Here is a 57,671-nt window from a genome sequence, read left to right as displayed (position 1 = left end):
ACAAAACAAAACTAATATTGCAATTCGTGTAGTGGTGGATCACGTTCGTGCCGTAGCTTTTGCTATTGCTGACGGTCAATTGCCATCAAACACAGGAGCTGGCTATGTAATTCGTAGGATTTTGCGTCGTGCTATTCGTTATGGTTTTACTTTTTTAGGAACGAAAGAACCATTTATCAACAAATTAGTTGAAGTTTTAGCGAATCAAATGGGCGAATTTTTTCCAGAGATTAAAGCACAACAACAATTGGTTACCAATGTTATTCGTGAAGAAGAAGCTTCTTTCTTAAGAACTTTAGAACAAGGATTGCAATTAGTTGATAAAGTAATTGCTGAAACAAAAGGAAAACAAGTTGATGGTGCAAAAGCATTTGAATTGTATGATACTTTTGGATTCCCTATTGACTTAACGGCTTTAATTCTTCGTGAAAAAGGATATGAATTAGATGAAGCTGGATTTGAAAAAGCAATGCAAGAACAAAAAGCTCGTTCTCGTGCGGCATCAGTTGTTTCAACGGAAGATTGGTCGGTATTAATTCCAGGAAATGTAGAAACATTTGTTGGTTATGACCAAACCGAAAATGATGTAAAAATTACAAGAATTCGTAAAGTAGATTCTAAAAAAGACGGCGTTTTATACCAAATCGTTTTAAACAACACTCCTTTTTATCCAGAAGGCGGTGGACAAGTTGGCGATAAAGGAACGTTAGTTTCTGCAAATGAAACGATTGAAATTATCGACACAAAAAAAGAAAACAACCTTATTTTACATTTCGCGAAACAACTTCCAGAAAATGTAGAAGCTAATTTTGTGGCTAAAGTAAATACGGATTTAAGAACTTCGACTTCTAAAAATCATTCGGCTACGCATTTGATGCACGAAGGTTTGAGAACAATTTTAGGAACTCACGTAGAACAAAAAGGATCTTTGGTTAACCCAAATTATTTACGTTTCGACTTTTCTCATTTTTCTAAAGTCACGGATGAAGAAATTAAACAAGTAGAATCTTTTGTAAATGCTAGAATTGAAGCACAATTACAATTAGTGGAACATAGAAATATTCCGATTCAGGAAGCATTAGATAAAGGTGCAATGGCTTTGTTTGGTGAAAAATATGGCGACAATGTTCGTATGATTGAATTTGGATCGAGTAAAGAATTATGTGGTGGAATTCACGTAAAAAACACTGCTGACATTTGGCATTTCAAGATTATTTCTGAAGGAGCTGTTGCTGCCGGAATTCGTCGTGTTGAAGCAATTACGGGTAAAGCGGTGAAAGATTTTTATACGAATAATGAAAATATGTTGGCTGAAATCAAGGAAACTTTAAAAAATCCGCAAGATGTTTTAAAATCAGTTGTTAGCTTACAAGACGATAATGCGAAGTTGAAAAAACAACTAGAACAACTATTAAAAGAGAAAATCGAAGGTTTAAAAAACACTTTGGTTGCTGATTTTCAAGAAATAAATGGGATTCACTTTTTAGCGAAGCAAGTCGATTTATCAATGAGTTCCACTAAAGATTTAGCACAAGCTATTGGAACAGCACAACCAAATGCATTTGTATTTTTAGCTTCAATTGAAGACAACACACCAAATATTCATTGTTATATTTCCAAAGAATTGGTGGCTTCAAAAGGATTAAATGCTGGAAATGTGATTCGTGAATTAGGAAAACTTATTGATGGAAATGGTGGTGGCCAACCTTTCTTCGCATCAGGAAAAGGGAAGAATGTTGGTGGAATTAAGGAGGCTTTGGAGAAGGTGGTAGATTTTATTAAATTTTAAATTTTTATTATGAAAAAAATAGCAATATTTCTGATCGTATTGACCTCTACATTATTCAGTTGTAGTTCTTCTGATGATTCAGTTACCATTAATCCTCAAAGTTTATTAGGAAAGTGGTATATTAAAGGTGGAACTGAAAATGGCGGTCCCTTCGTGAATTACAACAATAAATGTGCAACACAAAGAGATTTTCAAGAATTCTTCAATAATGGTACGATTACGTTTAATGGCTATGCAATTGATTGCGAACCTACTAATATTAGTTCTTCAATATGGAGTGTAAGCGGTAATATTTTGACAGTTTCAAGTACAAATTTTGATCCAATGATTTATGAATATGTTTACACTGTTGAAAGTCTAACTTCGGAAGAACTTATTGTAGTACAAACTGTAAATGATCCTGAAGGAACATTTGTAAACAGAAATACCTACACTAGAAATTAAGAAAAATCCCGATAAGTTTAAATTTATCGGGGTTTTTGCTTTAAAAATTGTTTAATATGTTATGTTTTACTTTATTTGTAGTTAATCCAATAATATCATGAAAAAACTACTTTATCTTTTTAGTGCAGTTGCAATTACATTAACATCTTGTTCAAGTGATGATTCTTCAGATTCATCCGATGCTGATGTAATATTATTAACAAAAACGATCCAAACATATCAAGATGGTTCAACTTCAACATTTAATCTTGAATATTCTGGGAAGAAACTAGTAAAATCGGAAAACTCCAATGGACGTTACTCAATGTATACCTATACAGGAGATTTAATTACGAAAATAGAATTTTTCTCTGCAAATAACATTTTAGATGAGAGTAAAACGTACACTTACGACTCTAATAATAGAGTAACTTCATTAGTGATTGTTGAACCAACATTTACTGATTATGGCGAAAGAGAAACTTTTACCTACAACGCAGACGGAACCATAACAGCTAAATATTATGAAGGAAATTTCGACGAGCAAACTGAACTAGTTAACACAGCAACAATAACTTTAAATAATGGAGCCGTAAAAAAAATTATTGATGAAAATGGTAGAGAAATAACATTTACATATGACGATAAAAGAAATCCAACGACCAATATTTTAGGTTTTGAAAAATTAATTTATACTGAAAGTGACGGCGATAGTCCTACCAATAACATTTTGACAATTGTTGATTCTGATCTTGACCAAAACACTACAAATACACTAGAATACAACGCTCAAAACTTTCCTACATCTCTAATTTCTGTTGATAGATATGAAATTACGAAAATTGAATATTTTTATAACTAATTATAAAATCCCGATAAGTTTAAATTTATCGGGATTTTGTTTAAGAATAGTTTTATTTTCATTTAATTTGTAAATAACTAAATGAAACAAAATGAAAAAACTACTTTATCTTTTTAGTGCCGTGGCACTTACATTAACTTCTTGTTCAAGTGATGATTCTTCAGATCCTACTACGACTGAGGGAACAACATTGAAAAAGATTATCGAAACTTACAGTGATGGATCAATCGAAACAACCAACTTTTTTTATAATGGTAATAAAATTATAAAACAAACTACTGATTATGGAGACGAAGTTCAATATACATATACTGGAGACTTAATCACCAAAGAGCGTTACCTTTTTGAAGATGGAGATTCTGGTGATATATTAGAAGAAATCATAACTTATGAGTATGATACAAATAATCGATTAATTAAATCAACAAGAACTGATGAGGACAATTATGTCGAAGTTGATGTTTTCACGTACAACGCAAATGGTACAACTTCATTCGTAACCACAGCGGACGGAAATACTATTGCAACGGGGACGATCCACTATGTAGGTAACCAGCCTTATAAAAAGGAAATCATTCAAAATGAAGGAGACGAATTTGAATCTACTACAACTGAAGTAAGTACATTTGATACTAAAAGAAGTCCTTATTCTAATATTACTGGCTTTTCTAAAACTATAATTGCATCTCCATATACCTCACGAGGTTATCCTGGTATTGTTAACAATCCTTTATTATTAACTGTTAATGGTATTTCTCAAGAAAGCTCATCTTATACCTACAACGCTAGTAATATGCCAGCAACCGAAACTGTAATATATTTTGGTAGTACTGATGAAAATTCTACATCTGAATATTTTTATAACTAATTATAAAATCCCGATAAGTTCACATTTATCGGGATTTTTTTATTCTACCACAGCAACTGCTTCGATTTCTATCAACCATTCTTTATTTCCTAAAGCTTGTATTCCGACTAATGTGCTTGCGGGATAATTTTCAGTTCCAAGAAATGCTTTTCTTACTTTTCTGAAAATCGGTAAATCTATTTCTGCTTGGAAGTTTACGATATACGTATTCATTTTTACGACGTCTTTGAAAGTTGCGTTAGCTTGATGCAATTGCTTTTATAGATTTTTAAAAGTGGCAATAGTCTGACTTTCTAAATCGGTTCCGGTTCCGATTTGTCCGGAAATGTAGAGCGTTTTGTAATTTCCAGTTTTTACAATTACGGTTTGTGAAAATCCTTCGTTGGGATCAATATATTCTTTTTGTATCATATTTTTTGAGCTAAATGGAATGTAAAATTAGTAGTTTAATTCTAAAAACTAATCTAAATTTGAAGTCTAAACTTATCGATTTGCAATTCACTACAAAAATACCCCTTGGAAAATTTGAAAACCCAATTACTTATGAAAGTAAAATTCTTGCTTTGGGTTCGTGTTTTTCAGAAAATATAGCTGAGAAATTTGAGTATTTTAAATTTCAAACGGCAACAAATCCTTTTGGAATAATTTTTAATCCGGTTTCGATTGAAAATTTGGTAAAAAGAGCTGTGAATAAGATTGATTTTACGGAAAGCGATATTTTCTTTCACAACGAACTTTGGCATTGTTATGAAGTGCATTCGGAATTATCGCATTCGGATAAAGATGTTTTATTAAATACTTTGAACGATCTTGTAAATACAACTCACAATCAAATCCTATCGTTGACACATTGTTTTATCACTCTTGGAACGTCGTGGATTTACCGAAATGTTGTCTCTGAGCAAATTGTTGCGAATTGTCATAAAGTCCCGCAAAAGGAATTTATTAAAGAATTGTTGTCGATTGCGACAATTGAGGAAAGCTTAGCGAATATTATCAATATACTTTATGCTATAAATCCGAATTGTTCTGTGATTTTTACGGTTTCTCCTGTTCGTCATATCAAAGATGGTTTTGTCGAAAACACCTTGAGTAAAGCTCATTTGATTACGGCTTTGCAAAGCATTTTGAAAACTGAACACTACAAACTGAACACGGAATACTTTCCTTCGTTCGAAATTATGATGGATGAATTGCGTGATTATCGTTTTTATGCCGATGATTTATTGCATCCAAGTAAAATGGCAGTCGATTATATTTGGGAACGTTTTGCTGAAGCGATGATTTCCAAAGAAAGTTTAGTAACGATGGAAGAAATTGCAACGATTCAAAAAGGATTGGCACACAGACCTTTTAATCTAAATACGGAAAGTCATATGCGATTTGTTGCGAATGTGAATGAGAAAATCGCAAAAATTCGATCGCAATTTCCTTTTATATCGTTCTGAACGTAATTCATACTAAAAAGTGTTACTTTTCGTTTTTAACTAAGCGTCAAAAAACTAAACTATGAAAAAGATATTTTTAAACATTCTGATTGTTGCAACTGTTATTACCACAATTGGTTTTATAATGGATGGCGACGCTAAAGAACCAAGTATGCTAATGCGTTTTGTGGAATTCTTTATGATGATTGGAATCGTTTTTACGTTGATTTCTATTGTTTATTTTGGAATTAGTTTTGCTAGAAGAAGTTTTTTGAAAGCGTAATTTTTATTACCAAACATTCCGAAGTAACCAAATTATATAAAAATTCCTGAAACATTCCGGTGGTTTGCCCCAGATCGAAGTGGAAATCCTTTTGTGAAATAAAATTTATTTTTGTTGTTATACAAAATCGACCTAAGAAGCTCTTTTTATAACTTACAAAAATTATTTTATTTGCAAAAGATTGTAACGAAGAGCTGGAAATAGGCCCAAAAAAAACACAAACTAATACTTATTAAAAGTAAAAATTTGTGTTATTCTTGTCGGAAATTGCGATTTGCAATTAACTATTTAAAACTTCGATTTCTAATTGGACTTTTTCCCAATCCGCTAAAAGTTGTTCTAATTCTTTCTTTTTCTTTTCGTATGCCATAAAAAACTTAGCGTCTTCAACGTGTTTGTCGTAGTTTGAAGCCAAAGCTTTATCGTCTTGCTGAATGTCTTTTTCCAATTGTTTGATTTGACTTTCAACTTTACTCAATCTGTTTTGTAGTGATTTCGCTTTCTTTTGGTCTTCGTATGAAACACTTTTTTGAGCTTTATCAGCTTTGGATGAAACGACGTCCTTTTGTTCAATTTCACGCATATTCATTGCGTTTTTCTGCTCTAGGAAGAAATTGATATCGCCTAAATATTCTCTAATTTTCTGATCTTTGAATTCGTACACTAAATTGGACATTCCTTGCAAGAAGTCACGGTCGTGAGAAACTAATAGCAAAGTTCCTTCAAACTGCTTTAAAGCGGCTTTTAAAACGTTTTTTGACTTAATATCCAAGTGATTCGTGGGCTCATCCATAACCAAAACGTTGATCGGTTGCAAAAGTAATTTACAAAGTGCCAAACGATTTCGCTCGCCTCCAGAAAGTACTTTTACTTTTTTCTCCACATCATCGCCACGGAATAAAAACGAACCTAACATATCACGAACTTTCGAACGATTGGTGTCGGTTGCAGCATCTTCCATGGTTTGCAACAAGGTGATTTCACCGTTTAAATATTCGGCTTGGTTTTGTGCGAAGTAACCCAATTGCACATTATGACCCATTTTTATAGAACCTTCGTATTCAAATTCGTTGACAATCGCTTTCATAAAAGTCGACTTTCCTTGACCGTTTTGACCCACGAAAGCAATTTTACTACCGCGTTCCACCAAAAGTGAAATGTCTTTCAGAATTACTTTATCGCCATAAGCTTTTGTAACGTGTTCGGCTTCTACAACAACTCTTCCGGGTGTTTGCGAAACTGGAAACGAAATATTCATTACCGAATTATCGTCTTCATCGACTTCGATGCGTTCAACTTTATCTAATTTCTTGATTAACGATTGTGCCATCGATGCTTTAGACGCTTTTGCTCTAAATTTCTCAATTAACTTCTCTGTTTCTTCAATTTTCTTAGCCTGATTTTTTTGAGTGGCCAATTGCTTTTCGCGAATTTCATCTCTTAAAAGTAAATATTGCGAATAGGGTTTGTTGAAATCATACGCTTTTCCTAAAGAAATTTCAATAGTACGATTTGTAACGTTATCCAAAAACATTTTATCGTGCGAAACAATTACGACTACGCCCGAAAAATTACGTAAAAATCCTTCTAACCAAATGATACTTTCAATATCCAAGTGATTCGTAGGCTCATCTAAAAGTAAAATATCGTTTGATTGCAATAATAATTTTGCCAATTCAATACGCATACGCCATCCTCCAGAAAACGTATTGGTTAAATTATCAAAATCTTCACGTTTGAAACCTAAACCTAAAAGGATTTTTTCAGTATCTCCAACGTAATTATAACCTCCTAATACTTCGTATAAATGCGTAACATCGCTTAATTCTTCGATTAGGTCTGAATAGTACTGACTTTCGTAATCGGTTCTTGTAACTAATTGGTGATTGATTTCGTCGATTCGGAATTCGGCCGTTTTAATTTCGGCGAAAGCCTGATAAGCTTCTTCCAAAACGGTTCTTCCTTCTTCGAAATCGATATCTTGGCGAAGAAATCCCATTCTAACTTCTTTTTCTGTTGCGATAACGCCGCTATCAGGTTTGAAATCTCCAGCAAGCATTTTCAACATGGTTGATTTTCCTGCACCGTTTTTTCCAACAAGTCCTACTCTATCGCCAGAGCCTAATCTAAAAGTTACGTCTTCAAAAAGAAATGTTCCACCAAATGAAACCGATAAATTGTGTATGTTCAGCATATTTTTGTAACAATTATTACACGAAAGGTTGTTATAAGTTTTACCTTTGTGCAAAATAATCTGCAAATGTTAAAAAAAGGATCCATATTAAATAGTATTTTAACAGGAAGTTGTCCAAAATGTCAAGAAGAATCAATGTATTTGGATCAAAATCCGTATAATATCAGAAATGTGTACAAAATGCACGACAGATGTTCTCATTGCAACACAAAATATGACATGGAACCGTCGTTCTTTTTTGGTGCTATGTATGTGAGTTATGGTTTAGGAATTGCGTTTGGAGTTGCAGCTTTTATAATCTGTTATTATTTTGTAGGAGAGAAAAGTTTAGTTAGCAATTTTATTGCAATTTGTATCACATTAGTTGTTTTTATGCCGATCATTATGCGATGGTCTCGAAATATTTGGATTAATTTCTTTATCAGCTACGACGAAGATTGGGAGAAAAACAAAAAAGTGAAATAGTTAAATACTATAAAAAAAGCCGAAATTAAGAATTTCGGCTTTTTTTATAACATCTTTCAATATTTATTTCGTTTTCTAAGGGAATAGCGTTCTCAATATGTTGAAATAATTGATTTGCTAAATAAGGACCGAGCATTACGCCGCGAGTTCCTAATCCGTTTAATAGGTGTAATTGCGAATGTAAAGGATGCGTTCCAACTAACGGTCTTCTGTCTTTAACTGTGGGACGAACTCCTGCAAAATGTTCTATTACTTCGAAATCACAAGAGATTAGTTCTTTTAATTTATCAACAAGTTCTTTTTTACCTTCTTCGGTTGGATTGTTAGTTTTGTCTTTCCAATCATAAGTTGCTCCGACTTTGTACAGATCATTTCCGATTGGTAAAATAAAAACACTTGATTTGATGACAACATCCAATTGTAAATCCGCTGCTTTTATGATAAGTAATTCGCCTTTGGTTCCGTCTAACGGCAAATCGTTAAAAAACGGATTAGCATGCAATCCAAAACCTTCAGCAAAAATGATGTTTTTAGCATGAATATCTTTGTACTGAATGCCACTTTCAAGAAATTGAATCTGAATGTAATCGAAAGAATCTGTAGAATAGCAATTTAAATCTTTTAAATACTTAGAATAGGATTCGATTAATGTTGAGATTTCTAAATAACCAGTATGATTGACTTTACCATAATGAAAAGGAGAATCAATAGCACTGTATTTTTGATTTGATAATTTAGGATCTAAAAAAGGTGCTAAATTAAGTTTATCTGCGGCTTGAAACCAATTGTTTTGTTCTTCGATCGAAAATAGCTTTCTAAGAATAGGTAATTCATAATCGAAAACCACGTTTAAACGGGCCTGAATTGTATGGTACAACGGAAAAGCAAAATCAATTTGTTCTTTGGCTTTCCACACTTCACTAAAACGTTTTAAAACAACAGGATTGTATAAACCTCCAGCGACTTTAGAAGAAGGTTGTGAATTATTATCAAAGACAAAAATGGATTTATTGTGTTGCAAAGCGATTTCTGCAAAAGAAATACCTGCTAGCCCATTACCTACAATTATAAAATCTATCATGGTGTAAAATTAAAAAAAAACTCTTATCAATTGATAAGAGTTTTTTAAATGAAATTGGAGAAATACTACTAATAATTCCACATATCTTGTTCGAAGTCCCGAATTTTTTCTTTAACTCGTTCCGATTCTAATAATTGCATCTGTGCATTTTCTTTCATATAATCTTTGATTAAACGATCGCCAAACACATTTTCTTCTAAATAGATCACACCACTAAAACGACGCGCGTTTAATATATGGTCAAATGTAAATGACATTGCAGAGTTTCTACTGTTGAAAGCTTTGGCTTCATGCAAAACATCTCTTGAAGCTGGTAGATAAACCCAGAACAATTCTACAAAATCTTTAACTTCCTCATTCATGGTATAAAGATCCGGAACAACTGGACAAATTCCAAGCATACGATATTTTAATTCACCTTGACGTTTGTCAAAATACCAATATCCAACGATTTTATAAGCGTCGACATGATAAGCTTCGATTTCAGTCTTTCTAATATACTCCTCAGAAATTTGTTTCGCACCTGATCTATAAGCACTAATGTCCTCGTTCATTTGTTCTCTACCTACGTCTGTAGTATCTACAGTGAACAAAGACCCTTCAATATCTTGCATTGTTTTCTTAGTAGTAAAATAACTTGAGTCATAAACTTCAGTTATCTTACCTTCTTTTATCGCAGAAACTAAAACATTATACAAAGGACGTCTGTCTGGTGAGCTCATTACATCACCTTCCACAGGAAAATAAAGTGGAAAGTTAACTCTCTCATCTAAGTCGATCATTTCCCAAATACGTTTACCCATTAAGATATCTCTATCATGAACATAACCGTATGGTAATGGCTTATCATTGTCTGCACTTAATTCTGCCTCAGTTTTCTTCCCGATTTGATCCGGAGTTTTAGCATTCAAAAGGTTAGACTGAGCAAAAGTAAAAGCCGAACTTAAACCTAATGCTAAAATTACAATATTATTTCTCCAATTCATTTTATTCATTTTTATCTGGTTTAATTGTTTAAACACAAATTATTGTTACTTATTGTATTTCGTAAGTACAAGTTGAAACTCTCTTTGCAACCTGGTCTATACCAGAAAAACTTGCTTTAATTTCAGAAATAACAACAACATCACCTCTGCTAGCTTTAGCAATAACAGCTTTTGCTTTTGCATCCATTTTGCTGCCAGAAACCACTACAGTAGGCTGTCCTGGAACCTTAACATTAAACTGAGTAACATTCACATTTACTGGGAAATCGAAATCTTCCATATCTGCCGTTACCGTACAAACTTCTAAGTTAGATTTTGGACCTTTGTTAGAAATCGAACCTCCTACTTTTCCAGTTGGAGCAGGTAAACCTTTAATTCTAAATACTTGCGCACTAGACATTGGCTTCCCGTCAGGCATCGTAGCAGTAACACTAATTTTAACCTCACTACCTGAGCCAGCGTTTAACATGAATTTACCATCCCCTACTTTTGACATTCCAGGTGCTGAAGCGCTAACTTTGTCAGACGAAATACCAGGAACTGAGATAGATATAGGGTTAGGAACTCCACGATAAACAACATTCATTTTGTCTGCTGAAATAATAGCTTGGTTAGGTCTTGGAACCACAACATAAGTTCCTTTAAATTCTAATGGAATTTCTTTCCCATCTTCTAAGAAACCGAATTTTCCAGTGAAATTTTGTTCACCGATACCACCAGCAGTCATAGAGATTACAGCTTGTCCATTTTCAATTTTCCCAGGACCATTGAAAGATGTAGGAACTGTATTAGCATCGTAACGACCTAAAACAACTTTACCTGTAACTTGTTCACCAGCAAAGTATGCATTTTTGTCTAACACTACTATAGCTTGAAAGTTTTTCATAGAAGCTGCAGATTGTAATGCATTCCCTAAGAATAAGTTGTAAGCACCAGCTTCAGTATTTTTAACGTCATTTTGCATTGCTGTTAAGTAAGTAAGCGTAGAAACTGCAGGGAAACCTTTAGCTTTATAGTCTAAATATTTAACTTTAATTCCATCCTTATTAACTATATCTGCAGTCGAAAATTTCTTTTCAACTTCTTTAATATAATTTACGTATTTAACATCTACACCTATTACTTTTTTAATATCTGCAACGTATTTGTCAATTTTTGAAACAATTTCTGTTCCTCTTGCGCTGTAACCATCTCCTTGAAACCACTTGTCATCAATAACAGATTTGTCCATTGCTTCAAAAGGTAATTTACCAGTTTCTTTATCTATTTCAAAACCTTTAGTAGCTTCTACTTTAGCAGTTTCAAGAAATGCTGTAAATTCCTTAGAAATCTTAGCAACTTCCACCGCTTTTCTTGCAGACTCACCATACTGAGCAGGCTCATCACTTGCTTTTGTATTAAGAGCTCCTAAAAGCGATTGATTTGATTGTTCTGTTAATTTATTTGACTCGTCAAATTTATCATTAAAATTACCAAAAGCTGTTAAAACTTCTTTTGACATATTCAATGCCAACATTGCGATGAAAACCAAGTACATTAGGTTAATCATCTTCTGTCTAGGGGTTAATTTTCCTCCTGCCATTTTATTTTTAAATTAGTTTTTATTAATAAATTATTTTACCGATAAAACTAATTATCCTCTGTTACTCATAGCAGTAAGCATTCCTCCATAAACTACATTTAAAGATGCAATATTTGAAGTCATTGACTGCATTTGCTCTTTTAATTTAGCCGCGTTATCTGCGATATCTTTATTAGCTTGTGCATTTCTATCAGCACTTTCTAATTGTATTTTATATAATCCGTTTAAAGCTTCCATTTGAGATGCAGCAGCAGTCATTTGTTCAGCATATTTTTGTTGTCCTGCCATAGCATCAACCGTTGGAGAAATTGACTTAGCAGCTCCTTCAAAGTTTTTGATACTATTTCCTAAGCTAGCCATTAATTCACCATCAATTCTAGCTTCTTTCAACATTGCGTCTAATTTCTGAGACAATAAACCTTGAGCTTCAGTTGGATTTTCAACTTTTGCTTTTTTAACTGAAGATTCACCCCCAGCTAATTCAGGATAAACTAAAGCCCAATCGATTTCTTTCGGTGGATCTTCAAATGCAGAAAGTGCAAAAATCAAAGCCTCTGTTACTAAACCTATAGTCAACATGACTGTTCCTGTCAAAAAGCCAAATTCAAAGTGAGCGATTTTAAATAATGCTCCTACGATAACAATCGCTGCACCCATACCATAGGCGAAATTCATAATTTTTGGTGATAATAATGCCATAATAATTTTTTTGTTAAGTTAAGTTTATTGTGTAAAAATTTTGGTTTAATTTATTTTAGACTGTTCCCAGTTGAAGCAGTTCCCATGTAATCTTGAACTGTTCTAAATCCGATGTAACTTCTTGCTGAATCAGCATATTCAAAGTCACGAGTAGATACTTGTAGCATGTAAGCAACATCTTTCCAAGAACCACCACGAACAACTTTTCTTTGATTAGTTCTATCTGCAACGTGTGGATTCATAGTAGAAACGAACTCATAAGATTCTGCAAAATAAGAAGATTCTGTCCATTCTGAAACGTTACCCGCCATGTTGTAAAGGTTGTAATCATTTGCTTCATAAGATTTTGCTTCAACAGTATATAAAGCACCGTCAGCTGCATAATCTCCACGATTAGGTTTAAAGTTAGCCATAAAACAACCTCTGTCATTTTTAGCATATGGTCCACCCCAAGGATAAGTAGCTCCTTCAAGTCCACCTCTAGCTGCATATTCCCATTCCGCTTCAGTAGGTAAACGGAAAGAATTTATTTGATCTCTACCTCTTTTCTTTTTGATATATGCATTTTTATACATTGTTCTCCAAGAACAAAAAGCTTTTGCTTGATTCCAAGAAACACCTACTACAGGATATTCTCCGTAAGCTTGATGCCAGAAATAATCATTATGCATAGGCTCATTATAAGAATAAGCGAAGTCTTTAATCCAAACTGTTGTGTCAGGATAAATTTCAATTGCTGGCGCATCTTCAAAGAAATCTTTACGACCTTTCTTCTGAACCGCTTTATTGATATCAACTTGGTTGTACTTGAATTTCAATTTACTCGCGTCAATTGTTTTCAAACCATTGTAAGACTCAGATTCTGGTAAATACATAGAATCCATAACCTCAACATAAAACTCATCTGGATACTTTTTAGGATCCTTGATTAATTTAATCTTGTTATTAAGTTTTCTACCTGCATAAATATCATCATCAGTACCAACACTATAATAATTATCATACATATATTTGTCGTATGGAGTCATTTTTTCAGGATCAACATCAGCAAATGCAAATTCACCAATACTACCACCTTTTCCACTTCCAGAACCAGGTTTCTGACCTTGTAAATCAGCCATAATAGCTAATCTTGTTTTCATAATCGAATCCTTAACCCACCCCACAAATTGACGATACTCACTATTTGTGATTTCAGTTTCATCCATGTAAAATGAACGAACAGTCACCGTTTTGGTTGGCGCGTCTTGAACATTAGCTAAATCATCATCCGACTTACCCATAATAAAGGCTCCTCCAGGCACTAATGTCATACCGTAAGGTTTCTCGGCATGCCATTTTTTTCCTTTTACTCCTACTAATTCTCCTTTATCTCCTTTACCACAACTGATAAACAATGACAAAATTGCTGTTAATGCAACAAACTTCTTCATATAAATTTGGGTTAAATGTAACTTCTACTTTAAGGGTGTAAACCTATTCATAAAATTTTAAAAAAACAATATTTTTAATTAAAAACACATAAAAAAATCTTAAATTTTGAAACAGCCTAGATAATTGGTCTACTAAACCCCAATAAACAAACGATTCACAACGTATTTCTTCTCTGTGCCTTCCACCATCTTTCAGGTATTTCTTGCTCGCAAGCTCCTAAATAATCTTCATTTGTACAAGGTAATAACGTATTTCTTTTTAATTTATTATTAACATTTGACAAAAAAGGGATTTCAATCCACCATCTTGCTGTTTTATTGCTCTTATAAAACACTAATTCATCTTCATCAATCGGAACGATATACTTAGTATAATTCTCTTTACTTCCAAATGGATATTCTCCTGAGCGAAAGCTATATCCTTCGATAAAATACCAAATTATTTGCGCTATTAAAATACTTTCTTGCTGATTAGAATTAAAATTAAAGATTCCGAGCGAAGAAACTTTATCACTAATTCCGGCATAACGAGTTAATGTACAAATTTCTTTTCCGTCAAATCCATTAGGATTATTTTGTAGGAAATTTCCTGAAAAAGAAGACTGAACAGCAGTCATATCTATACTCACTAAGTCAGCATCTCTAAAAACAGGTTCCGCAACAGAAATAGTACTCGAAACTTCACCTAATCTATACGCTTCAAAATACAATTTTTCAATTAAATCAATCTCTTCTTGCGAGTTGTAATACGTTTGATACCCTAAGTTACAATAATTAAATAGGTTATTAGGTTCTTCGACTATAATTTTTGTTAAAAAAGAATTAGAAGGTAATGAATTTTCATCTGAAAAATCAAATGTATTATCTACTGATACTAAATTAACCATTTGGTCTAAATTATCGTAAGCTCTGTAAATTGCGTAAGTTAAATCTTGACTTCCTCCAATTACAATTGGCACAATACCTTTCTTAACCAGCTCTTCAACAAGTTTCTTGACAACAAAATACGTATCTTCAATACTTGCTCCTGCTTCAACCGTTCCTAAATCAGCAATTGAAACATTCCAATTCCCTGGATATAAGCTATAAAACTGCTTTCTAAAATTATCAAAAGCCGACTCTTCATTATCCTTATCATTACCTCTATTTTCATTCACAGCAATTATAGCCAATGAAACAGCGTCTAAAACTGGAAAATCTGTTTGGGTGTGAATTACGACTTTCCTGCCTAATGTTTTATTAGACAAGCCAGAAACAAACGTTTCCATCGAGGACGAAATAGGTTGTAAAAAATCAAAAACCATTTTTTATTACTTTTTGGTGGTCGTTTTCTTAGCTGGTGCTTTTTTCGCAGCTGCTTTTTTCGCAGGAGCTTTTTTAGCAGGAGCTTTTTTAGCAGGCGTTTTCTTTTCAATCATATCTTGAACTTGTGCCAATGTTAATTTACTAGCATCAACATCTTTACTTAATTCAATTTTGATTTTTCCTTTAGTAATTGTTGAACGACCCCATCGTGCTTTTTCAACGCGAATTCCTTCGTCTTCCCAATTGTGAATTACTTTATCTATCTCCTTTTGAATTTTATCTTGAATCAATTCTACAATATCCGACTCTGATAAATTATCATAATTGTACTTCTTATTTACATTGATAAACATTCCGTTCCATTTGATGAAAGGACCAAAACGACCTGTTCCTTTTTGAACCGGTAAATTTTCATACATAGCAATTGGCGCATCAGCTTCTTCCTTTTCAGCAATAAGCTCTTTTGCTCTTTCCAACGTAACATCTAATGGATCTTCGCCTTTAGGTAAAGAAATAAATTGCGTACCAAAACGAACATAAGGTCCAAAACGACCATTATTTACTTCGATTTCTTCGTCTTTGTAAGTCCCCAATTGCTTTGGTAATAGAAATAAATCTAAAACTTCTTCCAACGTGATGCTTCCAATATTTTGATCTTGGCGCAAACTTGCAAATTGTTTGTTCTCTTCTTCGAAATCGCCAATTTGAGCCATTGCACCATATTTCCCTAAACGAACTGAAATTTGCTTGCCTGAAACGGGATGCATTCCTAAAATACGTTCACCGCTTTCTCTCTCTGCATTTTGTTCCACATCCACTACAATAGGATGAAAATGACTATAAAAATCATTCATCATTTTTGCCCAATCGACTTTTCCTTCTGCAATTTCGTCAAAATCCTGTTCTACTTTTGCAGTGAAATTATAATCTAAAATGGTCGAGAAGTTTTTAACTAAAAAGTCATTTACGATAATTCCGATATCTGTTGGAACTAATTTCCCTTTATCAGAACCCGTATTCTCCGTTAAAACTTGTGCTTTTACTTCGCTATTCTTTAAGACAATTTGATTGTATTTTCTTTCTTGTCCTTCAAAACTTCCCTTTTCTACGTAAGTTCTAGCGATAATCGTAGAAATAGTTGGTGCATAAGTTGATGGACGGCCAATTCCTAATTCTTCTAATTTCTTTACTAAAGAAGCTTCAGTATAGCGACCTGGTGCACGTGAAAAACGCTCTGTTGCAGTAATATAATTATTAATTAATTTCTCATTTACTTTTAAAGCTGGTAAAATTCCTTCTTGCTCTTCATCATCGTCGTCATTTCCTTCTAAATATACTTTTAGAAATCCTTCAAACTTGATAACTTCACCAGTAGCCGTAAATGTTTCAGAAAAATTATTTGCTTCGATCTTTACATTAGTTCTTTCTAATTCGGCATCGCTCATTTGAGAAGCTAATGTTCTTTTCCAAATTAAATCGTATAAACGCGCTTGATCTCTATCGATATTCACTGTATGACGCGACATATCTGTAGGGCGAATTGCTTCGTGAGCTTCTTGCGCTCCTTTAGATTTTGAATTGAAAGTTCTCGGTTTCGAAAATTCTTTTCCGTAGTAACTTGTAATTTCAGCTTGAGCTGCTGCCATTGCATCTTGTGACAGGTTCACACTGTCTGTTCTCATATAAGTGATTAATCCAGCCTCATATAAACGTTGTGCAATTTGCATCGTAATTCCAACAGGCAAATACAATTTTCTAGCTGCTTCTTGTTGTAGAGTTGAAGTTGTAAAAGGTGCTGCTGGCGTTTTCTTCGTAGGTTTTGTTTCTAAATCACCTACTTTATAAGTTGACCCAATATTTTTATTTAAAAAGTCTTCTGCTTCTTTTTTAGTGGCGAAGTTCTTTGGTAATTTTGCTTTAAATGTTTTCCCAGCTTCGTTTGTGAATTCTGCTGAAATACTATAAGAAGCTTCGGCATTGAAATTTTGAATCTCACGTTCACGTTCCACAATTAATCGAACAGAAACAGATTGCACGCGACCTGCTGATAAACCGCCTTTTACTTTTTTCCAAAGTACTGGTGATAATTCGTACCCAACTAATCGGTCTAAAACTCGTCTTGCTTGTTGTGCGTTTACTAAATTATAATCAATTCCACGAGGATTATCGATTGCTTTAAGAATTGCCGTTTTTGTAATTTCGTGGAAAACAATACGTTTTGTTTTTTCTGGTTTTAATTTTAATTCTTCTGATAAATGCCAAGAAATAGCTTCACCCTCACGGTCCTCATCCGAAGCTAACCAAACCATATCTGCGTTTTTTGCTAAAGTTTTTAGTTTGGCAACCAATGCTTTTTTATCGGCAGAAACTTCATATTTCGGTTTAAATCCATTTTCAACATCTACTCCAATTTCCTTTGAAGGTAAATCCGCAATGTGTCCATAACTTGACTCTACTTGATATTCGCTCCCTAAAAATTTCTCAATGGTTTTTGCCTTTGCTGGTGACTCAACGATAACTAAATTCTTTGCCATGTGTCTTATATTTTTTTTAATCTGTATAGTTTGAGATTTAACTCCCAAGGCGCAAAAGTATAGGTTTTTTTTAAACTTCAAGTTTTTGAATTCAATTTTACTAACAATTTATTAATTTTTAAGCAATTCCACACCTATATATATAGGTATAAAAACCAATTACAGCGGGAAATCAAGCGCTTTTTGAAAGATAATTAAAATTCTTTGTTAAACCTTTACTGCCATCTTGTCAGATTTTAAATTAATAGTATATTTGCATTCCCTAAGTTTCGGGATGATTTAAAGGAAATCTTTATATGGAAAAGGTAATAGACGAAGAGAAACAAGGCGAAAGCTTAGTTTTAGACCAAAAAGCAGGAAATACAAAAAAACTATTTATAGAGAGTTATGGTTGCCAAATGAATTTTTCGGATAGCGAAATTGTGGCGTCAATTCTTTATGAAAATGGATATAATACGACACAAAATTTAGAAGATGCTGATTTGGTGTTGGTAAACACGTGTTCTATTCGCGATAAAGCGGAACAAACGATTCGCAAACGTTTGCAAAAATATAATGCGGTGAAAAGAGACATTAATCCAAACATGAAAGTTGGCGTGTTAGGTTGTATGGCCGAGCGTTTAAAAAGCCAATTTTTAGAAGAAGAAAAAATTGTTGACCTAGTTGTAGGTCCTGATGCTTATAAAGATCTTCCAAATTTACTTTCAGAAGTGGAAGAAGGAAGAGATGCTATCAACGTGATTCTTTCAAAAGATGAAACTTATGGCGATATTTCTCCGGTTCGATTGAATAGTAACGGAGTGAACGCTTTTGTATCGATTACAAGAGGTTGTGATAATATGTGTACATTTTGCGTAGTTCCTTTTACTCGAGGTCGTGAACGTAGTCGTGAGCCACAAAGTATTATTGCTGAAATTCAGGATTTACATGATAAAGGCTTCAAAGAAGTAATGTTGTTAGGTCAAAATGTGGATAGTTACCTTTGGTATGGTGGTGGTTTGAAGAAAGATTTTGTGAAAGCAACCGCTATGGAAAAAGCAACCTCGGTAGATTTCACTCAATTATTGGATCAATGTGCTACACTTTTCCCTAAAATGAGATTTAGATTCTCAACTTCAAATCCGCAAGACATGCATATTGAAGTTATTGAAACTATGGCAAAACATCATAACATTTGCAATTACATTCATTTACCGGTTCAAAGTGGAAGCACTAGAATTTTAAAAGAAATGAATCGCCAACATACACGTGAAGAATATATTGCTTTAGTAGATAAAATTTACGAAATTATTCCAGACATTAGTTTATCACAAGATATTATTACGGGATTTCCAACAGAAACTGAAGAAGATCATCAAGATACTTTAAGTTTATTGGAACATGTTAAATATGATTTTGGATTTATGTTTTCTTATTCTGAACGACCAGGAACAATGGCCGCTAGAAAATTAGAAGATGACGTTCCGGAAGAAGTAAAAAAACGCAGGTTATCTGAAATTGTAGCTTTACAGCAAACAATAGCTTTAGAAAGAACACAAAGATTCCTCGGACAAGAAATGGAAGTTTTAATTGAGCGCGAATCAAAACGTTCAGATCAACAATGGAGTGGTAGAAATTCGCAAAATACGGTAGTAGTTTTTCCAAAAGAAAATTACAAAATTGGTGAATTCGTAATGGTTAAAATGACCGATTGCACCAGCGGAACCTTGATTGGGAAAGCAGTGGGATATTCTGAATTAATGAATTAAGTTTTAAGTTAACCTTTTAAACTTCAAACCTTAAACTTTTAAACTTTTTAAATGGAATCAGTACAAGCAATAAAACAGCGATTTGAAATTATTGGGAATGACCCAAAGCTAAATCGTGCCGTGGAAAAAGCTATTCAAGTAGCGCCTACGGATATTTCGGTATTGGTAACGGGTGAAAGTGGTGTTGGTAAGGAAAGTATTCCGAAAATTATTCACGCACTTTCGCATAGAAAACATGGAAAATACATTGCGGTAAACTGTGGTGCTATTCCAGAAGGAACAATTGACAGTGAACTTTTTGGACATGAAAAGGGTTCTTTTACAGGAGCAACTGGAGCTAGAGATGGTTATTTCGAAGTGGCTGATGGTGGAACAATTTTTCTAGATGAAGTTGGTGAATTACCTTTAACTACTCAAGTAAGATTATTACGAGTTTTAGAAAACGGAGAATTCATAAAAGTGGGTTCGTCTCAAGTTCAAAAAACGAATGTTAGAATTGTAGCAGCAACAAATGTGAATATGTTTGATGCAATTGAAAAAGGTAAATTTCGTGAAGATTTATACTACAGATTAAGTACGGTTGAAATTATGCTTCCGCCTTTACGAGATCGGAAAGAAGACATTCATTTATTGTTTCGAAAATTCGCTTCAGACTTTGCACATAAATACAAAATGCCCGCTATTAAGTTAGAAGACAATGCAGTTGAAATTTTATTAAAACACCGTTGGAACGGAAACATTCGTCAATTGCGAAATGTTGCGGAACAAATATCGGTGTTAGAAACAAAACGTGATATTACAGCACAATCGTTACTATCGTATTTACCTTCAGAAAATCCAAATTTACCATCGGTAATTGGAACAAAGAAGTCGGAAAGTGATTTTAGCAACGAAAGAGAAATTTTGTACAAAGTACTTTTTGACATGAAAAGTGATTTGACCGATTTGAAAAAACTAACGTTAGAATTGATGCAAAGTGGCAGTTCTAAAGTACAGGAAACCAATAAGGGATTGATTCAGAAAATTTACGGTAAACCCGAAGAAAGTACAATTTTTGAAGAACAATCAAGAGTTGAAATGCTATCAAATCAAAACAACAGCAACCAAGACGAATTTGAAGACGACGATGATGATGAAAATTACTTATTTGCGGAAACTGTTGACGAAGAAGAAACATTGAGTTTAGAAGCCAAAGAAATTGAACTAATCAAAAAGTCTTTGGAAAGAAATAAAGGAAAAAGAAAAGCTGCAGCTGATGAGTTAGGAATTTCCGAACGTACTTTATACAGAAAAATTAAACAATACGATTTATAATGAGATATCTCCTAATTGCTTTGGGCTTGACCCTATCTTTACTTGCTTTAAGTTGCGGCGCTTATAATTTCACAGGAACAGGAAAAATTGACGCGAAGACTTTTCAGGTGAACTATTTTCAAAATAATGCGGAATTAGTTGAACCGGGTATTGAACGAATTTTCACCCAGTCACTTCAGGAAATTATTCAAAATCAAACGAATTTAAATTTAACAAACCAAGGCGGTGATTTGCTATATGAAGGTGAAATCACAGATTATAGAATTACACCTATGACAGCTACTGCAGACCAAAGAGCAGCACAAAACAGATTAACTATTACTATAAATGTTCGCTTCGTAAACAGAAACAAAGAAGACGACAATTTTGAAAAACGTTTTTCATTTTATGATGATTTCCCTGCCGATCAGCAATTAGTAGGTTCACAACTTACTAAATCATTAGATGTGATTTTTGAACGAATTAAGCAAGATGTTTTCAACGAGTCATTAGCCAAATGGTAAATACTAAAGCTTAATATTTTAAAATTGAGGTTGACCTTACACTTGAAATGAACACTACTGAATTAACATATCTTTTAAACAAACCTGAAGCTTCGAGCGAAAAACGAACGATAGCTTTAGAAAGTGCTGTTTTGCAGTTCCCTTATTTTCAGGCAGCGCGGGCTTTGCTATTAAAAGGTTTATACAATCAACAAAGTTTTAGATACAATTACGAATTAAAGAAAACCGCAGCACATACTACAGATAGAACTGTTTTATTTGAATTCATTACTTCCGATGATTTCACCTCTATTCAGCAAGAAAAAATCAACAGAATCCAAAAGACAGTTATGGATATTGTAGTTTATGATGCTGAAGAAGTTATAGCGGAGCAAATACAAACTGAGAATGAAGTCACTATTGAAGAAGTAAACCCTGTTGAAGAAGAAGAAGAAGAAGCAACAATTAAGACTTCGGAAGAAAAATTGGAAATTGGAAAACCTTTACCATTTACAAACAGCGAGAAACATTCGTTTCAAGAATGGCTCCAACTTACTAAATTTTCACCTATTGAACGTAAAGATGAGGACGTTGAGACAGAAATTGATATAGAGAAACAAAAAAAAATAGATCTAATTGATAAGTTTATTGAAGCAAATCCAAAAATTGCTCCAGTAAAAGAAATGACCAGACCACCAGCAAACATTAGCAAAAGTGCAGATGAACCTACACATCTAATGACAGAAACTTTAGCAAAAGTATATTTAGAACAAAAAAAATATACAAAAGCGATGCAAGCTTATGATATTTTAATTTTGAAATATCCAGAAAAAAGTAGTTTCTTTGCAGACCGAATAAAAGAAATCAAGAATTTACAACAAAATAATAATTAATTATGGGATTTACAGGCTTTTTAATTGCAATAACAATTGTTTGTTTTTTATTAATCTTAGCTGTTATGGTTCAAAACCCTAAAGGTGGAGGTTTATCTTCTTCTTTTGGAGGATCACAACAATTAGGAGGAGTTCAAAAAACAACTGACTTTTTAGATAAAAGTACTTGGACATTAGGAGGAATTTTAATTGCTTTAATTTTACTTTCAAGTTTAAGCTTTAACGGTACACAATCTACTGGTTCTAAAATATTAGGTGGAGATGAAATGACTGCTCCAACAACTACAATTCCTACTACTCCTACTGCACCAACTGCACCAGTCGCAAATGATCCTGCAGAATAAAGAATTCAATATATTATAAAAAATGCCAGCATGTCAGTGCTGGCATTTTTTATTACAACAAATATGACAGAGAAGGCAATTGGCACAGTTTCTGAACATTGAAGGATAGCAAATAATAATCAATAAATATATAAACCATGTCATTAAACATTAAACCTATTTCAGATCGCGTAGTGATTGCTCCATTGGCTGCAGAAACAACTACAGCTTCAGGAATTATAATTCCCGACACTGCTAAAGAGAAACCACAAAAAGGAACTGTAGTGGCCGTTGGTAATGGTAAAAAAGACTATACTATGACTGTAAAAGTTGACGATATAGTACTTTATGGTAAATATTCAGGAACAGAATTCAAATATGAAGGTAAGGATTACCTGATTATGAAAGAAGATGAGATTTACGCAATTCTTTAAAAAGTAACTGGTAAACTGTATGATGTAAATTGTACAAAACTTTAAACTTCAAACAACTAAAAAAATTAAAAAAAATGGCAAAAGATATAAAATTCGATATTGAAGCTCGCGATGGTTTAAAACGCGGAGTGGATGCATTAGCAAACGCAGTAAAAGTAACTTTAGGACCTAAAGGAAGAAATGTAATTATTTCTAAATCATTTGGTGGACCTGTAGTAACTAAAGATGGTGTTTCTGTAGCTAAAGAAATCGAATTACAAGATCCTTTAGAAAACATGGGTGCTCAAATGGTTAAAGAAGTAGCTTCAAAAACTAACGATTTAGCTGGAGACGGAACTACAACTGCAACTGTTTTAGCTCAAGCTATCGTAAAAGAAGGTTTGAAAAACGTTGCTGCTGGAGCGAATCCTATGGACTTAAAAAGAGGAATTGACAAAGCGGTAGAAGTTATTGTTGCTGAATTAGCAAAACAAGCGCAAGCTGTAGGTGATTCATCTGAAAAAATTAAACAAGTAGCTTCTATATCAGCTAACAATGACGAAACAATAGGTGATTTAATCGCTGTTGCTTTTGGAAAAGTTGGAAAAGAAGGTGTTATTACTGTTGAAGAGGCTAAAGGAACGGATACTTATGTAGATGTTGTTGAAGGAATGCAATTTGACAGAGGTTTTCTATCGCCGTATTTCGTAACAGATGCAGACAAAATGGTAGCTGAATTAAGCAATCCTTATGTTTTATTGTACGATAAAAAAATATCAAACTTACAAGAATTATTACCGGTATTAGAACCAGTAGCACAATCAGGAAGACCTTTATTAATTATTGCTGAAGATGTTGATGGACAAGCATTAGCAACTTTAGTAGTAAATAAATTACGTGGAGGTTTAAAAATCGCAGCTGTAAAAGCGCCAGGTTTTGGTGATCGAAGAAAAGCAATGCTTGAAGATATCGCGATTTTAACTGGCGGAATTGTAATAGCTGAGGAAAGTGGTTACTCATTAGAAAATACTACTTTAGAGATGCTTGGAACAGCTGAAAACATCACTATCGACAAAGACAATACAACAATTGTTAATGGCGCTGGAGAAGCTGACATGATTAAAGCAAGAGTAAACCAAATTAAATCTCAAATTGAGACTAGTACATCTGATTACGATAAAGAAAAATTACAAGAACGTTTGGCTAAATTAGCTGGCGGTGTTGCTGTTTTATATGTTGGCGCTGCTTCTGAAGTAGAAATGAAAGAGAAAAAAGACCGTGTTGACGATGCTTTACACGCAACTCGCGCTGCAGTTGAAGAAGGAATTGTTGCTGGTGGTGGTGTTGCTTTAGTAAGAGCAAAAGCTGCTTTAGCAAACCTAAAAGCTGAAAACGCAGATGAAGCAACTGGAATTCAAATCATTAATAAAGCAGTAGAATCTCCATTGAGAACTATTGTTGAAAATGCTGGTGAAGAAGGTTCTGTGGTAATTGCAAAAGTAACTGAAGGATCAGGTGATTTTGGATATAATGCTAAAACAGGAGAATACGTTCAGATGTTAGCTGCTGGAATTATTGACCCTAAGAAAGTAACTCGCGTAGCTTTAGAAAATGCAGCTTCAGTAGCTGGAATGATCTTGACTACAGAATGTGCTTTAATTGACATCAAGGAAGATGCAGGCGCTATGCCAATGGGCGGTGGTATGCCAGGAATGATGTAATTTCAAAGTACAAAATACGAAGTTAAAAGTACGAAGTATAAAAACCCCGATTAGAAATTTTCTAATCGGGGTTTTCTTTTCTGTCAATATTTAGAAAAGAAATAGTAGTAAAAAATAGAGACGAAATGCGCTAAAAAAAATCCCATTTCAAATAAATGAAACGGGATCTTTATATAAATTAATAAAAGTCTTATGCTTGTGGCGTATCCTTTTTCTCAATTGGTCTATCTTCTCTTGGAGGTCTTGGTAAAAGCGCTTTTCTTGATACTTTTTCTTTACGTGTTTTCGGATCTACACCTAAATATTTCACCATGAATACATCACCCATATTAACAACATCGGTTACGTTTTCTGTTCTTTCCCAAGCTAATTCTGAAACGTGTAATAAAACTTCATTTCCTGGCGCATCTAGATATTCTACAACTGCACCAAAATCTAACATTTTAATTACTTTCACTTCATAAGCTTCTCCCATTGCTGGTTTGAAAATAATAGAATCAATTTTAGCTAAAACAGCAGCAATTCCTGCAGGATCAGTTCCTAAAATTTCAACTACACCTTGCTCATCCACTTCATTGATAACAATAGTACAACCCGTAGCTTTTTGTAATTCTTGAATTACTTTTCCACCAGGACCGATTAATGCACCAATAAATGCACCAGGAATTGTTCTCATGATAATTTTTGGAGCATGAACTTTCACATCTTCGTTTGGTTTTGCTAAAGTTTCAATCAATTTACCTAAGATATGTAAACGTCCATCACGAGCTTGAGCTAATGCTTGCTCCATGATTTCATATTTCAATCCGTCGATTTTAATATCCATTTGACAAGCAGTAATTCCTTCTGAAGTTCCAGTTACTTTAAAATCCATATCTCCTAAATGATCTTCATCACCTAAAATATCAGATAAAACAGCAAAACGATCTCCGTCTGAAATTAATCCCATCGCAATTCCAGAAACTGGACGAATCAATTGAATACCAGCATCCATTAATGATAATGTTCCAGCACAAACTGTTGCCATTGAAGAAGAACCATTAGATTCTAATACTTCAGAAACAACACGAATCGTATAAGGACAATCAGCAGGAATCATGTTTTTCAATGCTCTTTGCGCTAAATTTCCGTGACCTACTTCTCTTCTTGAAGTTCCTCTTAATGGACGAGCTTCTCCTGTTGAAAATGGTGGGAAATTATAGTGTAAATAGAATTTTTCTTCTCCTTGTTGAGATGGTGAATCAATTTGGTTTGCTTCTCTAGAAGTTCCTAAAGTTGCTGTTGCCAAAGCTTGAGTTTCTCCACGTGTAAACAAAGCAGAACCGTGAACAGATGGTAAATAATTTACTTCACACCAGATATCTCTGATTTCTGTAGTTTTTCTTCCGTCTAAACGAGTTCCTAAATCTAAAGTTACATTACGAACTGCTTCTTTATTGGTTTTGTTGAAGTATTTAGAAACTAAATCCCCATTTTCTGCCAATTCTTCTTCAGTAAATAATGCTTTTACTTCTTCTTTTACAGCGTCAAATGCAGCCGAACGTTCGTGTTTAGCCGAACCTTTGCTAGCAATAGCGTAAATTTTATCGTAAGATGCTGCTTTTACTTTAGCGTAAATAGCTTCATCTTCTCTTTCTCCTTCATAAGTACGAACTTCTTTTTTACCAAAAGCAGCTTGTAAACGTAATTGAGCAGAAATTTGATTTTTAATGTGTTCGTGTGCAAATTTAATTGCCTCTAACATTTCAGCTTCTGAAATTTCTTTCATTTCTCCTTCTACCATTGCGATAGAATCCATAGAAGCACCAATCATCATGTCGATATCAGATAATTCTAATTGAGCGCGAGATGGATTAATGATGAATTTTCCATCAATTCTTCCTACTCTAGCTTCAGAAATCAACGTTTCAAAAGGAATATCAGATAAAGCAAGTGCTGCCGAAGCTGCTAAACCTGCTAATGCATCTGGCATTACATCTTCGTCATGAGACATCAATTGAATCATAACTTGAACTTCTGCATGGTAATCACTAGGGAAAAGCGGACGTAAAACACGGTCAACTAATCTCATTGTTAATACCTCGCTATCACTTGGACGTGCTTCTCTTTTGAAGAAACCACCAGGGAAACGACCTGCTGCAGCAAATTTTTCACGATAATCTACCGTCAATGGTAAAAAGTCGATACCTGGACTTGCTTTTCTTGATGATACAACTGTTCCTAAGATTACAGTGTTACCAATTCTTACTACTACAGAACCGTCAGCTTGTTTTGCTAAACGTCCTGTCTCGATTGTGATGCTTCTGCCATCACCTAAATCGATGCTTTCTACAAATAATTGTGGAATCATAAATTATTTCTCTAAGGTTATACAAAGGGTTAGTTGTGTTGTTGTTGTCGCAAAAATAAGTTATTACTTATTCATACTAGTTGTTGTAGTTGTGTCTAACCCAATGAAAAACCAAACTTTTTCTGTCGATATAAAAAAAACAAAAAGGGGCCGAAAAGCCCCTTTAGTTTATTATTTTCTAATTCCTAATTCTTTAATAATCTCACGGTATCTGTTAATCTCTTTCTTTTTCAAGTAATCTAAAAGACTTCTTCTTTTACCTACTAAAAGTACTAACGAACGCTCTGTGTTATAATCATGACGATTTTTTTTCAAATGCTCAGTTAGGTGAGTAATTCTGTGAGTGAATAATGCGATTTGCCCTTCAGCAGATCCAGTGTTTTCAGCTTTTCCTCCGTGTTTAGCGAAAATTTCAGCTTTAGTTTCTTTAGTCAAATACATGCTAATATTATTTTAAATGATTTTTATGTATGAATTGTATGGTAGCAATTCGAGTGCAAAAGTAGTATTTATTAATTGAATATCGATTATCAATTATCAACTATTTTTATAAAACTTTAAAACAAGGTCGCTACTTGCTCATTTACGTATTCTAAAAAGCGTTCATCCGCTTCTGTAAAAGGATCAATAACGTGCGAATCAATATCAATTTGACCAATATTTACACCTCCAACGAAAAGAGGCACAACTACTTCCGACTTTACAGTGAAGCTGCAAGCAATATAATTATCTTGAGCGCTTACATCTGGAACTACGAAGTTATTATTTGAAACAGCCACTTGTCCGCAGATACCTTTTCCAAAAGGAATTACGGTATGATCCGTTTCCGCACCCACATAAGGACCTAAATGCAACGTTTGCGCTTCGTGATTGGCAAAATAAAATCCTACCCAATTATAATATTCGACAGACTCATTAAGTAATTGGCAAATTGCTAAAAGCTTTTCATCTCTAGTTGTGTTCTCAGAAGAAACGATAGCAACAACTAATGGTTTTAAATTTTCGAAAGTCATTATTTATATTTTTTTACAAAAGTATTTAATCTATCCTATTAAAAAATCTATATTTTTGTTAAAAATTCACAATTTGAAAAACAATTTACTTCAATATAAACCTTTCTTTACTTTCCTGACAAAGTTTCTGCTTTTTTATGTCGTGTTTACATTCATCTACAAAATGTATTTGGACCAATATGATGTAACAAAAAATGAGGTCGATTTCTTTACAGAAATTGTGGCGAAGCAAACTGAGAATTTATTAGGCATTTTTACCGAAAGCAAAGCATCGCTTCCACACGACAAAGAACCATCAGTGAAATTGTTTTACAAAGATCGCTTTATTGCACGAATTATTGAAGGTTGCAATGCAATCAGTGTAATCATTTTATATGCTGCTTTTATTTTTGCTTTTTCAAGCCAATGGAAGAAAACGACATTGTACATCATTTTAGGCGTCTTGTTAATTCATATTTTGAACATTATCCGAATTGCATTATTAGTTGTTTTACTATATTACTATCCACAGCACGGAGAAATTTTACATGGAACATTTTTCCCGCTGTTTATTTATGGCGTAGTGTTTCTATTATGGATTTTATGGGTAACCAAATTTTCAGGCTATGTTAAACGAACTTCTTAAAGATAAAAAACGAATTGCACTACTTTTCCTATCATTTGTAGGATTAGTTCTTGTTCGTGCTTTTGAAAGTCAGCTTTTCTACGATCCATTTCTATCCTTTTTTAAATCAGAGTATCAAAATAAACCATTGCCTTCGTTTGACAGTTTGCAATTGTTTTTTGGCATTTTAATTCGATATATCTTAAATACTTTGTTATCATTAAGCATCATTTACTTAGTATTCAAACAAGTTGCATTAGTGAAGTTTACGGCTTTATTATTCGTAGTGTTATTTGTGATTTTAGCACTATTATTCTTCAGCGTACTGCTACTTTCAGAACAGTCTGATTATTTGGTTTTATTTTATTTAAGACGCTTTTTAATCCAACCGCTGTTTTTAATTCTTTTTATTCCTGCTTTTTATTACCAACAAATGGTTCGATAATTAAATGTAACTTTATAAGATAATCCATTGTTTATGAAAGTTACAAAGTATTCTGGTGAACTAGTTCATTACGAAGAGCAAAAATTAATCAACTCACTTAAGAAGTCGGGCGCGGACAATGCTGTAGCGAAGGCTATCGTAAAAAAAATTGAAGGTGAGCTCTACGAAGGAATTCCATCCAAAAAGATTTACAAGATGGCATTTCAAGAACTCAAAAGTATTTCTAATGCTCACGCCGCGCGGTACAATCTTCGTTCCGCTTTAATTGGCCTTGGTCCTGCCGGTTTTTTCTTCGAGAAGTTTATCGCTAAAATGTTTAAAGAACAACAGTTTCAGACGAAAACGAATATTATTCTAGAAGGAAAATGCATTTCACACGAAATTGACGTTTTATTAAAATCGAACCACATCGTTTCTATGGTGGAGTGTAAATTTCATTCCAGCCAAGGAGCAAAAACAGATGTAAAAGTTCCAATGTATATTTTATCGCGCTTTAATGATTTAAGAAATCTCGAATATCATCTGTTTCAACCTAATGAGAAAATTTCGAATTGTATCATTGTTACTAATAACCGATTCAGCACTGATGCGATACAATTTGGAGAATGTTCTGGCTTAAAAATGCTAAGTTGGAATTATCCCGAAGGAAATGCAATCAAAGAAATCATCGATTTGCACGCGGTTTATCCGGTGACTTGTTTGACCACATTATCACAATCGGAAAAAGAAAAAATAATGGTTTTAGATTGCATTACTGTGAAGGATTTGGTTCAAAACCCAAAAATTTTGACTCAAATTGAATTAAGTCACAACAGAATTAAAAACGTCATGAAAGAAGCGAACCAACTCACTACAAACCACAATTTATGAAAATTCATTTTTTAGGCGCAGCAGGAACTGTAACCGGTTCAAAAACAGTCATCGAACACAATAATATCCGAATCTTAATTGATTGCGGTATGTTTCAAGGCATAAAAACTTTGCGAGAATTAAATCGTGAACCGTTAGCAATTGAAGCACAAACCATCGATTTTGTATTATTGACACACGGTCATTTAGATCATTGTGGTTGGTTGCCAAAGTTAGTTGCTGACGGATTTGATGGAAAAATATTTTGTACACGACCTACAAAAGAGATTTCACGTTTGATTTTATATGATAGTGCGAAAATTCAGGAAGAAGATGCAAGGAGAGCCAATGAAGAAGAGTCTACACAACATTCTCCTGCGACACCTTTATATACAACTGAAAATGTTGATGCCGTAATTCCAAAGTTCAGAGTTGTTGAAAAAGATATTGAAATTCAGCTCGAAGAAAATGTTTTTTTCAAGTTCTTTTATGCGGGACATATTTTAGGAGCGTGTTCAATTGAATTACATATTGATGGAAAAATCCTAGTTTTCTCAGGAGATATTGGTCAAGACGATGACGTTTTAATGTTTCCGCCTCAAAAACCAACTAAAGCAGATTATATATTTTTAGAGAGCACTTATGGAAATAGAATTCATCCAGAAACTGATGCTTTAATAGAGTTAGAAGCTATCATTAATAATACTTATCACAATGGCGGAACAGTTGTTATTCCGAGTTTTGCCGTGGAACGTGTGCAAGCAATGATGTATTTGATTTGGCAATTGAAAAAGGATAATCGAATTCCAGACATTCCTTATGTTATTGATACGCCGATGGGAATTAATGTTTTGGAGGTTTTTAAAGAAAATCGCCCTTGGCATAAATTATCATTTGAAGAATGTGAAGAAATGTGTAAAGTATTTACGCTGATTTCCGATTTCCAAGACAGTATGAATATGGTTTATAACAAAAAGCCTAAAGTCGTTATCGCAGCAAGCGGAATGATTACAGGAGGAAGAGTTTTATCGTATTTAGAACGTTTAATAGAAAAACCGGAAACTACTGTAACTTTAGTAGGATATCAAGCCGAAGGAACTCGTGGACGAAAATTGTTAGAAGGCGCTAAAGACATTAAAATGTACGGAAAATATTATCCCGTGGCTGCTAAAATTCTATTGATTGAAAGTTTATCGGCTCACGGCGACCAAAATGATTTACTTAACTGGTTAGCAGCTTTAGAATCAAAACCCACAAAAGTATTTTTAGTACACGGCGAAAATCAAGCAGCGGATGAATTGCGTTTAAAAGTCAAAGAACGTTATGGTTTTGATTGTCAAGTTCCCTATTTAGGTCAGATTATTGAAATTTAGATTTATAATGCAGAACTTCGAATTGAATTTGTTACTTTTGTAGGAATGAATTTCAGAAAACACATAAGTACTATTTTAGCTTCACTTATTTTGCTTGCCAATTTAAGTCTTAGCTTCTCTGTACATTATTGTAAAGACGAAATTGCAGCTATTTCTTTCCAATATCAAAACGAAGAACCTTGTATTGAAAAAGAAACAGCTTGTTGTGCACAAGAAGCTAGTCATGACGATTGTTGTTCTGATAAACACATTCAAGTAGAAAAAAAAACCGATGATGTTTTGGTTAAAACTTTTCAATTAAATTTACAACCAGCTGTTTTAAACGCAACTTGGAAACCGAATTTCATTACAAGTGTTTCAGAATCTAGCATTTCAAATGATGTTGCTTATTATTGCGAATCGCACGCTCCACCTTTTTACAAACTCTATTGTCAATTAGTTTTATACGCGTAAGTTTATTGTTTTTTATTCTGTAAAACACCGAATTTCAACAATAAATAATATCCTTATGTTTAAAAAAATAACGTTTTTAATGTTATTCTTTTCTATCGTTTCTTTTTCACAAGAATCGATAAAAGGAATAGTAAAAGACCAAAACAATGAAACTTTACTAGGTGCCAACATCTTTTGGCAAAATACATCTCTTGGAACTACAACAGATGAAAATGGTCAGTTTACTTTAAAAAAATCTGACGAAACCTCTTTTTTAGTAATTAGTTATATGGGGTTTGAAACCCAAAAAGTAGAAGCAACCTCTAATTACATTACAATTATTTTAAAAGAAGTTAGTACTTTAAAGGAAGTTACTGTCTCTAAAACTAAAAAAGGCACGGAACAATCCTTATATAAAGTGTCCAATATTCAGGTTATGGGTCAGAAAGAATTGCTAAAAGCCGCTTGTTGTAATCTATCAGAAAGCTTTAGCACAAATCCTTCCATTGATGTAAATTATTCGGATGCTGTAACTGGAAACCGTCAAATTAAGATGTTGGGCTTAACGAGTCCTTATATTTTAATTGCTGAAGAAAACATTCCTTCTGTTCGCGGTGCTTCTCAAGCTTATGGTTTGTCATTTGTCCCTGGAACTTGGGTAGAAAGTATTCAAATTACAAAAGGTGCTGGAAGTGTAATTAATGGTTATGAAAGTATTTCGGGCCAGATCAATTACGAACTTATAAAACCTTTAGACGACATTCCTTTTTTCTTAAATGCTTATGCTTCACAAGACGAGCGTTTTGAACTTAACACGCATTTTAATAATAAATTTTCAGATAAATTAAGTTCGTCTCTATTTTTGCACGGCAATACGCGTTCGGCAAAAAACGATATGAATAAAGATGGATTTTTAGATGGACCCATTGGAAAACAAGTTAACATTTTAAACCGTTGGCAATATAACGATGCCGAAAATGGCATTGTGAGTTTCTTGAATGTTCGTTATATGAACGATGAAAAACAAGCGGGTCAAGTAAATTTTAATCCGGATACTGATAAATTAACTACCAATTATTGGGGAAGTGAAATCAATACCGAAAAGATTGAAATTTCGAACAAAACAGGTTATGTTTTTCCAGATATGCCTTACCAAAGTTTTGGAATTCAAAACTCGTTTCAATCGCACAAACAAAATTCTTACTTTGGGTTAAACCAATATAATATTCATCAAAAAAGTTTGTATTCGAATTTACTTTTTAATTCTATTATCAACAATACGAAAAACAAATTTACAACTGGAATTAACTTCACTTATGATGATTATAACGAATTTGTAGCAGTGAATTTTAATCTTGATTTTTCAAGAATTGATAATTCAGTTGGTGCATTTTTCGAATACACTTACGACAATTCTGATAATTTGAGTTTTATTGCTGGTGCTCGTGTGGATAATCACAATCGCTTGGGAACTTTTATCACACCAAGACTTCACATTCGTTACAATCCTTGGAAAGAAGGAGTAATTAGAGCTTCGGCGGGAAGAGGAAAACGTGCAGCAAATATTTTTGCCGAGAATCAACAATTACTTGCTTCATCTAGACAGTTTTCAATTTTAAATACCGATGGGAAATTATACGGTCTGAATCCTGAAACTGCCTGGAATTATGGTTTAAGTTTCATTCAAAAATTCAAAATTGCTGGAAAAGATTCGGAATTAATACTGGATTATTACCGAACAGATTTCCAAAATCAGGCTATTGTAGATATTGATGCGAATGCTCAACAAGTTTTATTTTATAATTTAGATGGAAAAAGTTTTGCTAATTCGTTTCAGGCAGAATTTAATATTGAACTGATTCGTCACTTGAATTTTAAAACTTCGTACAAATATTACGACGTTCAATCGCAGTTTCAAACGGGTCAATTGCAAAGAGCTTTACAAGCGAAGCATAGATTTTTTGCTAATGTTGGTTATGAAACCCATATTAAAGACAAAGGACAGCAATGGAAATTTGATTTGTCTTACAATTGGCTAGGAGAACAACGTTTACCAAATACTGCTTCAAATCCTACAGCTTATCGTATGCAGGAATATGCGCCTTCATTTGCGGTGATGAATATGCAAGTTACCAGAACATTTTCGAGTGCATTGGAAATGTATGTTGGTGGCGAAAATATTGGGAATTTCAAACAAACTAATGGAATAATTCAAAATGAAAACCCTTTTGGTACTTATTTTGATAGTAGTATGATTTATGGCCCAACATTTGGTTCGATGTATTATGTTGGACTGCGATTTAAAATAAAAAATAAAAAAGATGCTCATGAAGGGCACGACCATATAGAAGGCGAAGAACACGATCAATAAAAAAAAGAAATCATGAAAAAATTAATTTTAGTAGTATTAGCAAGTTTATTTTCTTTTACAATGCTTGCACAAGAGAAGAAAAGCAAAAACAAAGAAATAGTTATAAAAGTAGCAGGAAACTGTGGCATGTGTGAAAAAAGAATTGAGAAAGCTGCTTACTCTGTAAAAGGAGTTAAAAGTGCAGAATGGCATGTAGATTGCCTAGATGTTCACGTAATTATCGATGAAAATAAATGTTCAGTTGAAGATGTTTCAAAAGCCATTGCAAATGCTGGGCACGACACAACGCTTGTAAAAGCAGATGACAAAAAATACGAAGAATTGCATGATTGTTGCAATTATAAGCGTTTAGAATAATAAGCAAAACCCCGATTAGAGCATTTTCTAATCGGGGTTTTTTGTGTTTTAAAATTTAATTCGAATTTAGTAAGATCAAAAATTCCAGCTTCCAGATAAGCCAAAATTAAATGATGCGCCACCAAAATTATTTTCAGTTCTAGAATTAAATAAAGTATAAGGCGAATACTGATAACTGCAATGAACACCAAAACCATGAAACATGACTTTCATACCTTGGGTAGCGGCAATTGTATGTAATGTTGGCTTTAAATCAACACCCTCGAAAAGCTCATCTTCCGGTAGGCTATAATGCAAATATTTCCAACCAATTCCCGTATTTGATTCGATATGGAAATTTTCATTCTTAGATTGGTATAAAAATCTTGTATATCTAAAACCTAATAAGAAAGCCGATTTACTGCCGTCTAATAACTGCTTTTCTCCTTCTATTTCGTATTCAATTGGTTTTCCTTTCACAATTCCGCTAAGCTCGGCTCCAAAATCGATATACTGCTTCTTTCCAATTTTAGTTCTCACATAAAATGCAGTATTAATGGAACTCTCATATTTATCTGATAATTCGCCTAATGGAATCCCATAACTTATCTCAATGATATTTCGTTTAAAAACATCAATCTTTGGAAAAATGATTGTGTCTTGTGCAGCTACAGAACCGCAGATAAAGACTATAAAAAATAATTTATTCATCTTTTAAAATTTTATATTGATAGTTAAATCCGGAACTGCTACTACCTCCAAACAGTAATAACATCCCTTCATGTACGCTCTGGTTATGAAAAGCGATATCGTTGTCGGTTGGTAAATAAATGGAATATTTAGTCACTTCTTTGGTCATAAAAAGAAAAGGAAAAGTAATCGTCTTATAATTGGTATAAAACACAAACTTTTTCTTGTATCTCTTACCATAAAATTGAAGTACGTACTGCTTTTTATTTTTATCCGAAAATTTTAAAAAAAGAAGATCATTCTTTATTTGTAATTGCATGGGAACATTATAATCAATGTGGGAGATCTCCGTAAAATCCTTAACAAAACTTCTTGCGAAAAAATCAGTATTAGGGTTATAGTAAACCGTATCTAGTTTATAATAAAAATCAACAGTTAAGTTTTTAGGAACCTTACGATAATCTTCTTTACTAACATGATTTTGAACACTACATGAAGCCAGAAAAAAGACAAATATGAAGCGTGATTTTCTCTTAAAATACAGATTCAACATTTTTGAATATTTCTTTAAATCTTCTTCTCGAAAAGAATCTAAAGACTCGCTACTTATTTTTCTCATAGGATTGAATTATGAAGTCAAAACTATTCCGTTTTTCACAAATAAAAATGCGACTATTGGGTAATTATTTTTATATATTTGTGAAAATCGCAAAATGAATCCACAAGAAATACTATTAAATAAGCTAAGAAATCTTATTCCTAAAAACATTTCGTTGAACGAAGAAATCGCAAAAGTGTTGGATATTAGTTACGATGCTGCTCATCGTCGGATTTCCTTAAAAAGTAAATTTTCGATAGACGAAACCGTTAAATTGTGTCAGCATTATGCCATTTCACTGGATCGCTTATTTGGAAATAAAGAGAACTTGATTATTGAAAAAACCAAAAAAATTGAAACTTTAAAAGATTTCAAATCGTACTTTGAAACAACCAAAGGATTATTATCTGAATTAAAGCCCGAAGAAACGACTGTTTATTATGCTGCCAAGGATATTCCTATGAATTATGCTGCTGCAGGATCGCTTTATTCGAAATTCAAATTTTACGTTTGGTACAATCTATTAACAAAACAACAAACGATTAATTTTGAATCTTTTATTTTTGAAGAATCGGTCTTTATTGACCATACAGATTTAAAGCACTTCTTCAATAGTACCAAAAGAATCGAAATATGGAATGACACCACGATTAATAGTTCTTTGCAACAGCTGTTTTACTTCTTTGAATCGGGCTTGTTACACTACAAAAATGCTCTGCACATTTTAGAAGACTTGAACTTAATTATTGAAAACATGGAACAAAAATGCGAAATTGACTCGCCTGAATTCCAAATGTATTATAATGAGTTGCTGATTTTGAATAATTCTGTGTTATTTACCTCAAAGCCAAAATCGATATTCTTTTTACCTTATGATGCATTAGGATACTATGCAACTCGAGACATAAAAGCCTGTGAAGAACAACGAGAATACATTGAAAATCAATTACTAAACTCAAAATCTTTAAATAAATCCGGAAAGAAAGATCGGAAAATATTCTTTAATCGCATCTATCAAAAGATCGAATTCTACCGAAATAAAATCGAAAATTACGTCATTGAATAATTATTTTGAGAATGTTTGTAACTTTATGGTAACTTCTTGCGTATAACTACTAGAACTTTAAATGTAAGGAGAAAATAAATGAGACAACTTAAAATTACCAAGCAGGTTACAAATCGTGAAACTGCTTCCTTAGACAAATACCTACAAGAAATTGGAAAAGTTGACCTTATTACTGCTGACGAAGAAGTAGAATTAGCACAAAAAATCAAAGCCGGAGACCAAAGAGCTTTGGAGAAATTGACAAAAGCTAATTTACGTTTCGTTGTTTCGGTAGCAAAACAATATCAAAATCAAGGACTTACACTACCTGATTTAATTAATGAAGGAAATCTAGGATTAATTAAAGCGGCCCAACGTTTTGATGAAACACGTGGATTTAAATTCATTTCTTATGCTGTTTGGTGGATTCGTCAATCGATTCTTCAAGCTTTAGCAGAACAATCTCGTATCGTTCGTTTACCATTAAACAAAATTGGTTCTATCAATAAAATCAACAAAATGTATGCTTTGTTAGAGCAATCTAATGAACGCCCTCCTTCTGCTGAAGAAATTGCAAAAGAATTAGACATGACGGTTAATGATGTAAAAGAGTCTATGAAAAACTCTGGTCGTCATTTATCAATGGATGCTCCTTTAGTTGAAGGAGAAGATTCTAACCTATATGACGTTTTACGTTCAGGTGAATCTCCAAATCCAGACAGAGAATTAATTCATGAGTCATTACAAACTGAAATTGAAAGAGCTTTAGAAACATTAACTCCAAGAGAGGCTGATGTAGTTCGTTTATACTTTGGTTTAGGAGATCAACATCCAATGACATTAGAAGAAATTGGAGAAACATTTGATCTAACACGGGAACGTGTTCGTCAAATTAAAGAAAAAGCAATTAGACGTTTGAAACACACTTCTAGAAGTAAAATATTAAAAACATATTTAGGATAATACCTAATAGACAATAACAACAGTTTAAACTGTTCGTTTTTTGATTGATGATTGAAACCTCGGCTGATTACCGAGGTTTTACTTTTTAAGGAAGTAAAACATCGGTCTGTTCGCAAAAGCTCGGGTTTCCGAGGTTTTACTTTTTAAGGAAGTAAAACATCGGTCTGTTCGCAAAAGCTCGGGTTTCCGAGGTTTTACTTTTTAAGGAAAAGCCCCCCTAACCCCCGAAGGGGGAATTCGAGAACGTGGCAATATTGGCTTGCAACGTTTAAGTTTTTAACCCTCAAACTTCCGAAGAGAGAATTTGAGAAAGTGGTAATATTGGGTTGTGAAGTTTACGTTTTCAACCTGCTAACTTCCGAAGAGAGACTTTGACAACGTACTAATATTGGGTTGTAAAGTTTAAGTTTTTAACCCGCAAACTTCCGAAGAGAGAATTTGAGCACTTGGTAACACATTGGTTTGTTTATATAATTAAAAACAATACATGTCTTGTAATTTCGAATTATATCTAAAAAATAGTGTGATATAAATTAACTTATCATACTTTTACCTTAAAATAAAACTAAAAAAGATGAAAAAATTTATATCACTACTTTGTGTGTTAGCTGTTATTTCTTGCAAAAAAGATGAAGTAACAAGTGAAGAACCGGGATTAATGGATACTATGGACGAAATTCAAAATATCACTAAAGCCGGTGATGCTATAAAAGGTTTTGAAAAAAGAATTGAAGAACTAAAAAAATTAGAACCTATTTCTAACGATATTTATAAAGAAGTATTTGCGGATCGATTAGATGATTTAACTAGAACAGATCTTTCAATTGGTGCGACTTCAGCACTAGGATTGAGCTCTGGCGAAGCAAAATACAAAGAAGAAAATTCAAATAAAAGTCTTAATTTATCAATCTTTGACGGCGCTGGTGAATATGGAACCGCAATGATAAATATGACCTATTTATCATTAGCTATGGAAATGGAATCTATTCAGAATACAACTACCAAAAAGACTGAAACTTTTAATGGAATAAAATGTTTAACAGAAAATAATACAAATCCAAACCAAATACGTTCAACCATAACTTTTTTATATAAAGAAAGGTTTAGTGTTACTCTTGAAGGAAACAATATGGATTTAGATGAATTAAAATCATACATGAAGAAACTTGACTTATCTAAATTAGATTAATCATTTCTTGAAGATTCTTTAAAAGCTTTTTTGTGTAATAACAAAGGAGCTTTTTTGTTTTTATAGTATCTTTGCACAAACAACAACACAACAAAATGAAATCGTACCTTACGAATTCTGAAAAAAAACAATTAAAAATGAGTAAAAACACACTTATTGCTCCTTCTGTTTTGGCAGCTGACTTTGCTAATTTGCAACGCGACATTGAAATGATTAACAACAGTGAAGCCGATTGGTTTCACATTGATATTATGGATGGGGTTTTTGTTCCTAATATTTCGTTTGGAATGCCGGTTTTAGATGCTATTAACAGACATGCAAAAAAAACAATTGACGTGCATTTAATGATTGTTGATCCAGATCGTTATATTTCGACCTTCAAGAAGTTAGGCGCTGATGTATTGACTGTTCATTACGAAGCTTGTACTCATTTACACCGAACACTTCAAGCTATTAAAGCGGAAGGAATGAAAGCTGGTGTTGCATTGAATCCACACACTTCTGTAGATTTACTAGAAGATGTCATTCAGGATATTGACATGGTTTGTATTATGAGTGTTAATCCAGGTTTTGGAGGACAGTCTTTTATAGAAAATACTTATGACAAAATACGCAAACTAAAAGCATTGATTGTAAAGAAAAATGCAAACACGTTAATCGAAATTGATGGCGGTGTTACGAATATCAACGCAAAAGCTTTAGTAGATGCCGGTGCTGATGTATTAGTAGCAGGAAGTTACGTTTTTAGTGCAGAAAACCCTGTGTCAACTATTGCCGATTTGAAAGTACTTACACGATAAATATTGTCAAGCTTTCCTGAAACTTCGGGATTAGTTAAGCTTCTCATTGCTGCAGAATATGTAACAAGTTCAGAATGAAAAGATATAATATATAAAAAGGGACAGATTTTAGAATCTATCCCTTTTTTGTTGCTTATTATACAATAAGATCAATAGCTCTTCAAAACCGTTTAGGTCATTGCAACTTATTAATATTGATCAATTAAGTATTTTATCAAATCAGTAGTAGTTATAATTCCTACTAATAAATCTCCTTCACAAACAGGTAATGCATGAAATTCTTTAGAAGCTAATATCTCAGCAGCGTCTTTTATTGTAGTTTCTGGCGTTATCATTACAAGTTTCTTTACCATTACTTGTTCCAAAGTAAACATATTATAAACTGTAGCATCAATCACTTCCTCGTCGTCAATAGAATCTACAAATGAAATTCTAAGCAAATCGCTGTAACTCAACATTCCAACAATGTTATTACTATAAACTACAGGAATGTGACGGATTTGATGTTTTTTAAACAAATCTTCTGCTTTAGTTAAATCGTCTGATAGATTTAACTTTACTACATTTTTTGTCATTATAGTTGACACGGGAACATTCTGTTTCATAATAGATGGTATTTAAAGGTATAAAAATACGCATTATAAGCGAATCAAACTATGATACTTATCAGCTAATCTATTATTTTTTTCTTATAATAATTTTCATTGTAGTTAATCATCTGTTTCACTTTTAGAAATATGGATGGAAATTGCGTTTTAAACTCTTGCGGTGATTCAAAAAAGTATTCCAATAATACTGCCACAAATTCAAACTGATTTTCATAAGCATAATCCCGAAGGAATCCGGATGCTACTAATTTTTCTTTCATTTGCGGATGGGAAACAACTCGGAATAAATTTTGCAGTGATTCGTTAAACAAAACCGCTGAAGTTTCTTCGCTTTTTAAAGAGTGAATATGAAAAGCGTGTGTAAATTCGTGCAGTCCTAAGTTAAGGTTGTCGTTTGCTACTTCAATTCCTTCTTCAAAATGTTTCCAAGAGAAAATAATCGCTTCAAGACGGGGATTAAATTCTCCCTTATGGTAATTTTGGGTTTGTTCTGAATAATAAATATCTGGAAAGAGCAGAATTTTTTTGAACATTGGATTTAAATAATGACGCATTCCAAAGGTCAACATAGTATAAGTGCCGCCAATTGTAATTTTCATTTCTTCTGTAACTGTAAAATCACTACCTACAAATTCGTAATTGAATATAAATTTATAAACCCGATGTTCGAAATAGCGTTTATACTTTGGTTTTAATTCGTTGTAAAAATGAAAATTAGCAACTAATACCGCTTTTTGTTCGTCGTTCAATTTACGAAAAATCACATTCGCAAATACAAATAGTGGCTTTTTAAAGTTGCGGAGGTAGATTATTTCAATTACATAGAACGCAAAGAATAACGTGATAACAACGAATGGCGCAAGCAAGAAAAACATTAAAAAATAATCTGCTAAAACCATTTCGTTTTCTACGGCTTTGGTCAATGCAATTAAGTTACTTATCATGTTTACAAATAACGCTAAATTAAGTAGTATAAAATAAAAAAGTTGCCTAAAATTAGAGTTTACTAAAAAATCAAATGACCTATAAGTATCTTTTTGATTTTTAGATTCTGAAACAAGTTCAGAATTACAAACATTCTAATTTTAGACAACTTTGTGACCTCGACAGGGTTCGAACCTGTAACCATCAGAGCCGAAATCTGATATTCTATCCAGTTGAACTACGAAGCCATTAAAGCCTCCTAACCCCCGAAGGGGAATTAGTAAGACCGTAAATATAACATTATACTAATAACTTTTTAACGATTCCAGAAATTACTTTTCCTTCTGCTTGTCCACCAATTTGAGCGGAAGCTAATCCCATTACTTTTCCCATTGAAGCGATGCCGCTTGCGCCAGTTTCTGCAATGATTTTAGCAATAATTGCTTCTACATCGTCTTCTGATAATTGTGCTGGAAGGAATTCTTCAATTACTGCAATTTGTGCTAATTCTGGTTCTGCTAAATCAGGACGGTTTTGAGTAGTGAAAATTTCAGCACTATCTTTTCTCATTTTAACCAAACGTTGTAACATTTTGATTTCTTGATCTGCTGTTAAACCTTCTGCTGCTCCTGCTTCCGTTTTTGCCATGATAATAGCAGCCTTTATAGCTCTTAATGCTTCTAATGCCACAGTGTTCTTAGCTTTCATGGCTGTTTTCATGTGGTCCATAATATTTGCTTCTAAACTCATATTGTATGTTTTAATGTGAAATGTAAATTGGTAATTGTTGCGTCTTTGAAGGCTTACCCCAGATAGGAGCGGTATCCTTTTTTGATTGTTTTGGTTGAAAACCAAGGCAATTGAAAAAGATATAGCGGATAGCTGGAAATAGGTCCAAGAAACAAGTTATGCAAAGGTAATAAAAAAACCCGAAAATCGCTCTTCGGGTTTAATAAGGTAGGTAAGTTTATTATAGATTTAATCTACGTTATCATGTAGGAACGAATTGTTTGAACGAAGTTGTATATCATCGTTACTATCAACTCCTAATGACATTCTAGATTGATTGCTATTTGTATTTGGTGTAGTTGTTACATCAATACCCATTCTTTTATAAGCTGGTTCTCTCTCAATTTCGTCAATATGCGCATTGATATTGTTAAATTTGTGATTGAAATCCTTCATTTTTCTTTTGCGTTCTTCGGCTCTGAATTTCAATGATTCTTCAATTGACATATCTAAAGGCGAAATCGTTTCAAATTTTGTGTTGCTTTCTAACTTTTCCTCTGACTTTTTCATGGTAAAGTTTAGCTCTTCATCAACAGGTTCTTGAATTTTAGCGACTGGTTTTGCAGCTACTGGTTCAGTTTCCTTATCGAAATAATCTTCTAAAGAATATCTAATTACACCGCTTTCGTTTACTTCAGTTACAGGAATTACGTTGATTGGCTCTATTACTTCCATTTCACGTGTTTCTTCACACAGTTCAAAAACAATAGTCTGTGGCGCTTTCTTTTCTGCAACCGGCTTTGTTTCAAACAAATCATATGAAAAATTAAAATCGTCTTTAGCTACAACAAACTCAGGTTGTTTTACTTCAATTTCTCTAATTTGAGGTGTAATGATTTCAAATGACGAGGCAACATTAGATGAAACAACTTCAAAAGTTACATCCATGTTTTTAATAAATTCAGATGTTGGCACTAAGTCCATTGCTGGCGCAACTGGTGAGTATATTTCAAATTTCGGAGCTTCCACTTCTTCCTCCAATGTGAAGACTACTTTTTTTTCTATTTCGTCACTAATTGGGTTAATGATATCAGCTTTTACTTCTTCTTTTTTTGGCATTTCAAAAAGAGGATTATTACCGATCATATTTGAAGTTGTTTTATTCATAAGTTCATGAACAACTTTTTGCTCATCGCCTAACGTATGAATAATCTTTTTAGGTTCTGTATTTACGATTTCAGCTTGTTGTTCTACATTAAAACCTGTAGCAATAACCGTTACCGAAATAGCTTCTCCTAAAGCTTCTTCTTCACCAACGCCCATAATGATATTTGCATTATGACCAGCTTCTGACTGAATGTAGTCGTTGATTTCTCCAATTTCGTCAATTGTAATTTCATTTGCATCATCTGCTCCAGAAACAATTAACAACAATACATTTTTAGCTCCTGTAATTTTATTATCATTCAACAACGGAGAATCCAAAGCATTCATAATTGCTTGCTTAGCTCTGTCTGGTCCTGATGCTGTTGATGAACCCATAATTGCTGTTCCGCTGTTTGACAACACGGTTTTAGCATCTTTAAGGTCAATATTTTGTGTATAATGGTGTGTAATTACTTCGGCAATTCCTCTTGATGCAGTTGCTAAAACTTCATCTGCTTTTGAGAAACCTGCTTTGAAACCTAAGTTTCCGTAAACTTCACGTAATTTATTATTGTTGATAACCACTAAAGAATCGACTTGTTTTCTAAGACGTTCTACTCCGGCTAACGCTTGCTCAGAGCGAACTTTTCCTTCAAACTGAAAAGGAATCGTAACAATACCAACGGTTAAAATATCACGTTCTCTTGCTAATTGTGCAATAACAGGTGCTGCACCAGTTCCTGTTCCACCACCCATACCAGCAGTGATGAAAATCATTTTAGTATTACCGTCAAGCATTTTCTCGATTTCGGCAATACTTTCTATAGCGGATTGTTGCCCCACCTCAGGATTTGCACCAGCTCCTAAACCTTCTGTAAGGTGTAAACCCAACTGAATTTTATTTGGCACCGGACTGCTTTGTAATGCCTGAGAATCAGTATTACAAACTACAAAGTCAACGCCTTTGATGCCTTGTTTAAACATGTGGTTTATGGCATTACTACCTCCACCTCCAACGCCAATTACTTTAATTACGTTAGATTGGTTTTTAGGTAAATCGAATGAAATGTTTCCAAATTCTGACATAGTATCTCCTTTTATTCTGCGTTATCTAAAAATTCTTTAATCTTATCAATGTATTTATCCAAAAACGAACGTTTGATTTTATCTGTTGTTGTTTCTGGTTTGGCAACCTGAGGTTTTTGTTCCTCAACTATAACAGTTTCTTGAACTATTACTGGTGCCTGGATCACTGCTTCTTCTTGCTTTTTCAATTCAAGGAAAGGAGTAGCACTGCTTCTTGAATTGTTATTTAGGCTTTTAATCACTAAACCAACCGCCGTAGCATATAATGGGCTAGACAATTCTGTTTCTGAATCTCCTGCTAAATGTTCGTTTGGATACCCAATTCTAGTATCCATCCCTGTTATATATTCTACCAGTTGCTTGATGTGGTTCAATTGTGCGCCACCTCCGGTTAAAACAATACCTGCAATTAGTTTTTTCTTTGGATCTTCATGTCCATATATTTTAATTTCTGCATAAACTTGCTCTACAATCTCCACTACTCTAGCGTGAATGATCTTCGACAAGTTTTTAAGCGAAATTTCTTTTGGCTCTCTACCTCTTAACCCTGGAATAGAAACAATTTCATTGTCTTTATTTTCTCCTGGCCAAGCGGATCCAAATCGTGTTTTTAATAATTCAGCTTGTTTCTCAATAATAGAACAACCTTCTTTAATATCTTCTGTAATTACATTTCCTCCGAAAGGAATTACAGCAGTATGACGAATGATTCCGTCTTTAAAAATGGCTAAATCTGTTGTTCCACCACCTATATCAATTAAAGCAACACCTGCTTCTTTTTCTTCCTGACTTAATACGGCGTCTGCAGATGCCAATGGCTCTAATGTTAAATCCGCTAACTCTAAACCTGCACTTTTGATGCATCTTCCTAAATTGCGAATAGAAGCAGCTTGTCCCACGACAACGTGAAAACTAGATTCTAATCTGCCGCCATACATTCCAACTGGTTCCTTAATTTCAGACTGACCGTCAATTTTAAATTCTTGCGGCAATACGTGAATAATTTCTTCACCTGGCAACATCGCTAATGTATGAACTTGGCCAATTAAGGCATCAATATCTGCATCACCAATTACATCTTCCGGTTTTGGACGACTAATGTAATCGCTGTGTTGCACACTGCGTATGTGTTGACCGGCAATACCAACAACAACATCATTAATTTTATAACCTGAGTTATTTTCTGCTTCTGCTACAGCCTGTTGTATTGACTGAATAGTTTGTGTAATGTTATTCACAACTCCTCGATGAACACCTAAGCTTTTGGACTTTCCTATTCCTAGAATTTCCAGCTTACCGTATTCATTCTTCTTTCCTATCATTGCTACAATCTTAGTTGTACCAATGTCTAATCCTACTGCAATGTTGTCTTTGTTCATAACCTTACTCTATTTCTTACAAACTACTTGTTGTGTAAACATCAAGTTTACCTCTTTATAACTCTCAATCAATGTATCTTTAATAGCATGATGAAAAAAAGCTTTATAATTCTTAAGTTTTTTTTCTACATTTATTGGTTTCCCAAATACTATTTTATAATTATAACTTCTGTTGGTCAAAACCACATTGCCAGAAGCCGTAATGCTAGCGCCAGTAATATTTTTACTTAAGAAATCATCATTTTTGATTTCGTTAAATAAAAACAAATACGGTTTGCTTTTCCGAACACTTATTGCACCAGTAACTAGTGGAACTCGTGCCGAAAAATTATCAGACAACGACATCTTATCTCCTTTAGAATCAAGGTAATAAATTTCGTTCCCTGTAATAACTCTAACGATTGGGGTCTTTTGAGTAATACGCGTATTTAGTGAACCATCTATTGTTGAAAAAACCTGGGCTTTTTCAATCATCTCGTGATCATCGAGAACAGTTTCTAAAGTATTCAAATCTACTTTATCTTTTTGGACTTTTGCACTGCCTCCTAAATTTTGTATCAACAAGTTATTAACCATTTCATGTGTTAAAAACATGTTCTCATCAGACTCAAATCTAATATCTATAGTGCTGATTTTGCGCTCACTGTTTCTTTTTGAAGAAAACGAATAGAGGAAAACCATAGCAAAAGCTACTAGTATCAAGCGAATAGTATGCCAATTAAACTTTTTCATGAAGCGCTTTTTTAATATCTTTTACCAGCTCACCAATATCTCCAGCACCAATAGTTATAAACACCTCTGCGTCAGAATTTTCAAACACAGTAAACAATTCTTCTTTACTTACTAATTTTTTATTTGCGTTGTCAATTTTATTCAACAACCACGTCGAATTGACACCTTCCATCGGCAATTCTCTTGCTGGATAAATTTCCAACAATAAGATCTCGTCAAATTTGGCTAAACTTTCAGCAAAACCATCAATAAAATCTCTGGTTCTACTGAACAAATGCGGCTGAAAAACAGCAATTACTTTCTTACCTGGATACAACTCCCGCACGGCTTGGTGCACTGCGTTGATTTCGGTGGGATGATGTGCATAATCATCAATATAAACTAATTTTTCTTCTCTAATTTGGAAAGAAAAACGACGTCGAACTCCTTTAAAACTTGCTAAAGCATTACATATCTTTTCGTTTGAAACACCATAAGATTTAGCCATAGCAAAAGCCAAAAGTGCATTCGTTAGATTATGATGACCTGGCAATGCGAATTTTACGTTTTTTACTACCTGAGTCGGTGTTTTTACATCAAATACGTAAAACCCGTTTTCGATGCAAATATTTTGTGCGGAAAAATCAGAATCATCATTAATTCCGATCGTATTTCCTTTTAATTCTAATCCTTTAATTACATACAGATTTTCATCAGGCGTTTTAGCAGCAAATTCTCTAAACGATTCTTCAATGCTAGCTGCATCGCCATAAATATCTAAATGATCTGCATCCATAGATGTTACACAAGAAACATTTGGATGCAAGTGTAAAAACGAGCGATCAAATTCATCAGCTTCTACCACGGTAACGGTTTTTCCTGAGCCAATTAAATTAGAATTATAATTCTCAACAATTCCACCTAAAAAAGCAGTTACATCTATGCTACTTTCATACAAAACGTGACCTAAAATACTCGATGTTGTTGTTTTTCCATGCGTTCCCGCTACTGCGAAGCAATACGTGTCTTTAGTAATTATCCCTAAAACTTCTGCACGTTTTTTAATTGTGAAGCCATTAGCTTTAAAATAATTCCATTCTGAATGCGAAACAGGAACTGCTGGCGTTACAATTACCAACGTATTTTCCATCTTAAAATCTTCCGGAATTAAATCAACATTATCTTCAAAATGAATTTCTAAACCAATTTTCTTTAATTCATCCGTTAATTGCGTCGGTGTTTTGTCGTACCCAACTACTTTCTTTCCAATGTTTTGAAAATAGCGAGCAAGAGCACTCATTCCGATGCCTCCGATTCCGATGAAATAAACGTTATGTATTTGATTTAAGTTCATATATATTTTTTTGCCACAAAGACGACAAGGCGCCAAGTTGTTCGTTTTGTTCTCTTATTACTAATCTTGCATTGTGTTTTTTACTTAAATTGAATTTTATTCAAATTTAATAAGCTCATCATTTGGCAAATCATACTCATAAAGTTCAAGAGCATCTCCGTGCTGGTAATATAGCCACTGGATAGTACTAACTTTATGCTCAGAAACAGTTGCAATGCCAATAACTGTATACTCTTTATTGTTCCTGATTTGCTCTTCAATTGAATACTCTATTTGCTCTTTACTTTCTACAGCCTCTTTTATTAGCTGATTTTGTGAATTTGCAATATAATATTCAACAACCAAATACAACTGATCTAAATAGCCTTGCGAATACTCAAATTCCTTCGACCAATTATATTTTAATTCCTTTTTATAATGTTTTCTGAAGGCAGACACGGTACCATCCTTAATTTTTCTCGTGGAAACAACCCATTCTGCCAGTTCTGGCGTTTCTCCATCTCCTGCGATATAAATAGTGTCATTTTTCCAAATGACTTCAATAACATCACCTTTTAAAAAGCTTCTATCATCGTTCTTATCATTTATAAAACTAAAATCTTCCTTATTTTTTTTTGCATATAATAAAAAATAATCGCCGTCATCATTATAAGCAACAAAACTTAATGTATCAACGTGTAATTTAGGCTTCTCTTCTATAATCTTACTTTCTTCTAGAGAACTTTCAACAGTTTTATTTTCTGTTGCACTATTGCACGACGCAAGTAAAACTATGATTATAAAGCTCCAGAATTGTTTCATATTTTTTATATCAAAAAGACTTTAAGTCCTATTTTAAATTATTATTTTTAACTTGTCGTAAATCTTAAAGATTGCGACTGTTATTAATTTATTTTATCAATTTTACAATAGCATCTGCGATTTGCTTTGTGGCATTTGGCATCGCTAATTTTTTAATATTTTCGCTTAATTCGGTTTGCTTACTTTCATTTGAAATTAAGTCCGAAAAAACGTTTTCAAATTGGGTATCTAATTCTTTTTCTCTCATTAGAATAGCACCATTTTTAACTGAAATAGCTTTTGCGTTTTTAGTCTGATGATCTTCTGCTACATTAGGTGATGGAATAAAAATCGTAGGTTTTCCCACAATACATAATTCCGAAACTGATGAAGCGCCTGAACGAGAAATTACCACATCGGCAACCGCATAAACCAAATCCATTCGATCAATAAACGCTGTTACTTGAACGTTTTCTTTTTCATTATATTTCATGTAATCATTAAAATATAATTTACCACATTGCCAGATAATTTGAATGTTCTGACTTGATAAGAAAAACAGCTCTTTTTCAAGCAGTTGGTTGATTCTTCTAGAACCTAAACTACCGCCTAAAACAAGCAATGTCTTTTTATCTTTATCTAAATTAAAGTGCGCAATTCCTTCTTCTCTTTTACTTTCAACTGCTAATAAATCTTGACGCACAGGATTTCCCGTTAAAATCATTTTATTTTTCGGGAAAAATCGTTCTAAATTTTCATACGCCACACAAATTGCGTTGGCTTTCTTGGCTAATAATTTATTGGTAATTCCAGGATAAGAGTTCTGCTCTTGTATAACTGTTGGGATATTTAGCATCGACGCTACTTTCAAAACGGCACCACTTGCAAAACCACCAGTTCCTATCACCACATCAGGTTTAAAACCTTTTAATATTTTATATGATTTGAACATGCTTGAACCCAATTTAATAGGAAACATAGCATTATCAATTGTCAATTTTCGTTGTATTCCTGAAATCCATAATCCTTTAATTGCATAACCTGCCTGAGGCACTTTTTGCATTTCCATTTTATCTTTGGCACCTACAAAAAGAAATACAGCTTCGGGAAAACGAGATTTCAACTCGTTCGCGATTGCTACTGCCGGATAAATATGTCCGCCAGTTCCTCCTCCGCTTATTATGAATCTTGGATTTTTCATTTATTTCTTATTTAAAACAGCGTTCATTGGGTTTTCTCCATTTACCAAAACATCGCCATTCTCATCTTCGATTAACGACTCTTTTATGGAGCTTTTCATCGAATTTATCTTTTGCTGATTTTCATCAACTTCATTTTCTTCGTTTATCGCTACTTGCGCATCTATAATTTGTTGCAACGCTTCATCACGTTTGCGTTTATCTTCTAAATCTAGCGCAACTTCCTCTTCTTTTTTGGTCACGCTTAATATAATCCCGATGGCAATACAAGTCATCCAAATTGAAGTTCCACCACTACTAATTAATGGTAAAGGTTGCCCTGTGACCGGAAGTAATTCCACTGCAACTCCCATATTAATCAAAGCTTGAAAAATAATTGGAAACCCAAGTCCAATTATCAACAACTTCCCAAATAACGTCGAAGCTTTTTGTGCGTTAATAATAAAGCGAACAAGTAATAATAAGTAAATGAACAATATTAAAACGGCGCCAATTAAACCATATTCTTCGACAATAATTGCAAAAATAAAATCCGAAGAAGACTGTGGTAAAAAGTTTTTCTGTACACTTTTCCCAGGTCCTAATCCGTATATTTTTCCGGATGCAATTGCAATTTTAGCTTTTTCAATCTGGTAATCGTCTTCATTTGGTTTGTCGTCCATAAAACTATCCATACGACTCATCCATGTATCCACACGATTAGGCATTGCGTCTGGAAATGCTTTGGCCACCAAAATAAACATCGTTAAGCTAACAATTCCTGCACCGACGATAAAACCTAAGTATTTTAAAGGATATTGTCCAATAAAAACTAACATACAAACCATTGAAAAAATCAAGGCAGCGGTTGAAAAGTTAGCCGGAAGCACTAATACCAAAACTAAAAAAACAGGTGTCCACAGTTCTAATAATGAATCCGCGAACGAATATTCCTTATCACTTACTTTAGACAAATACCGGGCTACATAGGTCATTAAGACTATAAACGCGATTGTTGATGTCTGAAAACTAATGCCTACAAATGGGATTTGAATCCATCGACTGGCGTTTGATCCGCCTATAATAGTTCCTTTAAACAAAGTGTAACCTAACAATAAAATCACCAAAGGAAGTCCGAAAATAGAAAAGGCCTTAAAGTAATGATACGGCAACTTATGAACAACGAAAATGATTGAAAACCCAAACAAAACATGTACTAAATGCTTAAATAAATAGCCAAAAGTGGTTCCTTTTCCAATCACATAAACCAAGTTTGTACTGGCGCTATAAACAGGCAAAAACGAGACAATAGCCAATAGAAAAACCATTGCCCATATTGTCTTATCCCCTCTTATTTTACCAACTAAATCAAACATTGTATCTGTTTTATAAATCTTTATTCTGAAATCCTATTGCAACCGATTATAAATTAAAAACCGCTTGCTTAAATTGTTTTCCTCTGTCTTCATAACTTTCAAACAAGTCAAAACTTGCGCAAGCTGGTGATAACAAAACGCTATCTCCTTTTTCTGCAATACGTCTTGCGATTTCAACTGCTTCCGACATTGAACTTGTTTCTACCATAATATCCACCACATTGTTGAATGAATTGATAATTTTATTATTATCAACACCCAAACAAATAATAGCTTTTACTTTTTCACGAACTAATGGCATCAATTCATCGTAATCATTTCCTTTGTCAACACCACCCACAATCCAAACTGTTGGCGAAGTCATGCTGTCCAATGCATAAAACACAGAATTTACATTCGTAGCTTTAGAATCATTGATATACTGAACGCCTTGAATTTTCAACACTTTTTCTAAACGGTGTTCTACCCCTTGAAAATTTGTCAAACTTTCTCTGATCGTTTGTTTTCTAATATTCAACAATTGAGAAACAGCTGTTGCGGCCATTGCATTCTTAATGTTGTGTTTTCCTTCTAATGCTATTTCGTTGATTGGCATGGTAAATTGTTCGTTATTTATTGTGCTGTTAATATTGTTATCTTCTAAAAATGCGCCTTCTTTTTCTGGTTTTGTTGTCAGTGAAAAAGGTATTTTATTTGCTTTAATCTTGTTATTCTTTAACCAATTTTGAATCGCTTCATCTTCATTGTCATAAATCAAATAATCAGATTCAGTTTGGTTTTTTGTTATTCTGAATTTCGATTCGATATATAAATTGTAATCGTAATCGTAGCGGTCTAAATGATCTGGGCTTATGTTTGTAATAATTGCAATATGTGGTCTATAATTTATAATCCCGTCTAATTGAAAACTGCTTAATTCCAACACATAAACATCGTGTTTGTTTTCAGCAACTTGCCAAGCGAAACTTTTTCCAATATTTCCAGCTACACCAACATTTAATCCTCCTTGTTTTAATAAATGATGTACTAAAAGTGTCGTTGTTGTTTTCCCGTTACTTCCGGTAATTCCTATTGTGACTGCATCGGTAAACTGAATGGCAAATTCTATTTCAGAAATTACTGAAATTCCTTTTTCGATTAGCTTCTGCACGATTGGAGCTTTATCGGGAATTCCTGGACTTTTCATTACTACATCAGCATTCAGAATTAATGCTTCTGTATGTTTTTCATCTTCCCAATCGATTCCATTAAGTGCCAGAACTGCTGTGTAATTCTCTTTTATCTTTCCGTAATCTGATACAAAAACTTCGTACCCGTTTTTCTTTCCTAATATTGCGGTTCCTACTCCACTTTCGCCCCCGCCTAAAATTACCAGTCTCATCTTATCTTAATTTTAAAGAAACGAGTGAGAAAATAGCTAACAAAATTCCGACAATCCAAAAGCGCGTTACAATTTTACTTTCGTGATATCCTTTTTTCTGATAATGGTGATGTAAAGGCGACATCAAGAAAACCCGTCTTCCTTCGCCATATTTCTTTTTGGTATATTTGAAGTAACTCACTTGAATCATAACTGATAAATTTTCAGCTAAGAAAACACCGCAGATTACAGGAATTAATAATTCTTTTCGAATGGAAATTGCAATTACAGCGATGATTCCACCGATTGTTAAACTTCCAGTATCACCCATAAAAACCGATGCTGGATAAGTATTGTACCATAAAAACCCAACTAATGCTCCCACAAAAGCAGCGATGTAAATCGTCATTTCTCCGGAATTGGGGATATACATTATATTGAGATAATCTGAGAAAATAATATTTCCAGACAGGAAGGTCAAAATCCCTAATGTGAGCACGGATATTGCGGAAGTTCCCGCTGCTAAACCATCGATTCCGTCCGTAAGATTCGCGCCATTTGAAACCGCAGTGATTACAATAATTACCATTGGGATGAAAATCAACCAAGCATAATTTTTATAATCATCACCCATAAATGACAATATCTCTGCGTAATCTAATTCGTTATTTTTCACAAATGGAATAGTCGTCGCCGTTGATTTTTCTTGTAATTCGGAAGGCTTTACATTGTTTTCAATTTTCACTCTTGAAGTCATGGTGTCTTTTCGAACCGTAACATCTGGCGACAAATACATAATTGCTCCAATAATTATTCCCAATCCTACTTGTCCAAATATTTTAAAAATACCTTTTAGACCTTCTTTATCTTTTTTAAATACTTTAATATAATCGTCAATAAAGCCAATTGTTCCCATCCAAAGTGTGGTAATAACTAGCATTATAATATAGATGTTGTTCAATTTTGCCAATAAAAAAACAGGAATTAATGTTGCCAAAATGATGATGATTCCACCCATTGTTGGCGTTCCTGATTTTTGAGTCTGACCTTCTAAACCTAATTCTCTAACTGTTTCTCCTACTTGCTGATTTCTTAAAAAATTTATTATTTTTTTACCATAGATAGTAGCAATAAGCAATGACAAAATAAACGCCAAAGCCGAGCGAAACGTAATGTATTGAAACACTCCTGCTCCTGGAACATCGAATGCATTATCTAAGTATTGAAAAAAGTAGTATAACATAATATGAGTTTAAAAGTTTACTGTTTAAAAGATTAAAAGTGAGACACCAATAACTTTTTCACTGCTACTATTTGTTTAATTGTTGTAATAATTCGCTTACCATTTTTAAATCATCAAAATCGTGACGAATGCCGTTGATTTCTTGATAGGTTTCGTGTCCTTTTCCTGCGATTAGTATTATATCATTTGGATTTGCGAATTGACAAGCCGTTTTAATTGCCTGTTTTCTATCCAAAATTGAAATCGTTTTCTTGAAATTATGAGGCTCAACTCCTTTTTCCATTTCTTCAATAATCGTTTCCGGATTTTCAGTTCGTGGATTATCGGAAGTAAAAATAGCTTTGTCGCTCAATGAAGAGGCGATTTGTGCCATAATCGGTCTTTTGGTTTTATCTCTATCGCCACCACAACCCACAACCGTAATCAATTGTTCATTTTTTGTACGAATGTCCTCAATGGTTTTTAATACATTTTCCAATGCATCTGGCGTATGAGCATAATCTACAATTGCTGTAATATTTGATTCAGAAACAATAAATTGGAAACGACCTGAAACACTTTCTAATTCTGAAAGCAAGCGTAGAGCTTCCACATTTTCGATTCCTAATTCTACGGCAACTCCATAAATTGCTAATAAATTATAAGCATTGAAAGAACCGATTAACTTCACCCAAACTTCATTATCGTTGATTTTTAACAACAATCCTGACAGTTGGTTTTCTAAAATATGTGCTTTATAATCAGCATACGATTTTAATGCGTAAGTCAATTTTTTAGCTTTTGTATTCTGAAGCATTACCGCTCCATTTTTATCATCTACATTCGTGATCGCAAATGCACCTTTTGGTAAATTATCAAAAAATACCTTTTTAACATCGCGATATTCTGCAAACGTCTTGTGGTAATCCAAATGATCGTGCGATAAATTGGTAAAAACGCCACCTGTAAAATGCAAAGCTTCTGTTCGTTTTTGATGAATTCCGTGCGAACTCACTTCCATAAAACAAAACTCACAACCTTCCTGAATCATTTGGTCTAAATAATAATTCAAAGTCAATGAATCTGGCGTGGTATGCGTAGCTTTATATTCCGTTTCATCTACCATAATTTTAACAGTAGAAAGCAAACCGACTTTATAACCTGCTTTTTTGAATAATTGGTACAATAAAGAAGCGATGGTTGTTTTTCCATTTGTTCCTGTAACACCAACTAATCTGATATTTTCCGATGGATTTTCGTAATAGTTTGCTGCTAAAAAAGCTAATGCTTCATTCGTATCTTTTACCTTAATATAAGTAACTCCGTTAACAATTACTTCAGGAAACTCTTCACAAACTACTGCAATTGCTCCAAGACTTAATGCTTTATCAATAAAATTATGACCGTCTGAAAGTGTTCCTTTAATTGCCACAAAAACATCGTTCAACTCAATTTTTCTTGAATCAAATTCGATTTTTGAAATAGCAATATCCGTGGCTCCATGAACCGCTTCAATTCCTACCTTATATAATATGTCTTTTAAAAGCTTCACGATAATTCGATTGTTATGGTTTGATTCTTATTGAAGACTTGACCTGATGTTAATGATTGTGTTCTCACTTTTCCAAGTCCAACAACTTTTACTTTTAATCCTAAATTTTCTAATAAGGCAATGGCATCCATTCCGTCCATTCCTTTTACATTAGGAACTATACTGTTTTCTATTGCTGCTTTTTTATAATAAGTAGCATAGTTTTTTTCTTGCGCGTCAACTTTTGCATTAATATCTTTTACATGATTCATTGATGGAGAATCTGTAAAGATTTTTTGTGCAATTCTTTTAAAAACTGGTCCAGAAACATCAGCTCCATAATATCCAGCGGCGACGTTCGGTTTATTTATAATTACAATACAGGAATATTTTGGCTCTTTTGCAGGGAAATAACCTACAAAAGAAGACGCATAATATAATTTAGATTTGTCTTTATAATTCACTTGAGCAGTTCCTGTTTTTCCTGCCATTGAGAAATCTTTAGAGTACAATTTTGAGCCTGTTCCTCTTTTAACCACATTTTCTAATACTGCATGTACTTTATCTAGCGTTTCTTGCGAGCAAATCTTAGGATTAATTACTTGCGTATTATAATTCTTAATCGTTTTGTTCCATTCTTTAATTTCGCTTACGAAAATTGGCTTCACCATTATTCCGTTATTTGCAACCGCATTATATAAAGTCAAGGTTTGCAAAGGTGTAATTGAAACATTATAACCAAAAGCCATCCAAGGCAAAGTAGTTCCAGACCATCCACTCGTTCCTGGTTGTGGTATATAAGGTTTTCCTTCTCCTTCAATCGGAAGACCTAAAGGTTTATTCAAACCATAACTATTAATCCTATTCACAAATAATTTCGGATTATCCTTGTAACTATTCATAACCGATTGGACAATAATTGTATTTGACGATTTTTCAAAACCACTTGCCAAAGAAATTTTTCCGTAACCGCCTACTTTTGAATCACGCACTCTTCTGTTGTAATAAGTAATAATTCCACCATTTGAATCATAAACCGTACTTGTATCCGCTTTTTTATCATCGAGTACCGCTATTAAACCCATTAATTTGAAAGTTGAGCCGGGTTCTTGCGATTCTGCAATTGCATAATTTTGAGTTTCATAATACGAACCATCTGAAGCTCTTCCTAAATTTGAAATCGCTTTAATGTGTCCGGTTTTTGTTTCCATAACCACTACACAACCGTGATCAGCGCTGTAGTGTTCTAATTGTTTCAGTAAAGCATGATGCGCAATATCTTGTACGTAAACATCTATTGTTGAGATAATATCATAACCATCTTGCGGCTCTTTCTCATTAATGTCACTAATAGGTTTCCATTGATTTTTTGCAATTCGCTGCATCATTCTATGGCCATTTTTGCCGTTTAAATAATCGCGAAAAGCGTATTCTAAACCTTTACCATCTTCATTTGAACGCTCATAACCAATCGTTCTTTTTGCAACTAAACCGATTGGATGTTCTCTAACAATTTTTTGCTCAACTATTAATCCGCCTTTGTTCGCTCCTTTATCAAACAATGGAAACGTTTTCATTCGCAATTGTTCCGTATAACTTAATTTCTTTGCCAAGAATACATACCGACTTTTATTAGCTCTAGCTTTTTGTAATTTCGCTTGATAGAATCCGGTTGAATTATCAAACATTACTGCTAATGAATCCGAAAGTCCTTTTACATGTTCCTTGAAGTGTTGATTTGAAGGCGCTACCGCATCAAAATAAATACTGTATTCTGGAATAGAAGTTGCCAACAAACTTCCATCGGCAGAATAGACATTTCCTTTGTTTGCAGGAATTGTAAAATTCTTAACCGTTCTTTCTTTTGCAAGTTGACGGTAATATTGACCTTCAACCCATTGAATATTATTCAGTTTAACCAAGACAAAAACCGCCATTATGAAAAACATAACAGCTACAAAATAAGTGCGATACGATATTTTTTTATCTTCTATTGCCATATTTTTAATTTATCCCAAAAACTCTTTTTATTTTCTTGACTTTCGACTACAATTTTCACAGGAGGTACTTCTGAGGGTAAAATCTCCCGTGCTATCATTTTCTTAGCCACAGTGGATTCCATTTTCAATTTCATCAACTCAGAACGTCGGTCTACAAATTCTGACCGTAGTTCTTTCGCTTGATTAGCCAATTCAGTTATGCGGTAATTTTTAGCATCATATTGATGATTATTAGCAATCATAAACATTCCTAGAATTACCAAAAAAACAATAAATTTCCAGTTCTTAAGAGCGTCATCACTAATAAGAAATTTTGCTTTTAATAAACTGTAGATTCCGTTTTTCATGAACTATTTTTTTTCTGCTACTCTTAATTTTGCACTTCTGGCTCTGTTATTAATTGC

Annotated in this window: 56 protein-coding genes and 1 tRNA gene (2 of these 57 running past the window's edge); 25 read left to right on the top strand and 32 right to left on the bottom strand. The window is 33.5% G+C overall.

The genetic code is table 11. The features are described from left to right. From alaS to ACFSX9_RS14915, 4 genes are all read left to right on the top strand, one after another. Positions 1-1,789, top strand: partial view of an alanine--tRNA ligase gene (alaS, locus tag ACFSX9_RS14930; protein WP_379809110.1) — the 3' portion only. Its footprint begins 851 nt before the window's first position; only the last 1,789 of its 2,640 coding nucleotides appear in the window; the start codon falls outside the window, past its left edge; the stop codon is at positions 1,787-1,789. A gap of 9 nt (positions 1,790-1,798) precedes the next feature. Next, positions 1,799-2,233, top strand: coding sequence for a lipocalin family protein (locus ACFSX9_RS14925; RefSeq protein ID WP_379809108.1), 435 nt, complete (start codon positions 1,799-1,801; stop codon positions 2,231-2,233). 97 nt (positions 2,234-2,330) lie between these two features. After that, entirely contained in the window at positions 2,331-3,074 is a 744-nt protein-coding gene (locus ACFSX9_RS14920) for a hypothetical protein (RefSeq protein WP_379809106.1), read from the top strand. Positions 3,075-3,165: 91 nt separating this feature from the next. Then, the gene (locus tag ACFSX9_RS14915) at positions 3,166-3,942 is read left to right on the top strand and encodes a hypothetical protein (protein ID WP_379809104.1); all 777 of its coding nucleotides are present in this window, start codon (positions 3,166-3,168) and stop codon (positions 3,940-3,942) included. Positions 3,943-3,981: 39 nt separating this feature from the next. On the opposite strand, the gene ACFSX9_RS14910 is transcribed toward ACFSX9_RS14915, so the two are convergent. Both ACFSX9_RS14910 and ACFSX9_RS14905 read right to left on the bottom strand, forming a co-directional pair. Beyond that, complete coding sequence (locus ACFSX9_RS14910; protein WP_379809102.1) at positions 3,982-4,194, bottom strand: RidA family protein; 213 nt, start codon at positions 4,192-4,194, stop codon at positions 3,982-3,984. A gap of 6 nt (positions 4,195-4,200) precedes the next feature. Continuing rightward, on the bottom strand, positions 4,201-4,353 hold the full coding sequence (locus tag ACFSX9_RS14905; protein ID WP_379809100.1) for a hypothetical protein: 153 nt from the start codon (positions 4,351-4,353) through the stop codon (positions 4,201-4,203). Positions 4,354-4,412: 59 nt separating this feature from the next. Here ACFSX9_RS14905 and ACFSX9_RS14900 point away from each other — a divergent pair, with 59 nt between their 5' ends. Then, on the top strand, positions 4,413-5,390 hold the full coding sequence (locus ACFSX9_RS14900) for a GSCFA domain-containing protein (RefSeq protein ID WP_379809098.1): 978 nt from the start codon (positions 4,413-4,415) through the stop codon (positions 5,388-5,390). A gap of 61 nt (positions 5,391-5,451) precedes the next feature. Continuing rightward, positions 5,452-5,652, top strand: a complete 201-nt coding sequence (locus ACFSX9_RS14895; RefSeq protein WP_379809096.1) for a hypothetical protein — start codon at positions 5,452-5,454, stop codon at positions 5,650-5,652. Positions 5,653-5,932: 280 nt separating this feature from the next. Here the strand turns inward: ACFSX9_RS14895 and ACFSX9_RS14890 are convergent, their stop codons facing one another. Continuing rightward, positions 5,933-7,846, bottom strand: a complete 1,914-nt coding sequence (locus ACFSX9_RS14890; RefSeq protein ID WP_379809094.1) for an ABC-F family ATP-binding cassette domain-containing protein — start codon at positions 7,844-7,846, stop codon at positions 5,933-5,935. Positions 7,847-7,912: 66 nt separating this feature from the next. Here ACFSX9_RS14890 and ACFSX9_RS14885 point away from each other — a divergent pair, with 66 nt between their 5' ends. After that, positions 7,913-8,311, top strand: coding sequence for a DUF983 domain-containing protein (locus tag ACFSX9_RS14885; protein ID WP_379809092.1), 399 nt, complete (start codon positions 7,913-7,915; stop codon positions 8,309-8,311). Positions 8,312-8,336: 25 nt separating this feature from the next. Here ACFSX9_RS14885 and ACFSX9_RS14880 read toward each other — a convergent pair whose 3' ends face one another. From ACFSX9_RS14880 to topA, 7 genes are all read right to left on the bottom strand, one after another. Continuing rightward, positions 8,337-9,392 (bottom strand): NAD(P)/FAD-dependent oxidoreductase, encoded by a 1,056-nt coding sequence (locus tag ACFSX9_RS14880; protein ID WP_379809090.1) that lies wholly within the window; start codon positions 9,390-9,392, stop codon positions 8,337-8,339. A gap of 68 nt (positions 9,393-9,460) precedes the next feature. Next, complete coding sequence (porN, locus tag ACFSX9_RS14875; RefSeq protein ID WP_379809088.1) at positions 9,461-10,378, bottom strand: type IX secretion system ring subunit PorN/GldN; 918 nt, start codon at positions 10,376-10,378, stop codon at positions 9,461-9,463. A gap of 49 nt (positions 10,379-10,427) precedes the next feature. Next, complete coding sequence (gene porM / locus ACFSX9_RS14870) at positions 10,428-11,960, bottom strand: type IX secretion system motor protein PorM/GldM (RefSeq protein WP_379809086.1); 1,533 nt, start codon at positions 11,958-11,960, stop codon at positions 10,428-10,430. 51 nt (positions 11,961-12,011) lie between these two features. Continuing rightward, positions 12,012-12,659, bottom strand: a complete 648-nt coding sequence (gene porL, locus ACFSX9_RS14865; RefSeq protein WP_379809084.1) for a type IX secretion system motor protein PorL/GldL — start codon at positions 12,657-12,659, stop codon at positions 12,012-12,014. Positions 12,660-12,709: 50 nt separating this feature from the next. Then, positions 12,710-14,092, bottom strand: coding sequence for a T9SS ring complex lipoprotein PorK/GldK (porK, locus tag ACFSX9_RS14860; RefSeq protein WP_379809082.1), 1,383 nt, complete (start codon positions 14,090-14,092; stop codon positions 12,710-12,712). Between the two features lie 155 nt (positions 14,093-14,247). Next, complete coding sequence (locus tag ACFSX9_RS14855; protein WP_379809080.1) at positions 14,248-15,396, bottom strand: formimidoylglutamase; 1,149 nt, start codon at positions 15,394-15,396, stop codon at positions 14,248-14,250. A 6-nt stretch (positions 15,397-15,402) separates the two neighbouring features. Next, complete coding sequence (gene topA, locus ACFSX9_RS14850; RefSeq protein ID WP_379809078.1) at positions 15,403-17,931, bottom strand: type I DNA topoisomerase; 2,529 nt, start codon at positions 17,929-17,931, stop codon at positions 15,403-15,405. Between the two features lie 296 nt (positions 17,932-18,227). On the opposite strand from topA, the gene miaB reads away from it, so the two are divergent. From miaB to groL, 7 genes are all read left to right on the top strand, one after another. After that, positions 18,228-19,679, top strand: a complete 1,452-nt coding sequence (miaB, locus tag ACFSX9_RS14845) for a tRNA (N6-isopentenyl adenosine(37)-C2)-methylthiotransferase MiaB (RefSeq protein ID WP_379809076.1) — start codon at positions 18,228-18,230, stop codon at positions 19,677-19,679. 51 nt (positions 19,680-19,730) lie between these two features. Next, entirely contained in the window at positions 19,731-20,993 is a 1,263-nt protein-coding gene (locus tag ACFSX9_RS14840; RefSeq protein ID WP_379809074.1) for a sigma-54 interaction domain-containing protein, read from the top strand. After that, positions 20,993-21,496, top strand: coding sequence for an LptE family protein (locus ACFSX9_RS14835; protein ID WP_379809072.1), 504 nt, complete (start codon positions 20,993-20,995; stop codon positions 21,494-21,496). Before ACFSX9_RS14840 ends, ACFSX9_RS14835 begins: the two co-directional genes overlap by 1 nt. 47 nt (positions 21,497-21,543) lie before the next feature. After that, a complete protein-coding gene (locus tag ACFSX9_RS14830) occupies positions 21,544-22,368 on the top strand; it encodes a hypothetical protein (RefSeq protein ID WP_379809070.1) in 825 nt (274 codons plus the stop codon). A 2-nt stretch (positions 22,369-22,370) separates the two neighbouring features. Next, a complete protein-coding gene (gene secG / locus ACFSX9_RS14825) occupies positions 22,371-22,712 on the top strand; it encodes a preprotein translocase subunit SecG (protein ID WP_379809068.1) in 342 nt (113 codons plus the stop codon). Positions 22,713-22,849: 137 nt separating this feature from the next. Further along, positions 22,850-23,125, top strand: a complete 276-nt coding sequence (locus ACFSX9_RS14820; protein ID WP_379809066.1) for a co-chaperone GroES — start codon at positions 22,850-22,852, stop codon at positions 23,123-23,125. A 74-nt stretch (positions 23,126-23,199) separates the two neighbouring features. Beyond that, a complete protein-coding gene (groL, locus tag ACFSX9_RS14815; protein ID WP_379809064.1) occupies positions 23,200-24,825 on the top strand; it encodes a chaperonin GroEL in 1,626 nt (541 codons plus the stop codon). A 190-nt stretch (positions 24,826-25,015) separates the two neighbouring features. On the opposite strand, the gene ACFSX9_RS14810 is transcribed toward groL, so the two are convergent. The 3 genes from ACFSX9_RS14810 to ACFSX9_RS14800 form a co-directional block, all read right to left on the bottom strand. Then, positions 25,016-27,175: a polyribonucleotide nucleotidyltransferase gene (locus ACFSX9_RS14810; RefSeq protein ID WP_379809062.1), complete on the bottom strand. Its 2,160-nt coding sequence runs from the start codon at positions 27,173-27,175 to the stop codon at positions 25,016-25,018. A gap of 171 nt (positions 27,176-27,346) precedes the next feature. Next, positions 27,347-27,616 carry a 30S ribosomal protein S15 gene (rpsO, locus tag ACFSX9_RS14805; protein ID WP_322549810.1) on the bottom strand — a complete coding sequence of 90 codons (270 nt, stop codon included), beginning with the start codon at positions 27,614-27,616 and terminating at the stop codon, positions 27,347-27,349. Positions 27,617-27,732: 116 nt separating this feature from the next. Next, positions 27,733-28,188 (bottom strand): GAF domain-containing protein, encoded by a 456-nt coding sequence (locus ACFSX9_RS14800; protein ID WP_379809060.1) that lies wholly within the window; start codon positions 28,186-28,188, stop codon positions 27,733-27,735. A 73-nt stretch (positions 28,189-28,261) separates the two neighbouring features. Here ACFSX9_RS14800 and xrtF point away from each other — a divergent pair, with 73 nt between their 5' ends. Genes xrtF through ACFSX9_RS14765 form a run of 7 tightly spaced genes read left to right on the top strand, consistent with a single transcriptional unit; the run spans position 28,262 to position 34,619 of the window. Then, positions 28,262-28,813, top strand: a complete 552-nt coding sequence (xrtF, locus tag ACFSX9_RS14795; RefSeq protein WP_379809058.1) for an exosortase family protein XrtF — start codon at positions 28,262-28,264, stop codon at positions 28,811-28,813. Next, positions 28,794-29,237, top strand: coding sequence for an exosortase F system-associated membrane protein (locus ACFSX9_RS14790; protein ID WP_379809056.1), 444 nt, complete (start codon positions 28,794-28,796; stop codon positions 29,235-29,237). Before xrtF ends, ACFSX9_RS14790 begins: the two co-directional genes overlap by 20 nt. A 33-nt stretch (positions 29,238-29,270) precedes the next feature. Then, positions 29,271-30,107, top strand: coding sequence for a PDDEXK family nuclease (locus ACFSX9_RS14785; protein ID WP_379809054.1), 837 nt, complete (start codon positions 29,271-29,273; stop codon positions 30,105-30,107). Beyond that, a complete protein-coding gene (locus ACFSX9_RS14780) occupies positions 30,104-31,459 on the top strand; it encodes an MBL fold metallo-hydrolase RNA specificity domain-containing protein (RefSeq protein WP_379809052.1) in 1,356 nt (451 codons plus the stop codon). The genes ACFSX9_RS14785 and ACFSX9_RS14780 overlap by 4 nt, the downstream gene beginning before the upstream one ends. 45 nt (positions 31,460-31,504) lie before the next feature. After that, positions 31,505-31,912, top strand: a complete 408-nt coding sequence (locus ACFSX9_RS14775; protein ID WP_379809050.1) for an HYC_CC_PP family protein — start codon at positions 31,505-31,507, stop codon at positions 31,910-31,912. Between the two features lie 55 nt (positions 31,913-31,967). Further along, the gene (locus ACFSX9_RS14770) at positions 31,968-34,262 is read left to right on the top strand and encodes a TonB-dependent receptor (protein ID WP_379809048.1); all 2,295 of its coding nucleotides are present in this window, start codon (positions 31,968-31,970) and stop codon (positions 34,260-34,262) included. 12 nt (positions 34,263-34,274) lie between these two features. Continuing rightward, positions 34,275-34,619, top strand: coding sequence for a heavy-metal-associated domain-containing protein (locus tag ACFSX9_RS14765; protein ID WP_379809046.1), 345 nt, complete (start codon positions 34,275-34,277; stop codon positions 34,617-34,619). A 75-nt stretch (positions 34,620-34,694) separates the two neighbouring features. On the opposite strand, the gene ACFSX9_RS14760 is transcribed toward ACFSX9_RS14765, so the two are convergent. Together ACFSX9_RS14760 and ACFSX9_RS14755 are read right to left on the bottom strand one after the other, a co-directional pair. Further along, on the bottom strand, positions 34,695-35,309 hold the full coding sequence (locus tag ACFSX9_RS14760; RefSeq protein WP_379809044.1) for a hypothetical protein: 615 nt from the start codon (positions 35,307-35,309) through the stop codon (positions 34,695-34,697). Beyond that, the gene (locus ACFSX9_RS14755; protein ID WP_379809042.1) at positions 35,302-35,907 is read right to left on the bottom strand and encodes a hypothetical protein; all 606 of its coding nucleotides are present in this window, start codon (positions 35,905-35,907) and stop codon (positions 35,302-35,304) included. The genes ACFSX9_RS14760 and ACFSX9_RS14755 overlap by 8 nt, the downstream gene beginning before the upstream one ends. A gap of 94 nt (positions 35,908-36,001) precedes the next feature. Between ACFSX9_RS14755 and ACFSX9_RS14750 the strand changes: the two genes are divergently transcribed. The 4 genes from ACFSX9_RS14750 to rpe all read left to right on the top strand — a co-directional run bounded on the left by ACFSX9_RS14750 (position 36,002) and on the right by rpe (position 39,883). Beyond that, on the top strand, positions 36,002-36,952 hold the full coding sequence (locus ACFSX9_RS14750; protein WP_379809040.1) for a helix-turn-helix domain-containing protein: 951 nt from the start codon (positions 36,002-36,004) through the stop codon (positions 36,950-36,952). Between the two features lie 78 nt (positions 36,953-37,030). Continuing rightward, a complete protein-coding gene (locus tag ACFSX9_RS14745; protein WP_153201458.1) occupies positions 37,031-37,894 on the top strand; it encodes a sigma-70 family RNA polymerase sigma factor in 864 nt (287 codons plus the stop codon). A gap of 574 nt (positions 37,895-38,468) precedes the next feature. Next, positions 38,469-39,083: a hypothetical protein gene (locus ACFSX9_RS14740; protein WP_379809038.1), complete on the top strand. Its 615-nt coding sequence runs from the start codon at positions 38,469-38,471 to the stop codon at positions 39,081-39,083. 137 nt (positions 39,084-39,220) lie between these two features. Further along, entirely contained in the window at positions 39,221-39,883 is a 663-nt protein-coding gene (rpe, locus tag ACFSX9_RS14735; protein ID WP_379809036.1) for a ribulose-phosphate 3-epimerase, read from the top strand. Positions 39,884-40,071: 188 nt separating this feature from the next. Here the strand turns inward: rpe and ACFSX9_RS14730 are convergent, their stop codons facing one another. From ACFSX9_RS14730 to rsmH, 17 genes are all read right to left on the bottom strand, one after another. After that, positions 40,072-40,488 (bottom strand): CBS domain-containing protein, encoded by a 417-nt coding sequence (locus ACFSX9_RS14730; protein ID WP_379809034.1) that lies wholly within the window; start codon positions 40,486-40,488, stop codon positions 40,072-40,074. Between the two features lie 65 nt (positions 40,489-40,553). Next, the gene (locus tag ACFSX9_RS14725; RefSeq protein WP_379809032.1) at positions 40,554-41,435 is read right to left on the bottom strand and encodes a zinc-dependent peptidase; all 882 of its coding nucleotides are present in this window, start codon (positions 41,433-41,435) and stop codon (positions 40,554-40,556) included. A 154-nt stretch (positions 41,436-41,589) separates the two neighbouring features. Next, a tRNA-Arg gene (locus ACFSX9_RS14720) sits at positions 41,590-41,663 on the bottom strand. A 52-nt stretch (positions 41,664-41,715) separates the two neighbouring features. Then, the gene (locus tag ACFSX9_RS14715; protein WP_379809030.1) at positions 41,716-42,165 is read right to left on the bottom strand and encodes a GatB/YqeY domain-containing protein; all 450 of its coding nucleotides are present in this window, start codon (positions 42,163-42,165) and stop codon (positions 41,716-41,718) included. Positions 42,166-42,393: 228 nt separating this feature from the next. Then, complete coding sequence (ftsZ, locus tag ACFSX9_RS14710) at positions 42,394-44,376, bottom strand: cell division protein FtsZ (RefSeq protein WP_379809028.1); 1,983 nt, start codon at positions 44,374-44,376, stop codon at positions 42,394-42,396. Positions 44,377-44,387: 11 nt separating this feature from the next. Next, a complete protein-coding gene (gene ftsA, locus ACFSX9_RS14705; protein ID WP_379809026.1) occupies positions 44,388-45,755 on the bottom strand; it encodes a cell division protein FtsA in 1,368 nt (455 codons plus the stop codon). 9 nt (positions 45,756-45,764) lie between these two features. Continuing rightward, positions 45,765-46,487 carry a cell division protein FtsQ/DivIB gene (locus ACFSX9_RS14700; RefSeq protein WP_379809024.1) on the bottom strand — a complete coding sequence of 241 codons (723 nt, stop codon included), beginning with the start codon at positions 46,485-46,487 and terminating at the stop codon, positions 45,765-45,767. Further along, on the bottom strand, positions 46,474-47,820 hold the full coding sequence (gene murC, locus ACFSX9_RS14695; protein WP_379809022.1) for a UDP-N-acetylmuramate--L-alanine ligase: 1,347 nt from the start codon (positions 47,818-47,820) through the stop codon (positions 46,474-46,476). The genes ACFSX9_RS14700 and murC overlap by 14 nt, the downstream gene beginning before the upstream one ends. A gap of 96 nt (positions 47,821-47,916) precedes the next feature. After that, entirely contained in the window at positions 47,917-48,621 is a 705-nt protein-coding gene (locus ACFSX9_RS14690; RefSeq protein WP_379809020.1) for a hypothetical protein, read from the bottom strand. Positions 48,622-48,709: 88 nt separating this feature from the next. Then, complete coding sequence (gene murG, locus ACFSX9_RS14685) at positions 48,710-49,801, bottom strand: undecaprenyldiphospho-muramoylpentapeptide beta-N-acetylglucosaminyltransferase (protein ID WP_379809018.1); 1,092 nt, start codon at positions 49,799-49,801, stop codon at positions 48,710-48,712. Beyond that, positions 49,802-51,154: an FtsW/RodA/SpoVE family cell cycle protein gene (locus tag ACFSX9_RS14680; protein WP_379809016.1), complete on the bottom strand. Its 1,353-nt coding sequence runs from the start codon at positions 51,152-51,154 to the stop codon at positions 49,802-49,804. It abuts the gene before it with no gap. Between the two features lie 46 nt (positions 51,155-51,200). After that, complete coding sequence (gene murD / locus ACFSX9_RS14675) at positions 51,201-52,535, bottom strand: UDP-N-acetylmuramoyl-L-alanine--D-glutamate ligase (protein ID WP_379809014.1); 1,335 nt, start codon at positions 52,533-52,535, stop codon at positions 51,201-51,203. Position 52,536: 1 nt separating this feature from the next. Beyond that, positions 52,537-53,757 carry a phospho-N-acetylmuramoyl-pentapeptide-transferase gene (mraY, locus tag ACFSX9_RS14670; protein ID WP_379809012.1) on the bottom strand — a complete coding sequence of 407 codons (1,221 nt, stop codon included), beginning with the start codon at positions 53,755-53,757 and terminating at the stop codon, positions 52,537-52,539. 67 nt (positions 53,758-53,824) lie between these two features. Further along, complete coding sequence (locus ACFSX9_RS14665; RefSeq protein WP_379809010.1) at positions 53,825-55,288, bottom strand: UDP-N-acetylmuramoyl-L-alanyl-D-glutamate--2,6-diaminopimelate ligase; 1,464 nt, start codon at positions 55,286-55,288, stop codon at positions 53,825-53,827. Then, positions 55,285-57,267, bottom strand: a complete 1,983-nt coding sequence (locus tag ACFSX9_RS14660; protein WP_379809008.1) for a penicillin-binding protein — start codon at positions 57,265-57,267, stop codon at positions 55,285-55,287. The genes ACFSX9_RS14665 and ACFSX9_RS14660 overlap by 4 nt, the downstream gene beginning before the upstream one ends. Then, positions 57,258-57,614 (bottom strand): FtsL-like putative cell division protein, encoded by a 357-nt coding sequence (locus tag ACFSX9_RS14655; RefSeq protein ID WP_379809006.1) that lies wholly within the window; start codon positions 57,612-57,614, stop codon positions 57,258-57,260. Before ACFSX9_RS14655 ends, ACFSX9_RS14660 begins: the two co-directional genes overlap by 10 nt. A 3-nt stretch (positions 57,615-57,617) precedes the next feature. Then, positions 57,618-57,671, bottom strand: partial view of a 16S rRNA (cytosine(1402)-N(4))-methyltransferase RsmH gene (gene rsmH / locus ACFSX9_RS14650; protein ID WP_379809004.1) — the 3' portion only. It continues 855 nt past the right edge of the window; the window shows 54 of its 909 coding nt (coding positions 856-909); its start codon lies beyond the right edge, outside the window; the stop codon is at positions 57,618-57,620.

The organism is Flavobacterium ardleyense (genome assembly GCF_042686085.1).
Taxonomy (GTDB): Bacteria; Bacteroidota; Bacteroidia; order Flavobacteriales; family Flavobacteriaceae; genus Flavobacterium; species Flavobacterium ardleyense.
This window is presented reverse-complemented; position numbering and strand designations above follow the sequence as displayed.

What these genes read in the sequence shown, in the direction of transcription:
- ACFSX9_RS14835 (WP_379809072.1), top strand. Translation starts at nt 20,993, where the DNA reads ATGAGATATCTCCTAATTGCTTTGGGCTTGACCCTATCTTTACTTGCT.
- topA (WP_379809078.1), bottom strand. Translation starts at nt 17,931, where the DNA reads ATGGCAAAGAATTTAGTTATCGTTGAGTCACCAGCAAAGGCAAAAACC.
- ACFSX9_RS14810 (WP_379809062.1), bottom strand. Translation starts at nt 27,175, where the DNA reads ATGATTCCACAATTATTTGTAGAAAGCATCGATTTAGGTGATGGCAGA.
- porN (WP_379809088.1), bottom strand. Translation starts at nt 10,378, where the DNA reads ATGAATTGGAGAAATAATATTGTAATTTTAGCATTAGGTTTAAGTTCG.
- ACFSX9_RS14755 (WP_379809042.1), bottom strand. Translation starts at nt 35,907, where the DNA reads ATGAGAAAAATAAGTAGCGAGTCTTTAGATTCTTTTCGAGAAGAAGAT.
- ACFSX9_RS14890 (WP_379809094.1), bottom strand. Translation starts at nt 7,846, where the DNA reads ATGCTGAACATACACAATTTATCGGTTTCATTTGGTGGAACATTTCTT.
- ACFSX9_RS14715 (WP_379809030.1), bottom strand. Translation starts at nt 42,165, where the DNA reads ATGAGTTTAGAAGCAAATATTATGGACCACATGAAAACAGCCATGAAA.
- ACFSX9_RS14925 (WP_379809108.1), top strand. Translation starts at nt 1,799, where the DNA reads ATGAAAAAAATAGCAATATTTCTGATCGTATTGACCTCTACATTATTC.
- murG (WP_379809018.1), bottom strand. Translation starts at nt 49,801, where the DNA reads ATGAAAAATCCAAGATTCATAATAAGCGGAGGAGGAACTGGCGGACAT.
- ACFSX9_RS14760 (WP_379809044.1), bottom strand. Translation starts at nt 35,309, where the DNA reads ATGAATAAATTATTTTTTATAGTCTTTATCTGCGGTTCTGTAGCTGCA.
- ACFSX9_RS14725 (WP_379809032.1), bottom strand. Translation starts at nt 41,435, where the DNA reads ATGATAAGTAACTTAATTGCATTGACCAAAGCCGTAGAAAACGAAATG.
- rpe (WP_379809036.1), top strand. Translation starts at nt 39,221, where the DNA reads ATGAGTAAAAACACACTTATTGCTCCTTCTGTTTTGGCAGCTGACTTT.
- ACFSX9_RS14765 (WP_379809046.1), top strand. Translation starts at nt 34,275, where the DNA reads ATGAAAAAATTAATTTTAGTAGTATTAGCAAGTTTATTTTCTTTTACA.
- murD (WP_379809014.1), bottom strand. Translation starts at nt 52,535, where the DNA reads ATGAGACTGGTAATTTTAGGCGGGGGCGAAAGTGGAGTAGGAACCGCA.
- ACFSX9_RS14775 (WP_379809050.1), top strand. Translation starts at nt 31,505, where the DNA reads ATGAATTTCAGAAAACACATAAGTACTATTTTAGCTTCACTTATTTTG.
- ACFSX9_RS14780 (WP_379809052.1), top strand. Translation starts at nt 30,104, where the DNA reads ATGAAAATTCATTTTTTAGGCGCAGCAGGAACTGTAACCGGTTCAAAA.
- ACFSX9_RS14700 (WP_379809024.1), bottom strand. Translation starts at nt 46,487, where the DNA reads ATGAAAAAGTTTAATTGGCATACTATTCGCTTGATACTAGTAGCTTTT.
- ACFSX9_RS14905 (WP_379809100.1), bottom strand. Translation starts at nt 4,353, where the DNA reads ATGATACAAAAAGAATATATTGATCCCAACGAAGGATTTTCACAAACC.
- ACFSX9_RS14880 (WP_379809090.1), bottom strand. Translation starts at nt 9,392, where the DNA reads ATGATAGATTTTATAATTGTAGGTAATGGGCTAGCAGGTATTTCTTTT.
- ftsZ (WP_379809028.1), bottom strand. Translation starts at nt 44,376, where the DNA reads ATGTCAGAATTTGGAAACATTTCATTCGATTTACCTAAAAACCAATCT.
- mraY (WP_379809012.1), bottom strand. Translation starts at nt 53,757, where the DNA reads ATGTTATACTACTTTTTTCAATACTTAGATAATGCATTCGATGTTCCA.
- ACFSX9_RS14740 (WP_379809038.1), top strand. Translation starts at nt 38,469, where the DNA reads ATGAAAAAATTTATATCACTACTTTGTGTGTTAGCTGTTATTTCTTGC.
- ACFSX9_RS14895 (WP_379809096.1), top strand. Translation starts at nt 5,452, where the DNA reads ATGAAAAAGATATTTTTAAACATTCTGATTGTTGCAACTGTTATTACC.
- ACFSX9_RS14730 (WP_379809034.1), bottom strand. Translation starts at nt 40,488, where the DNA reads ATGAAACAGAATGTTCCCGTGTCAACTATAATGACAAAAAATGTAGTA.
- miaB (WP_379809076.1), top strand. Translation starts at nt 18,228, where the DNA reads ATGGAAAAGGTAATAGACGAAGAGAAACAAGGCGAAAGCTTAGTTTTA.
- ACFSX9_RS14920 (WP_379809106.1), top strand. Translation starts at nt 2,331, where the DNA reads ATGAAAAAACTACTTTATCTTTTTAGTGCAGTTGCAATTACATTAACA.
- ACFSX9_RS14745 (WP_153201458.1), top strand. Translation starts at nt 37,031, where the DNA reads ATGAGACAACTTAAAATTACCAAGCAGGTTACAAATCGTGAAACTGCT.
- ACFSX9_RS14770 (WP_379809048.1), top strand. Translation starts at nt 31,968, where the DNA reads ATGTTTAAAAAAATAACGTTTTTAATGTTATTCTTTTCTATCGTTTCT.
- ACFSX9_RS14750 (WP_379809040.1), top strand. Translation starts at nt 36,002, where the DNA reads ATGAATCCACAAGAAATACTATTAAATAAGCTAAGAAATCTTATTCCT.
- ACFSX9_RS14915 (WP_379809104.1), top strand. Translation starts at nt 3,166, where the DNA reads ATGAAAAAACTACTTTATCTTTTTAGTGCCGTGGCACTTACATTAACT.
- ACFSX9_RS14800 (WP_379809060.1), bottom strand. Translation starts at nt 28,188, where the DNA reads ATGACTTTCGAAAATTTAAAACCATTAGTTGTTGCTATCGTTTCTTCT.
- porM (WP_379809086.1), bottom strand. Translation starts at nt 11,960, where the DNA reads ATGGCAGGAGGAAAATTAACCCCTAGACAGAAGATGATTAACCTAATG.
- ACFSX9_RS14820 (WP_379809066.1), top strand. Translation starts at nt 22,850, where the DNA reads ATGTCATTAAACATTAAACCTATTTCAGATCGCGTAGTGATTGCTCCA.
- ACFSX9_RS14660 (WP_379809008.1), bottom strand. Translation starts at nt 57,267, where the DNA reads ATGGCAATAGAAGATAAAAAAATATCGTATCGCACTTATTTTGTAGCT.
- groL (WP_379809064.1), top strand. Translation starts at nt 23,200, where the DNA reads ATGGCAAAAGATATAAAATTCGATATTGAAGCTCGCGATGGTTTAAAA.
- ACFSX9_RS14790 (WP_379809056.1), top strand. Translation starts at nt 28,794, where the DNA reads ATGTTAAACGAACTTCTTAAAGATAAAAAACGAATTGCACTACTTTTC.
- ftsA (WP_379809026.1), bottom strand. Translation starts at nt 45,755, where the DNA reads ATGAACAAAGACAACATTGCAGTAGGATTAGACATTGGTACAACTAAG.
- rpsO (WP_322549810.1), bottom strand. Translation starts at nt 27,616, where the DNA reads ATGTATTTGACTAAAGAAACTAAAGCTGAAATTTTCGCTAAACACGGA.
- secG (WP_379809068.1), top strand. Translation starts at nt 22,371, where the DNA reads ATGGGATTTACAGGCTTTTTAATTGCAATAACAATTGTTTGTTTTTTA.
- murC (WP_379809022.1), bottom strand. Translation starts at nt 47,820, where the DNA reads ATGAACTTAAATCAAATACATAACGTTTATTTCATCGGAATCGGAGGC.
- porL (WP_379809084.1), bottom strand. Translation starts at nt 12,659, where the DNA reads ATGGCATTATTATCACCAAAAATTATGAATTTCGCCTATGGTATGGGT.
- ACFSX9_RS14690 (WP_379809020.1), bottom strand. Translation starts at nt 48,621, where the DNA reads ATGAAACAATTCTGGAGCTTTATAATCATAGTTTTACTTGCGTCGTGC.
- ACFSX9_RS14855 (WP_379809080.1), bottom strand. Translation starts at nt 15,396, where the DNA reads ATGGTTTTTGATTTTTTACAACCTATTTCGTCCTCGATGGAAACGTTT.
- ACFSX9_RS14680 (WP_379809016.1), bottom strand. Translation starts at nt 51,154, where the DNA reads ATGTTTGATTTAGTTGGTAAAATAAGAGGGGATAAGACAATATGGGCA.
- ACFSX9_RS14885 (WP_379809092.1), top strand. Translation starts at nt 7,913, where the DNA reads ATGTTAAAAAAAGGATCCATATTAAATAGTATTTTAACAGGAAGTTGT.
- porK (WP_379809082.1), bottom strand. Translation starts at nt 14,092, where the DNA reads ATGAAGAAGTTTGTTGCATTAACAGCAATTTTGTCATTGTTTATCAGT.
- ACFSX9_RS14655 (WP_379809006.1), bottom strand. Translation starts at nt 57,614, where the DNA reads ATGAAAAACGGAATCTACAGTTTATTAAAAGCAAAATTTCTTATTAGT.
- ACFSX9_RS14830 (WP_379809070.1), top strand. Translation starts at nt 21,544, where the DNA reads ATGAACACTACTGAATTAACATATCTTTTAAACAAACCTGAAGCTTCG.
- ACFSX9_RS14840 (WP_379809074.1), top strand. Translation starts at nt 19,731, where the DNA reads ATGGAATCAGTACAAGCAATAAAACAGCGATTTGAAATTATTGGGAAT.
- ACFSX9_RS14785 (WP_379809054.1), top strand. Translation starts at nt 29,271, where the DNA reads ATGAAAGTTACAAAGTATTCTGGTGAACTAGTTCATTACGAAGAGCAA.